This window comes from Gammaproteobacteria bacterium, from assembly GCA_036383255.1.
Lineage (GTDB): Bacteria > Pseudomonadota > Gammaproteobacteria > Natronospirales > REEB76 > DASUBN01.
Window position 1 is genome coordinate 281,868 of the sequence record DASVOS010000004.1, and the last position, 55,708, is coordinate 337,575.

57 protein-coding genes (2 of these 57 only partly in view) are annotated in these 55,708 nt (G+C 67.4%); 31 read left to right on the forward strand and 26 right to left on the reverse strand.

Going from position 1 to position 55,708, the window contains the following annotated elements:
• The 3 genes in view from VF651_02310 to VF651_02320 are tightly spaced (at most 46 nt apart) and all read right to left on the reverse strand, a layout consistent with a single transcriptional unit that may run on beyond the window.
• On the reverse strand, window positions 1–349 hold the 5' portion of the coding sequence (locus tag VF651_02310) for a hypothetical protein (GenBank protein HEX7964527.1). 101 nt of this gene lie to the left of the window's left edge; 349 of the gene's 450 nt are visible here — the first part of the coding sequence; the start codon lies at window positions 347–349; its stop codon lies beyond the left edge, outside the window.
• A gap of 46 nt (window positions 350–395) precedes the next feature.
• A complete protein-coding gene (locus VF651_02315) occupies window positions 396–1,103 on the reverse strand; it encodes a class I SAM-dependent methyltransferase (protein ID HEX7964528.1) in 708 nt (235 codons plus the stop codon).
• Between the two features lie 34 nt (window positions 1,104–1,137).
• Window positions 1,138–1,524 carry a VOC family protein gene (locus VF651_02320; GenBank protein HEX7964529.1) on the reverse strand — a complete coding sequence of 129 codons (387 nt, stop codon included), beginning with the start codon at window positions 1,522–1,524 and terminating at the stop codon, window positions 1,138–1,140.
• A 154-nt stretch (window positions 1,525–1,678) separates the two neighbouring features.
• Between VF651_02320 and VF651_02325 the strand changes: the two genes are divergently transcribed.
• The 7 genes from VF651_02325 to VF651_02355 all read left to right on the forward strand — a co-directional run bounded on the left by VF651_02325 (window position 1,679) and on the right by VF651_02355 (window position 8,473).
• Window positions 1,679–2,086, forward strand: coding sequence for a hypothetical protein (locus VF651_02325; GenBank protein ID HEX7964530.1), 408 nt, complete (start codon window positions 1,679–1,681; stop codon window positions 2,084–2,086).
• Window positions 2,083–2,298 (forward strand): helix-turn-helix transcriptional regulator, encoded by a 216-nt coding sequence (locus tag VF651_02330; protein HEX7964531.1) that lies wholly within the window; start codon window positions 2,083–2,085, stop codon window positions 2,296–2,298. Before VF651_02325 ends, VF651_02330 begins: the two co-directional genes overlap by 4 nt.
• Before the next feature lie 16 nt (window positions 2,299–2,314).
• Window positions 2,315–3,817 carry an alpha/beta fold hydrolase gene (locus VF651_02335; GenBank protein ID HEX7964532.1) on the forward strand — a complete coding sequence of 501 codons (1,503 nt, stop codon included), beginning with the start codon at window positions 2,315–2,317 and terminating at the stop codon, window positions 3,815–3,817.
• Window positions 3,814–4,542 (forward strand): ATP-binding cassette domain-containing protein, encoded by a 729-nt coding sequence (locus VF651_02340; protein HEX7964533.1) that lies wholly within the window; start codon window positions 3,814–3,816, stop codon window positions 4,540–4,542. Before VF651_02335 ends, VF651_02340 begins: the two co-directional genes overlap by 4 nt.
• On the forward strand, window positions 4,539–5,714 hold the full coding sequence (locus VF651_02345) for an ABC transporter permease (GenBank protein HEX7964534.1): 1,176 nt from the start codon (window positions 4,539–4,541) through the stop codon (window positions 5,712–5,714). Before VF651_02340 ends, VF651_02345 begins: the two co-directional genes overlap by 4 nt.
• Before the next feature lie 270 nt (window positions 5,715–5,984).
• Complete coding sequence (locus tag VF651_02350; protein ID HEX7964535.1) at window positions 5,985–7,124, forward strand: GGDEF domain-containing protein; 1,140 nt, start codon at window positions 5,985–5,987, stop codon at window positions 7,122–7,124.
• Window positions 7,125–7,192: 68 nt separating this feature from the next.
• Window positions 7,193–8,473, forward strand: a complete 1,281-nt coding sequence (locus VF651_02355) for a cation:proton antiporter (protein HEX7964536.1) — start codon at window positions 7,193–7,195, stop codon at window positions 8,471–8,473.
• Window positions 8,474–8,476: 3 nt separating this feature from the next.
• On the opposite strand, the gene VF651_02360 is transcribed toward VF651_02355, so the two are convergent.
• From VF651_02360 to mnmE, 3 genes are read right to left on the reverse strand one after another with little or no spacing between them, the layout of a single operon-like run.
• Window positions 8,477–9,880 (reverse strand): amino acid permease, encoded by a 1,404-nt coding sequence (locus VF651_02360; GenBank protein ID HEX7964537.1) that lies wholly within the window; start codon window positions 9,878–9,880, stop codon window positions 8,477–8,479.
• A gap of 33 nt (window positions 9,881–9,913) precedes the next feature.
• Complete coding sequence (locus VF651_02365; GenBank protein ID HEX7964538.1) at window positions 9,914–10,558, reverse strand: hypothetical protein; 645 nt, start codon at window positions 10,556–10,558, stop codon at window positions 9,914–9,916.
• A 40-nt stretch (window positions 10,559–10,598) separates the two neighbouring features.
• The gene (mnmE, locus tag VF651_02370) at window positions 10,599–11,945 is read right to left on the reverse strand and encodes a tRNA uridine-5-carboxymethylaminomethyl(34) synthesis GTPase MnmE (GenBank protein ID HEX7964539.1); all 1,347 of its coding nucleotides are present in this window, start codon (window positions 11,943–11,945) and stop codon (window positions 10,599–10,601) included.
• A 61-nt stretch (window positions 11,946–12,006) separates the two neighbouring features.
• On the opposite strand from mnmE, the gene VF651_02375 reads away from it, so the two are divergent.
• On the forward strand, window positions 12,007–13,233 hold the full coding sequence (locus VF651_02375) for an alpha/beta fold hydrolase (protein HEX7964540.1): 1,227 nt from the start codon (window positions 12,007–12,009) through the stop codon (window positions 13,231–13,233).
• Window positions 13,234–13,374: 141 nt separating this feature from the next.
• Here VF651_02375 and yidC read toward each other — a convergent pair whose 3' ends face one another.
• The 4 genes from yidC to rpmH are packed head-to-tail and all read right to left on the reverse strand — an operon-like array spanning window position 13,375 to window position 15,770.
• On the reverse strand, window positions 13,375–15,045 hold the full coding sequence (gene yidC, locus VF651_02380; protein HEX7964541.1) for a membrane protein insertase YidC: 1,671 nt from the start codon (window positions 15,043–15,045) through the stop codon (window positions 13,375–13,377).
• Complete coding sequence (yidD, locus tag VF651_02385) at window positions 15,038–15,271, reverse strand: membrane protein insertion efficiency factor YidD (GenBank protein ID HEX7964542.1); 234 nt, start codon at window positions 15,269–15,271, stop codon at window positions 15,038–15,040. Before yidD ends, yidC begins: the two co-directional genes overlap by 8 nt.
• Window positions 15,256–15,615 (reverse strand): ribonuclease P protein component, encoded by a 360-nt coding sequence (rnpA, locus tag VF651_02390; GenBank protein ID HEX7964543.1) that lies wholly within the window; start codon window positions 15,613–15,615, stop codon window positions 15,256–15,258. The genes yidD and rnpA overlap by 16 nt, the downstream gene beginning before the upstream one ends.
• A 20-nt stretch (window positions 15,616–15,635) precedes the next feature.
• Window positions 15,636–15,770, reverse strand: coding sequence for a 50S ribosomal protein L34 (gene rpmH, locus VF651_02395; protein ID HEX7964544.1), 135 nt, complete (start codon window positions 15,768–15,770; stop codon window positions 15,636–15,638).
• A gap of 268 nt (window positions 15,771–16,038) precedes the next feature.
• Here rpmH and dnaA point away from each other — a divergent pair, with 268 nt between their 5' ends.
• The 5 genes from dnaA (at window position 16,039) to VF651_02420 (ending at window position 22,817) form a co-directional block, all read left to right on the forward strand.
• Complete coding sequence (gene dnaA / locus VF651_02400) at window positions 16,039–17,364, forward strand: chromosomal replication initiator protein DnaA (GenBank protein ID HEX7964545.1); 1,326 nt, start codon at window positions 16,039–16,041, stop codon at window positions 17,362–17,364.
• A 235-nt stretch (window positions 17,365–17,599) separates the two neighbouring features.
• Complete coding sequence (dnaN, locus tag VF651_02405; protein HEX7964546.1) at window positions 17,600–18,700, forward strand: DNA polymerase III subunit beta; 1,101 nt, start codon at window positions 17,600–17,602, stop codon at window positions 18,698–18,700.
• 123 nt (window positions 18,701–18,823) lie between these two features.
• The gene (gene recF / locus VF651_02410) at window positions 18,824–19,894 is read left to right on the forward strand and encodes a DNA replication/repair protein RecF (GenBank protein ID HEX7964547.1); all 1,071 of its coding nucleotides are present in this window, start codon (window positions 18,824–18,826) and stop codon (window positions 19,892–19,894) included.
• Window positions 19,895–19,923: 29 nt separating this feature from the next.
• Window positions 19,924–22,341 (forward strand): DNA topoisomerase (ATP-hydrolyzing) subunit B, encoded by a 2,418-nt coding sequence (gene gyrB, locus VF651_02415; protein HEX7964548.1) that lies wholly within the window; start codon window positions 19,924–19,926, stop codon window positions 22,339–22,341.
• A gap of 2 nt (window positions 22,342–22,343) precedes the next feature.
• Complete coding sequence (locus VF651_02420; GenBank protein HEX7964549.1) at window positions 22,344–22,817, forward strand: hypothetical protein; 474 nt, start codon at window positions 22,344–22,346, stop codon at window positions 22,815–22,817.
• Here the strand turns inward: VF651_02420 and VF651_02425 are convergent.
• From VF651_02425 to glyQ, 5 genes are all read right to left on the reverse strand, one after another.
• On the reverse strand, window positions 22,789–25,521 hold the full coding sequence (locus tag VF651_02425) for a hypothetical protein (GenBank protein HEX7964550.1): 2,733 nt from the start codon (window positions 25,519–25,521) through the stop codon (window positions 22,789–22,791). The two genes, VF651_02420 and VF651_02425, sit on opposite strands and share 29 nt — an antisense overlap.
• Window positions 25,522–25,690: 169 nt before the next feature.
• The gene (locus tag VF651_02430) at window positions 25,691–26,446 is read right to left on the reverse strand and encodes a lysophospholipid acyltransferase family protein (protein ID HEX7964551.1); all 756 of its coding nucleotides are present in this window, start codon (window positions 26,444–26,446) and stop codon (window positions 25,691–25,693) included.
• Window positions 26,447–26,456: 10 nt separating this feature from the next.
• The gene (gene gmhB, locus VF651_02435) at window positions 26,457–26,993 is read right to left on the reverse strand and encodes a D-glycero-beta-D-manno-heptose 1,7-bisphosphate 7-phosphatase (protein HEX7964552.1); all 537 of its coding nucleotides are present in this window, start codon (window positions 26,991–26,993) and stop codon (window positions 26,457–26,459) included.
• A 3-nt stretch (window positions 26,994–26,996) separates the two neighbouring features.
• Window positions 26,997–29,120, reverse strand: coding sequence for a glycine--tRNA ligase subunit beta (gene glyS / locus VF651_02440; GenBank protein ID HEX7964553.1), 2,124 nt, complete (start codon window positions 29,118–29,120; stop codon window positions 26,997–26,999).
• Complete coding sequence (gene glyQ, locus VF651_02445; protein HEX7964554.1) at window positions 29,117–30,037, reverse strand: glycine--tRNA ligase subunit alpha; 921 nt, start codon at window positions 30,035–30,037, stop codon at window positions 29,117–29,119. The genes glyS and glyQ overlap by 4 nt, the downstream gene beginning before the upstream one ends.
• 223 nt (window positions 30,038–30,260) lie before the next feature.
• Here glyQ and glnA point away from each other — a divergent pair, with 223 nt between their 5' ends.
• From glnA to VF651_02475, 6 genes are all read left to right on the forward strand, one after another.
• Window positions 30,261–31,679: a glutamate--ammonia ligase gene (gene glnA / locus VF651_02450; protein ID HEX7964555.1), complete on the forward strand. Its 1,419-nt coding sequence runs from the start codon at window positions 30,261–30,263 to the stop codon at window positions 31,677–31,679.
• A gap of 145 nt (window positions 31,680–31,824) precedes the next feature.
• Complete coding sequence (locus VF651_02455) at window positions 31,825–32,358, forward strand: arsinothricin resistance N-acetyltransferase ArsN1 family B (protein HEX7964556.1); 534 nt, start codon at window positions 31,825–31,827, stop codon at window positions 32,356–32,358.
• A 350-nt stretch (window positions 32,359–32,708) separates the two neighbouring features.
• Complete coding sequence (locus VF651_02460) at window positions 32,709–33,200, forward strand: DUF4124 domain-containing protein (protein ID HEX7964557.1); 492 nt, start codon at window positions 32,709–32,711, stop codon at window positions 33,198–33,200.
• Between the two features lie 27 nt (window positions 33,201–33,227).
• A complete protein-coding gene (gene glnL, locus VF651_02465) occupies window positions 33,228–34,304 on the forward strand; it encodes a nitrogen regulation protein NR(II) (GenBank protein HEX7964558.1) in 1,077 nt (358 codons plus the stop codon).
• Window positions 34,285–35,673, forward strand: a complete 1,389-nt coding sequence (gene ntrC, locus VF651_02470) for a nitrogen regulation protein NR(I) (GenBank protein HEX7964559.1) — start codon at window positions 34,285–34,287, stop codon at window positions 35,671–35,673. The genes glnL and ntrC overlap by 20 nt, the downstream gene beginning before the upstream one ends.
• A gap of 97 nt (window positions 35,674–35,770) precedes the next feature.
• Window positions 35,771–36,187 (forward strand): OsmC family protein, encoded by a 417-nt coding sequence (locus VF651_02475; protein HEX7964560.1) that lies wholly within the window; start codon window positions 35,771–35,773, stop codon window positions 36,185–36,187.
• Here VF651_02475 and VF651_02480 read toward each other — a convergent pair.
• Window positions 36,171–36,782: a hypothetical protein gene (locus VF651_02480; GenBank protein HEX7964561.1), complete on the reverse strand. Its 612-nt coding sequence runs from the start codon at window positions 36,780–36,782 to the stop codon at window positions 36,171–36,173. The two genes, VF651_02475 and VF651_02480, sit on opposite strands and share 17 nt — an antisense overlap.
• Before the next feature lie 86 nt (window positions 36,783–36,868).
• Entirely contained in the window at window positions 36,869–37,852 is a 984-nt protein-coding gene (locus VF651_02485) for a dihydroorotate dehydrogenase (protein ID HEX7964562.1), read from the reverse strand.
• Between the two features lie 2 nt (window positions 37,853–37,854).
• Here VF651_02485 and VF651_02490 point away from each other — a divergent pair, with 2 nt between their 5' ends.
• From VF651_02490 to VF651_02530, 9 genes are all read left to right on the forward strand, one after another.
• Window positions 37,855–38,319, forward strand: a complete 465-nt coding sequence (locus VF651_02490) for a tRNA (cytidine(34)-2'-O)-methyltransferase (protein HEX7964563.1) — start codon at window positions 37,855–37,857, stop codon at window positions 38,317–38,319.
• A 94-nt stretch (window positions 38,320–38,413) separates the two neighbouring features.
• On the forward strand, window positions 38,414–38,791 hold the full coding sequence (locus VF651_02495; GenBank protein ID HEX7964564.1) for a metalloregulator ArsR/SmtB family transcription factor: 378 nt from the start codon (window positions 38,414–38,416) through the stop codon (window positions 38,789–38,791).
• Window positions 38,775–39,266 (forward strand): SRPBCC domain-containing protein, encoded by a 492-nt coding sequence (locus tag VF651_02500; protein ID HEX7964565.1) that lies wholly within the window; start codon window positions 38,775–38,777, stop codon window positions 39,264–39,266. The genes VF651_02495 and VF651_02500 overlap by 17 nt, the downstream gene beginning before the upstream one ends.
• A complete protein-coding gene (locus tag VF651_02505; GenBank protein HEX7964566.1) occupies window positions 39,263–39,757 on the forward strand; it encodes an SRPBCC family protein in 495 nt (164 codons plus the stop codon). Before VF651_02500 ends, VF651_02505 begins: the two co-directional genes overlap by 4 nt.
• A gap of 8 nt (window positions 39,758–39,765) precedes the next feature.
• Window positions 39,766–40,620, forward strand: a complete 855-nt coding sequence (locus VF651_02510; protein HEX7964567.1) for an alpha/beta hydrolase — start codon at window positions 39,766–39,768, stop codon at window positions 40,618–40,620.
• Between the two features lie 41 nt (window positions 40,621–40,661).
• Window positions 40,662–42,095 (forward strand): DHA2 family efflux MFS transporter permease subunit, encoded by a 1,434-nt coding sequence (locus VF651_02515; protein HEX7964568.1) that lies wholly within the window; start codon window positions 40,662–40,664, stop codon window positions 42,093–42,095.
• A gap of 24 nt (window positions 42,096–42,119) precedes the next feature.
• Complete coding sequence (locus tag VF651_02520; protein ID HEX7964569.1) at window positions 42,120–42,626, forward strand: SRPBCC domain-containing protein; 507 nt, start codon at window positions 42,120–42,122, stop codon at window positions 42,624–42,626.
• Window positions 42,626–43,081 carry an SRPBCC domain-containing protein gene (locus VF651_02525; protein ID HEX7964570.1) on the forward strand — a complete coding sequence of 152 codons (456 nt, stop codon included), beginning with the start codon at window positions 42,626–42,628 and terminating at the stop codon, window positions 43,079–43,081. The genes VF651_02520 and VF651_02525 overlap by 1 nt, the downstream gene beginning before the upstream one ends.
• Window positions 43,078–43,668 carry a YceI family protein gene (locus VF651_02530; GenBank protein ID HEX7964571.1) on the forward strand — a complete coding sequence of 197 codons (591 nt, stop codon included), beginning with the start codon at window positions 43,078–43,080 and terminating at the stop codon, window positions 43,666–43,668. The genes VF651_02525 and VF651_02530 overlap by 4 nt, the downstream gene beginning before the upstream one ends.
• A gap of 9 nt (window positions 43,669–43,677) precedes the next feature.
• On the opposite strand, the gene VF651_02535 is transcribed toward VF651_02530, so the two are convergent.
• From VF651_02535 to VF651_02560, 6 genes are all read right to left on the reverse strand, one after another.
• Entirely contained in the window at window positions 43,678–45,048 is a 1,371-nt protein-coding gene (locus VF651_02535) for a diguanylate cyclase (GenBank protein ID HEX7964572.1), read from the reverse strand.
• 84 nt (window positions 45,049–45,132) lie between these two features.
• The gene (locus VF651_02540) at window positions 45,133–47,418 is read right to left on the reverse strand and encodes a M28 family metallopeptidase (GenBank protein ID HEX7964573.1); all 2,286 of its coding nucleotides are present in this window, start codon (window positions 47,416–47,418) and stop codon (window positions 45,133–45,135) included.
• A 239-nt stretch (window positions 47,419–47,657) separates the two neighbouring features.
• Entirely contained in the window at window positions 47,658–48,662 is a 1,005-nt protein-coding gene (locus VF651_02545) for an NAD(P)H-dependent glycerol-3-phosphate dehydrogenase (GenBank protein ID HEX7964574.1), read from the reverse strand.
• Between the two features lie 9 nt (window positions 48,663–48,671).
• Window positions 48,672–49,121 carry a protein-export chaperone SecB gene (gene secB / locus VF651_02550; GenBank protein ID HEX7964575.1) on the reverse strand — a complete coding sequence of 150 codons (450 nt, stop codon included), beginning with the start codon at window positions 49,119–49,121 and terminating at the stop codon, window positions 48,672–48,674.
• Between the two features lie 44 nt (window positions 49,122–49,165).
• The gene (grxC, locus tag VF651_02555) at window positions 49,166–49,423 is read right to left on the reverse strand and encodes a glutaredoxin 3 (protein ID HEX7964576.1); all 258 of its coding nucleotides are present in this window, start codon (window positions 49,421–49,423) and stop codon (window positions 49,166–49,168) included.
• A 4-nt stretch (window positions 49,424–49,427) separates the two neighbouring features.
• Window positions 49,428–49,850: a rhodanese-like domain-containing protein gene (locus VF651_02560; protein ID HEX7964577.1), complete on the reverse strand. Its 423-nt coding sequence runs from the start codon at window positions 49,848–49,850 to the stop codon at window positions 49,428–49,430.
• Window positions 49,851–50,053: 203 nt separating this feature from the next.
• Here VF651_02560 and VF651_02565 point away from each other — a divergent pair, with 203 nt between their 5' ends.
• The 3 genes from VF651_02565 to VF651_02575 all read left to right on the forward strand — a co-directional run bounded on the left by VF651_02565 (window position 50,054) and on the right by VF651_02575 (window position 53,320).
• The gene (locus VF651_02565) at window positions 50,054–51,181 is read left to right on the forward strand and encodes a peptidoglycan DD-metalloendopeptidase family protein (GenBank protein HEX7964578.1); all 1,128 of its coding nucleotides are present in this window, start codon (window positions 50,054–50,056) and stop codon (window positions 51,179–51,181) included.
• A 61-nt stretch (window positions 51,182–51,242) separates the two neighbouring features.
• Window positions 51,243–52,538 (forward strand): S41 family peptidase, encoded by a 1,296-nt coding sequence (locus VF651_02570; protein ID HEX7964579.1) that lies wholly within the window; start codon window positions 51,243–51,245, stop codon window positions 52,536–52,538.
• Window positions 52,535–53,320, forward strand: a complete 786-nt coding sequence (locus VF651_02575) for a divergent polysaccharide deacetylase family protein (protein ID HEX7964580.1) — start codon at window positions 52,535–52,537, stop codon at window positions 53,318–53,320. The genes VF651_02570 and VF651_02575 overlap by 4 nt, the downstream gene beginning before the upstream one ends.
• Before the next feature lie 3 nt (window positions 53,321–53,323).
• Here the strand turns inward: VF651_02575 and VF651_02580 are convergent, their stop codons facing one another.
• The 3 genes from VF651_02580 to VF651_02590 form a co-directional block, all read right to left on the reverse strand.
• Entirely contained in the window at window positions 53,324–53,956 is a 633-nt protein-coding gene (locus VF651_02580; protein HEX7964581.1) for a hypothetical protein, read from the reverse strand.
• A gap of 192 nt (window positions 53,957–54,148) precedes the next feature.
• Window positions 54,149–54,592, reverse strand: a complete 444-nt coding sequence (locus VF651_02585) for a hypothetical protein (GenBank protein ID HEX7964582.1) — start codon at window positions 54,590–54,592, stop codon at window positions 54,149–54,151.
• 14 nt (window positions 54,593–54,606) lie between these two features.
• Window positions 54,607–55,708: the final stretch of a two-component regulator propeller domain-containing protein gene (locus tag VF651_02590; GenBank protein ID HEX7964583.1), read on the reverse strand. It continues 2,420 nt past the right edge of the window; 1,102 of the gene's 3,522 nt are visible here — the last part of the coding sequence; its start codon lies off the right edge, out of view — the gene reads right to left on this strand; its stop codon occupies window positions 54,607–54,609.

A 55,708-nucleotide genomic window follows, 5' to 3' on the forward strand; every position in this document is an offset into this window, starting at 1 on the left:
CGATCTCGTCGCCTTCGGTGCGGGGCGCCAGCGTGCCGCTGTAGGAGAGCTCGCCCGCATACACGTCGAAGCAGGCCAGGTGGCCGCGCTTGCCGACGAAGGCGATGTGGGCGTACTGGAACCTCTCGAAGCAGTACTCGCCGGCGGGTACCGCGAAGAGGTAGATGCTGCGGCCCACCGGCACCTCCGGGATGCGCAGGCGCGTGCCGCTGCGCCCGTCGATGAGCACCTCGGAGAGCGAGTCGAGGGTATCGAAGGTCACCGCCGCCAGGCCCTGGCCCGCTGCGAGCCGCACCGGCGCGTCTCCCCGCATCGGCGCCACGCCGCACGCTGCGAGCAAGAGAGCCAAGCCCGCTATCGCCGCAGTCCTCACGTGCCGTCGGTCCATGGCCTGCTCAATGCGCCGGGAGCTTCCAGCGGCTGAGATCTGCGCCGTCCTTGTAAGCCACGTAGATCGGGCGGCCGTCGCTGGCATCGGCGATCTCCACCACGTGCTGATAGCCCACCCACTTCAGCATATCCTTCAGGCAGCGTGTAGTGGGGATCCATTTCGGGTTCTGGTTCACGCCCTCGGTCGGCGGGCGGAGCAGCAGGAAGGATTTGTTCTCGTTGGGGTTGGCGATGGTCTCGATGCAGAGCACGTCCGACAGCGGCGCCAGCTTCTCCAGGCCGAGCAGCGGTTCCTTGAGGTGGTAGAGCAGCGCGAACATGAACACCATGTCGAACTTGCCGATGCCGCGGTCCAGCTTGTAGATGTCGCCGTACACCGGCTCGACGCTGCTGAGCTTGAGCTGTTTCTTCAGCCACTTGAGCCGCTCCACCGAGCGCTTGTCCGCATCCATGCTGAGGATGTGCTTGGCGCCGCGCCTGTGCATCTCCACGCTGAAGAAGCCGTCGCTGCTGCCGATGTCGAAGATGTTCATGCCGCGCATGTCCTGCGGCAGCGCGTCCTTGATCTTGAGCCAGCGCGGCATCGGGTGGTCCGGCGGTTGCGGGCCCTGCAGCGCCGCCACGTCGCGGGTCTTCACCCCCTGGCCAACGTCCACCTGGTGGAACCACGGCCCGAGCTGGCGGACCTGCTTGATGAGCGCGTCGCGATCCATGGACTCTCTCCCGCCTATGAAAGATGCGGCCGGCTCACTTGGCGCCGGCGTCGGCCTGCATCATACCGAACAGGTTGCCCTCGGTGTCCTTGCAGTAGGCGAGCCAGCCCACCCCCGCCACCGCCATGCGCTCGCGGGCGGGCTGCCCGCCGCTGGTGTTGACCTTCATGAGGTACACGTCCAGGTCCGGGACCGCGATGGTGCACACGAACGCGGTGGTGCCGACGCCCTCGAAATGGATGTCGCGCTTCAGCAGGCCGCCGTCGATGCCGGGCTGGCTGGCCTCGCCGGTCTTCACCACCCAATAATCGGTGATGGCGTTGGGGAACTTCACGAATTCCCAGCCGAACACCGAATGGTAGAAGCGGATGGCCCGCTGCGGCTCGTCCGCGTGGATCTCGAAGTGGATGACCCGTGGCATCGCGTCCCCCTTTGCCGCCAAGGATAGCGGCCCTCCGCCGCCCCGTAACTCCGCCAGCTCAGGCCCCACGGCAGGTATATATAATGTCTGCTAACTTTGACTAAAAGTCAATAATACTTGACATCCTGTCAGGTATGTTCTACTTTTTGTCCCCATGAACACCAAGCCCCGCCTTTCCCCCGACGCCGCCGCCCGTCGCCACCGCAGCCACGTGATCGTGGCCATGACCCTGTACCTGGTGACGCTGCTCGTCTGCACCAAGCTGCTCAAGGCGACCCCGCCCGGCGCCCTGCAGATCACCCTGGCCCTCTTGCCCACCCTGCCGGTGATCTGGGTGATGGGCTCCCTGTACCGCTTCCTGATGCAGGCGGACGAGCTGCAGCGGCGGGTGCACCTGGAGGCGCTGGCGGTGGCCGCCGGCATCACCGCCTTCTTCAGCCTCACCTACGGCTTCCTCGAGCAGTTCGCCGGCTTCCCCCACATCGCCGCCTGGTGGACCTTCGTCCTCATCGACCTGGTCTGGGGCGCCTACGGTTGCGTGCTGTGGTGCCGCTACAAGTGAAGAACCGCATCCACGTGCTGCGCGCCGAGCGCCGCTGGACCCAGGCGGAGCTGGCGGAGCGCCTCAACGTCTCGCGCCAGACCATCAATGCGCTGGAGACCGAGAAATACGATCCCAGCCTGCAGCTCGCGTTCAGCATCTCGCGGCTGTTCGGCCGCCCCATGGATGAGATCTTCCTGTTCGAGGCGGATGCCGCTCCGCCCAATCCCTGAAACGGAACGCCACGACATGCGCAAACACCGCTCCCTGCCCATGCGCGCCGCCCGCGTGCAGACCCTGATCCTGCTCTATGGACTCGCGGCCTTCGCCGCCACCGCCGCGGGCCGCGCCGCCCATGCCGCGCCGCTGGAGTTCCACGAGTGCCAGATCGGTGCGGCGGATGCCGCCACGCACCTGCAGGCGCGCTGCGCCACCTTCATGGTGCCGGAGGACCGGCAGCATCCGGGCGGCAAGCAGGTCGGGCTCAAGGTCGCGCTGCTCAAGGCGCGCAGCAGCCAGGCCCAGCCCGACGCGTTCTTCTACATCGCCGGCGGCCCGGGCCAGGCCTCCACCGAGTCCTTCGTGCAGGAGGCGGCGGCCTTCGACCGCATCCGCAGCGAACGGGACGTGGTGCTGGTGGACCAGCGCGGCACCGGCGGCTCCAACCGCATGGACTGCCCGAAGCTCGCAGCGGACGTCGAGTCCGGCGACACCGCCATCGCCGAGGCGGCGGCCAACTGCCTCAGGCAGCTTCCCGGCGACCCGCATTTCTACACCACCAGCGTGGCGGTGCAGGACCTGGATGCGGTGCGCGCCGCCATGGGCTATGCCAGCGTGGACCTGTATGGCATCTCCTACGGCACGCGGGTGGCGCTGCAGTACTTGCGCGCCTATCCCGAGCACACCCGCAGCGTGGTGCTGGACGGCGTGGTGCCGGCGGACCTGGCGCTCGGGCCGGACGTGTCGCTGGACGCGCAACGCTCCCTCGGGCTCATCTTCACCCGCTGTGGCCAGGACCCGGCCTGCCACCAGGCCTTCCCCGACCCGGCCGCGGACTTCGCCGCCCTGCAGAGGGAACTCACGGCGCGCCCCGCCGCCGTCACCCTGCGCGACCCGCTGGACGGCTCGCCCCGCAGCGAGACCCTCACCTGGGAGAAAGTGGCTGGGGCGGTGAGACTCATGAGCTACCAGAGCGAGACCGCTTCGCTCCTGCCGTTGCTCATCCACCAGGCCGCCGCCGGGCACGACTACGCACCGCTCATGGCCACCGCGCTCATCTTCACCGGTGAGATCCAGGAGAGCTTCGCCGAGGGCATGTCCTCCTCGGTGCTCTGCACCGAGGACGCACCGTTCCTGGCGCCGGACGCGGCCCACGCCGCCGCGCTCAAGGACACTTATCTGGGCGCCGCCACCCTCGACGTGCTCGTGAAGTCGTGCAAGGTCTGGCCGCGGGGCGTGATGGCGCCGGATTTCAAACAGCCGGTGAGGTCCGAGAAGCCGGTGCTGCTGCTCTCGGGCGAGGACGATCCCATCACGCCGCCGGCGAACGCCGCGCGCGCCGCCAGGACGCTCTCCAACAGCCTCGCGCTGGTGGTGCCGGGCCAGGGCCACGGCAACGTGTTCCGCGGCTGCGTGCCGCGCATCGTGAGCCAGTTCGTGGACGCTGCCGCGGTCAAAGGCCTGGACACGACCTGCGTCAAAGACATGAAACCCTTCCCCTTCTTCGTGAATTTCTCGGGGCCGAAACCATGATCGAAGTGACCGACCTGCAGAAGAGCTTCGGCGCCGTACAGGCCGTCCAGGGCGTGAGTTTCTCCGCGCCGGACGGCCGCATCACCGGCCTGCTCGGCCCCAACGGCGCGGGCAAGTCCACCACCCTGCGCATCGTCTCCACGGTGCTCAAGCCCGGCGCCGGCACGGTGCGGGTGGACGGCGCCGACGTGACGGCGGACGGCAACCGCGCGCGCATGGCGCTGGGGGTGCTGCCGCACCTCAGTGGCCTCTACCCGCGCCTCACGGCACGGGAGAACATCCGCTACTACGGCGAACTCAACGGCATCTCCGGCGAGGCGCTCAAGCGCCGCATCGCCGAGCTGGTGGAGCTCCTGGAGATCGGCGAGTTCGCCGACCGCCCGGCCAAGGGCTTCTCCCAGGGCCAGAAAATCAAGGTCGCGCTGGCCCGCGCCATGGTGCACGGCCCTCGCAACCTGGTGCTGGATGAGCCCACCAACGGCCTGGACGTGATGGCCACCCGCGCACTGCGGGCGCTCATCCGCAAGCTGCGCGACGCCGGGCACTGCGTGCTGTTCTCCAGCCACGTGATGCAGGAGGTGGCGGCGCTCTGCGACGGCATCGTCATCATCGCCCACGGCCGCATCGTGGCCCGTGGCACGCCGGACGAGCTGCGCAAGCTGACCGGAGAGAGCGACCTGGAGGAGGCCTTCGTGAAGCTGTGCGGCGCGGAGGTGGCGGCATGAACTTGCGTAAATACCTTGCGGTCTTCTACAAGGAAGCCGTCGACAACCTGAGGGACCGCCGCACGCTGCTCACGGTGCTGGTGTTCGGCCCGCTGTTCGGGCCCCTGTTCTACACCATCATGATGAGCACGGTCATCAACCGCCAGGTGGCGGACCTGGACCAGAGTTACACGCTCGCGGTGCAGGGCGCCGAGCGCGCGCCGGGGCTCATGGACTACATCCACCAGCACAACATGAAGACCGAGGCGGCGCCCGCGGACCCGCGTACGGCGGTCAAGACCGGCAAGCTGGACGTGGTGCTGGTGGTGCCGGAGGGCTACGCGCAGGCCTTCGCTGCCGGCAAGCCCGCGGCGGTGCAGCTCATCATGGACAAGTCGCGCGATACCTCCGCCAAGAACATCGGCCGGGCCCGCGGCGTGGTGGAGGATTACGCGCGCTCGGTGGCGGTGCTGCGCCTCTTGGCGCGCGGCGTGGATCCGCGCGCCGTGGAACCGGTGGTGGTGGAGAACGCCGACGTGTCCACGCCCCAGTCCCGCGCGGTGCTGCTGCTCGGCATGATGCCGTACTTCCTGCTGTTCGCCGCCATCCTCGGCGCGTTCTACCTCGCCATCGACAGCACCGCCGGCGAGCGCGAGCGCGGTTCGCTGGAACCCCTGCTCACCACCGCGGTGCCGCGCAGCACCCTGGTGCTGGGCAAGCTCTCGGCGGTGACGCTGTTCTCGGCGGTCTCCCTGTTCATCGACATCGCGGCGCTGCTGTGGTGCCAGCGGCTGATCCCGGCGGCCAAGGTCGGCATCTCGGTGGACATCACGCCCGCCAACGCGCTCATCACCTTCCTGGTGTGCCTGCCGTTCTGCCTGTTCATCGCCGGCCTGTTGTCGGTGGTGGCTTCCTTCACCAAGAGTTACAAGGAAGCCCAGACCTGGCTCTCCTTCATCATGCTGGTGCCGCTGGTGCCGGTGATGGGCCTGATCCTGTTCCCCATGGAACCCTCCTGGTGGATGATGCTGTTGCCCTCCATGAGCCAGGACGTGCTCATCACCGCGCTCATCAAGGGCGATGCTCTGAAACCGCTGTTCGTGGTGCTCTCCGTCGTGAGCACCCTGGTGGCGGGCTTCGGCCTGACCGGTCTCGCCATCTGGCTCTATCGGCGCGAGCGGATCCTGGGTTAAACACCGAAACAAGTCCAACAGAACTACCACCCAAAGCGTCGCGAGCGACGGCAGGGCTAGGCGCGCGAGGCGAGCAGGAGGGAGTGCACATTTGAGTGCATGACCGACTGCGAGTCTGAAGCGCAACAACGCCCTGCCGAGCGCAGCAGCTTTGGGGTGGTATTAGGTTAAATATCCGCTGAACGGTAGTAATCCGGCGACAAGCCGCCCGACCCTGCGCCCCGCCTGTGGCACCCTGAGGCTGGGCGTATATCGCTTCTGGAAGGTCCCGTGGGCTGGAAACTGCTGCCGGAGGATGCCAAGCAGGCACTCAGGATCAAGCGCTTCTTCATGGCGGCGCTTTCCTACGTCATTTGGATCTCGCTCACCTATTACTGCTACTCCCTGGGCCTGGTGGACGTGACCCGCACCCAGTTCCTGCTGGCCGCCCTGCTCTGCCTCGTCTGCAACCTGGCCTTCTACGGCCTCATCCGCTCCGGCCTCAACCATTATTGGCCCGACCCCAGCCTCACGCTGCCGCAGATGGTGGTGGCCACTTTCTGGGTGATGCTGCTGATGGCTCTCGCGCCGAAGGTGCGCGGCATCCTGCTGCTGCTCTACGTGGTGGTGTTCCTGTTCGGCGTGTTCCGCCTGCGGCGGCGCGAGTACCTCTCGCTCACCGCGCTGGTGGTCACCGGCTACGGCTTCGTGGTGCTGCGCGACGTGTACCGCCAGGACAACGGCATCCCGCTGCCGCTGGAGGCGCTGCAGTTCGTGGTGCTCTCGGTCACGCTCATCTGGCTCGCGTTCTTCGGCAGCTACGTCGGCAAGCTGCGCGAGACCGTGTCCCGGCGCAACGCGGAACTGAACGCCGCGCTCGCCAAGAACCGGCGGCTCGCCATCCATGACGACCTCACCGGCACCTACAACCGCCGCCACATCATGCAGATCCTGGAGCAGGAGCAGCTGCGCGCGCAGCGCACCGGCCGCGGCTTCAGCCTCTGCCTCATGGACCTGGACCACTTCAAGGAAGTGAACGACCGCCACGGCCATCTGGGCGGCGACGAGGTGCTGCAGCAGTTCGCGGTGCGCGTGCTCGCGGAGGTCCGCGCGCTCGACCGGATGGGCCGCGACGACGCGGACGGCGCCGAGGGCGGCCAGAACTTCGGGCGCTACGGCGGCGAGGAGTTCCTGCTGGTGATGCCCGAGACCAGCCTCGACGGCGCGCACATGTGCGTGGACCGCATCCGCCGCCGCGTGGCGGAGATGCCCTTCCAGGCCGCCGGCGTGCCGGTGCAGCTCACGGTGTCCTGCGGCATCGCTGCGTTCCGCCCCGGCGATGACCTGCGCGCCAGCCTCGCGCGCGCCGACCAGGCGCTGTACCAGGCCAAGCAGGCGGGCCGCGACCGGGTGAAGACCGCTCACGCCTGAGACGTCCCGCGTCTATATGAGGAGTCCCGGTTGTGGGAGACTGATCGCCTCTCACAGGGGGCGTGCGCGTGAACTCCTCAGTCCATCAGGCCGAAGACCTGCTGTTCACGATCATGGTCCAGCTCATCGTCATGATCCTGGCGGCGCGGCTCATGCACACGCTGGCGCGCCGGCTCGGCCAGCCGGGCGTGGTGGGCGAGATCGTCGCGGGCCTCATGCTCGGCCCCTCCCTGCTCGGCCACCTCTTCCCGCAGGCCTCCCTGGCGCTGTTCGGCGCGCACGTGCCGCCGACCATACCGATCATCAGCCAGATCGGCCTCATCTTCCTCATGTTCCAGATCGGCCTCGACGCGGAGTTCCACCTGCTGAGCCAGCCGCGCAACCGCCGCGGCGTGCTGGTGGTGGCGGCCGCCTCCATCGGCGTGCCGCTGATGCTCGGCTTCATGGTGGGTCAGTGGTCGGCGCCCGCGCTGGTGCCGGACGCCGGCCCGCTGCCGTTCAGCCTGTTCTGCGGCGTGGCGCTCGCCATAACCGCCATGCCGGTGCTGGGACGCATCATGCGCGAGTTCGCCCTGGGCGAGACCGCCGTCGGGGTGGTGGCGATCTCCGCCGCCGCCATCAACGACGTGGTGGGCTGGCTGCTGCTGGCGGGCGTGGCCGCCTACGCCGCCGCGCAGTTCTCCGGGCTGCACGTGCTCTGGCAGCTCGGTGCGCTGCTCGCGTTCGTGCTGGCCATGTACTGCGTGGTGCGACCGCTGGCGGCCTGGCTGGTGCGCCGCTACCCGCCGCGCCAGGGCCTGCTGCCTTCCAACCTCATGGCCATGGTGACGGCGCTGATCTTCCTGGCGGGCATCTGCACCTACAAGATCGGCATCTTCGCCATCTTCGGCGGCTTCGCCTTGGGGATGGTGTTCCAGCCCCACGCGGCCTTCGTGGAGGCCTGGCGCAAGCAGGTGGGCACGTTCGTGATGGTGTTCTTCCTGCCGGTGTTCTTCACCTTCACCGGCCTGCGCACCGATATCACCGCCCTCTCCAGCGGCGCCGCGCTCGGCTGGCTGGCCGTGATCCTCGCGGCGGGCATCGGCGGCAAGATACTGCCGGTGTATCTGGCGGGCCGCGCGGCAGGCTTCGACAACACCCAGTCCTGGATCTTGGGCTCGCTCATGAACACCCGGGGCCTGATGGAGCTCATCGCGCTCAACATCGGCTATGACCTGGGCATCATCCCCCGGGACGCCTTCACCATGCTGGTGATCATGGCGGTGGTGACCAACCTCATGACCGGCCCGCTGCTGCGCCTGCTGCTGCCGCGCATGGGCCACGCGGTGCCGCGCGGCATCGAGGCCTGACGTTCAAACCTCTGCCGCCAGGCGGCTGTGCCGGATGCCGTAGGCGAAATACACCGCGACGCCCAACAGCATCCAGGCGGCGAAGCCCGCCCACACGCCGAGCGGCAGGCCCCAGATCAGCCAGAGCGAGAACACCACGCCCACCGCCGGCACCCACGGTACCCAGGGCACGCGGAAGCTGCGGGGCAACTCAGGCCGCGCGCGGCGCAGCATAACCACAGCGGCGCAGATGACGGCGAAGGCCGCCAGCATGCCGAAGTTAACGAGCTGCGCCACCACCGTGAGCGGGAAGAGGCCCGCTGCGATCGCCGTCACCACGCCCAAGACCAGCGTCGCCCGGTGCGGCGTGCGAAAGCGCGGGTGTACCGCCGCGAACCATCCCGGCAGGAGCCCGTCGCGGGACAGCGCGAAGCCGATGCGCGCCCCGGCCAGCATGTTCGCGAACAGCACGCTGGTGATGCCGGTGATGGCGGCCGCGGACACCGCCACCATGACCCAGCGCAGGCCGATGGCGGCGAACGCGTTCGCCACCGGCGCCGCGTTGTTGAGGGTCGAGGAAGGCACGATGCCCGTGAGCACCAGGGACATGCCGAGGTAGAGCACCATCGCTATCCCTAAGGACAACACCACCGCCCAGGGCAGGTCCCGCTGCGGGTCCTTCGCCTCCTCCGCCGCGGTGGTGAGGGTGTCGTAGCCGAACACCGCGAAGAACACCACCGCCGCCCCCGCCAGCACGCCGGAGAAGCCGAAGGGCATGAACGGCGTCCAGTTCGCCGGCTCTATATAGGAGACGCCCGCGACGATCACCAGCAGCACGCCGCCGATCTTCACCGCCACGATGGCGGTGTTGAAGCGCGCGCCCCACTCCGTGCGGACCGTGAGCAGGAGAGCGATGGCGAGCGCCACCCCCGAGGCGATGAGGTCGAAGGCGTGGCCCGGCCCGCTGCCCGCCGCGCCCTGGGCCCAAGCGGGTAACTGGATGCCGGCTGCGCCGAGCAGGGCCTGCACATAGCCGGACCAGCCCGCCGCCACCACGGCGACGATGAGCGCGTAGCAGAGCAGGAGGTCCCAGCCCAGGAGCCAGGCGGCGAACTCCCCCAGCACCGCGTAGCCGTAGGTATAGGCGCTGCCGCTCACGGGCAGCATGCCGGCGAACTCCGCGTAGCAGAGCGCCGCCGCGGCGCTGGCGATGCCGGCGAGCACGAAGGACACGAGCACCGCCGGTCCCGCCTGGGTCGCCGCCACCACACCGGTCAACACGAAGATGCCCACGCCGATGATGCCGCCGAGGCCGATGGCCGTGAGCTGCCAGAGGCCCAGCACGCGGCGGAACTGCCGGCCCTCCCCCGCCTCTCTCTGAAGCTGCTCGATGGACTTACGTCTGGAAAGCCGCGATCCCATCCCCATGCTGGCCTCCACTTCGGCTATGCAGCTATCTCGCTATTCATCCACGCACAGATAAGTGATTGTCCCGTCTGTCCTGACCTCATCCCGCTGCGCCACCTTGCCCAACTTGTGGCAGGTGCGGTTGGCGATGGAAAGATTCTTGGCTGGATCCCCCGTGTCGTTAACCACCACCGTCGCATAGGAGATACCCGACTTGGGTCGCGCCGTTGCGGCAGGTGCCGGGGCCGGGGCAGCTTCTGCCGCTGGCGCCATCTCGGCGGCTACCTTACGAGGAGGATCGTCGTCAGCGTAGACATAGATGATTTGCGCACGCAAGTTCTCGTCGGTATTAAGGACAGCTTCGGCGCCATCGGAGGTCAACGGCGCACTAGTCATCAGTTCGGAGGGCATGCTGACCTGGGAGCGATCCAGCACCACACCATTCGCGCCTACTTCGGCGGCGCCGCTACGCAGCTCTTGAATCAGATTGCCGACGCGCCCGCTATGTGTGAACTGATGCGCCTCGGCGGTGACGTAACCCACGTTCTCGGACTTTATAGGCGCGACGACGTAGAACCTCACCTCGTCCTCATCGATTTGTGGGCGAGTCTTCCCCGTCACTGCCCGTTCATGTGCCTGGTGGCAGCCCAGGACGAAGAACAGTGTCCCGACAAATAGCATCGCATTGCGGATATTCATGATTTCCCCCTCATGACTGATACCCCCAACAAGTGTAGTCCTATTTACCGATGCAGAAACTCGAGAAGATGCGTCCCAATAGGTCATCACTGGTGAACTCGCCGGTGATCTCGCTGAGGCAAAGCTGAGCCAACCTCAACTCTTCGGCGATCAACTCACCGGCGCGTGACTCCACGTGCTGGCGCGCTTCCTCCAAGTGTTCACGCGCCCGCTTGAGCGCATCCAGGTGACGGCGGCGGGCGGTGAAGGCATCCTCGCCGAGCTGCTCGAAACCGGCGGCGCGCTTGAGATGCGCGCGCAAGAGGTCCATGCCCTGCCCCGTCTTGGCAGACACCCAGACGCTCGCCGTCCCGTCCAGCTCGTCCTCCGCCTCCCGCTGGCCCGTGAGGTCGATCTTGTTGTAGATGACCGTGGCCTTGAGGCTCCTGGGCAGCCGCTCCAGGATGTCCCGGTCGTCTTCCGTCAACCCCTGTGTGCTGTCCACCACCAGCAGCACCCGGTCCGCCTTCTCCATCTCCGTCCAGGCGCGGCGCACGCCCTCCTGCTCCACCGCGTCGCCGCTCTCCCGGAGGCCCGCGGTGTCGATGAGCTGCAGCGGCAGTCCCTCGATGTCCATGCGCTCGCGCAGCACGTCGCGGGTGGTGCCGGGGATGTCCGTGACGATGGCGGCCTCGTGGCCCGCGAGCCGGTTGAGCAGGCTCGACTTGCCGGCGTTGGGCCGGCCCGCGATCACCGCCGTGAGCCCCTCGCGCATGAGGCTGCCCTGCTTCGCGGCGGCCGCGAGCTCCTCGAAGTCGTTGCGGATGGCGGCGAGACGCCCGGCCACGTCGCCCTCGGTGAGGAAGTCTACCTCCTCGTCCGGGAAGTCGATGGCCGCCTCCACGTAGGCCCGCAGCACCGTGAGCGCTTCCACCAATATCTCCACCCGCTGGGAGAACTCGCCCCGCAGCGACCGCAGCGCGGCGCGCGCGGCTTGCTGTGAACCGCTGTCGATCAGGTCTGCGATGGCCTCCGCCTGGGCCAGGTCCAGCTTGTCGTTGAGGAAAGCCCGCTCGGAGAACTCGCCGGGCCGGGCGAGGCGCGCCCCCAGCTCCAGCACCCGGCCGAGCAGCATGTCCAGGACCACGGTGCCGCCGTGGCCGTGCAGCTCCAGCACGTCCTCGCCGGTGAAGGAATCGGGTCCCGGGAAGAACAGCACCAGGCCCGTGTCCAGCACCTCCCCCGCCTCGTCCCTGAAGTCCCGCAGCTGCGCGCGGCGGCGCTTGGGCGCGGCGCCGGTCAGCTCATAGGCGATCACGGCGGCCTGCGGCCCCGAGACCCGCACGATGCCGATGCCGCCCCGGCCGGGGGGCGTCGCGATGGCGGCTATCGTTTCGGTGGGGCTCATTTGTGAAATATGTCCGCCGGGGCGAGACTCTTCCCATCATACCGTTACCGAGTACATGGCCATGCCTGGAACTCCCGTGCGCTTCCCCAATGCCGACGGCAAGCTGCTGGCGGGCCGCCTGGACCTGCCGGCCCACGGCCGGCCGCGCGCCTACGCCCTCTACGCCCACTGCTTCACCTGCGGCAAGGACGTGCGCGCCGCCGTGAACATCAGCCGCGCCCTGGCGCGGGAGGGCATCGCCTGCCTGCGCTTCGACTTCACGGGGCTGGGCGAGAGCGAAGGCGACTTCAGCGACACCACCTTCAGCGGCAACGTGGCGGACCTCAAGGCTGCCGCGCGCTTCCTGGCCGAGAAGTACGAGGCCCCCAAGATCCTGGTGGGCCACTCCCTGGGCGGCGCCGCGGTGCTGGCGGCGGCCGCGGACATCCCGAGTTCGGTGGCGGTGGCCACCATCGGCGCGCCGGCGAACCCGGAGCACGTGGCCGGGCTCCTGGGCGACGCGCGCCAGGCCATCGAGGAACAAGGCGAGGCGGACGTGACCCTGGTGGGGCGCAAGTTCCACTTCAAGAAGGCCTTCCTGGACGACCTCAAGCAGCACCCGTGGCGCGCGAACCTCAGGAACCTGCGCAAGGCGCTGCTGGTCTTCCACTCCCCCGCCGACGGCACCGTGGACATCTCCAACGCTGCCGAGATCTTCGGCGCGGCGCTGCATCCCAAGAGCTTCATCAGCCTGAACGAGGCGGACCACCTGCTCACCCGCGAGACGGACTCGGAGTACGTGGGGCTCATCCTCGGCGCCTGGGCCAGCAAGTACCTGGGCGAGCTCGGCATGCAGCCGCTCTCGAGCCCGGCGAACGGCGGCGAGACGCTCGTGCGCATGAACGAGGAGCACTACCGCTGTGAGGTGTACGTGGGTCCGCACCATCTCACGGCGGATGAGCCTCGCGAGTCCGGCGGCACCGACGCGGGACCGGATCCCTATGGCCTGCTCACCGCGGCGCTCGGCGCCTGCACCGCCATCACGCTGCGCCTCTACGCGGACCGCAAGCAGCTGCCGCTCAAGGGCGTGAGCGTGCGGCTCACTCACGACAAGACTTATGCCAAGGACGTGAGCGACTGCGCGGAGACCGGCAAGGAGACGAAGATGGACGTCTTCACGCGGGAGATCGCGTTGGAAGGAGACTTGGACGAGGCGCAGCGGGCGCGGCTGCTGGAGATCGCGAACAAGTGCCCGGTGCACAACACCCTCGAGCACAAGTCGCGCATCGACACCCGTTTAAAAAGCTGAGTATCGAAATGAAATCGGCTAAAAGCGTCGCGAGCGAAGGCAGGGCTAGGCACGCGAGGCGAGCAGGAGGGAGTGCACTCTGATGTGCATGACCGACTGCGAGTCCGAAGCGCAACAACGCCCTGCCGAGCGCAGCAGCTTTTAGTCGTTCTTCTTGGATTCTTTCTCAATCACGCGATTGATGTAGCGCTGCTGCGCGATGGTGATGATCGAGTTCGCCAGGTAGTACAGCACCAGGCCCGACGGCAGCACGATGTAGAGCGCCACCAGCGCGATCGGCATGATCTTCATCATCATGGCCTGGGTCTTGTCCGGCGGCTGCGGCTGCAGGTGGGTCTGGATGAACATGGCGACGCCGTACACCACCGGCAGCACGTAGAACGGGTCCGGCGCAGAGAGGTCGTGGATCCATAGCATCCAGGGCGCGTGGCGCAGCTCCACGCTGTCCACCAGCACGTAGTAGAGCGCGAAGAAGATCGGGATCTGGATGACGGTAGGCAGACAGCCGCTGGCCGGGTTGATCTTCTCCTTCTTGTACAGCTCCATCATCGCCTGGCTGAGTTTCTGGCGGTCGTCCTTGTAGCGCTCCTGCAGCGCCTTGATGCGCGGCCCCACCTGCCGCATCTTCGCCATGGAGCGGCCGCTGATCTCGTTGAGCTTGTAGGTGGCGGCCTTGATGAGCAGCGTCAGCAGCAGGATCGACCAGCCCCAGTTGCCGACCCACTTCTCGATGTGCTCCAGCAGCCAGAACAGGGGCTCCGCCAGGATGGTGAGCTTGCCGTAGTCCACCGTGAGCTCGAGGTTCGGCGCCACCGACGCGAGCTTGGTCTGCAGCTTCGGGCCCACGTACAGCGTGGCCGGGAAGTCCGCCGCCGCGCCCGGCGCCACGGTCTTCTGCGCGCTCACGCTGCCGGTGACGAAGCGTCCCTCCCCCGCCGGCTTGCTGTAGTAGAGGTTCTTCTGCTGCCCGGCCGGGATGATCGCCGCCAGGAAGTAGTGCTCCACCACCGCGGTCCAGCCGCCGTCCACGCTCTCGGAGACGGGCTGCTCGGCGACCTTGGGGAAATCTTCCTGCTTGTAGCCTTCCGCGCCGCGCATGGCGAAGCGCTGGTAGTCGTAGTGGCCGGCGCCGCTGAACAGTCCGGTCTTGGGCGCCGTGTAGCGGTTCTGCCACTGCAGCCAGGCGCTGCCGGTCCAGGGCGCCTTGCCCTGGTTCTGCACGGAGTAGTCCACGCCGATCTGGTAGCTGCCGCGTCCCAGGGTGTAGGTCTTCACCACCGTGAGGCCGTGTCCGTCGCTCCACGTGAGCGCCACCTTGAGGGTGTCGGCGCCGTCCGCCAGGAGGTACTCGGCTTGGGGCGCGCTGTAGACCGCGTCCGCCGCGGGCGCCTCGCCCTGCGCGGCCTGCAGGCCCCCCTGCAGCACCAGCAGCGTCGCGTCGGCGTCGTCCAGCACCTGCACCCGCTGGTCCGGATCCTTGAGCGTCGCCGGGTACTGGATCAGCGCGGCACGGCGGATGTCGCCGCCGGCGGTGTCGAGGGTCAGGTCCAGCACGTCGGTGCGCACGTGGATGGCCTGGCCCTTGGGCAGCGCCGCCGCGGCGGCCGGTGCCGTGCCGGGCGCTGCCGGCACCCCTGCCCCACTGACGGCGGCGGGCGCGTGTGCGGTGTTGGCCGGGGGCGCTGCCGCGGTGCCGGCGGCCGGTACCGACTCGGGCGCCGGGCGCGGGCCGTAGTCCAGCATCCAGGTCTGGTACAGCGCGAAGCCGATGATGGCCAGCGCGGCCAGCAGGAAGATGCGACGGTTATCCATGGCGGTGCTCCGCGAGGTGCGGCACCGGGTCGTGACCGCCGGGGTGGAAAGGATGGCAGCGCGCCAGGCGCCGCGCAGCGAGCCAGCCGCCCCTGAGGGCGCCGTGCACGCGGATGGCTTCGATCGCGTACACCGAGCAGCTGGGCTCGAAGCGGCAGCGCGTGCCGAGCAGCGGGCTCAGGGTGTAGCGGTAGAGCTGGATGAAGAGGATCAGGGCTTTGCGCATCGCTTGATCAGTTCCTGCCAGTGCCAGTCGAGGCTCGCGCGAAGGTCGGCCGCCTCGCGCTGGCGCGCCGCGACCCGCGCCTGCACCACCACGTCCACCGCGGGCAGCAGCGCCCGGTTGAGTCGGAAGCTCTCGCGCACCGCGCGCTTGATGCGGCTGCGCTTGGCGGCGCCGGCCACGGTCTTCTTCGCCACCGCCACGCCGAGTCGCGCGCCCTCCCCGCCGTTCATGCTGGCGAGCACGACGAAACATGCATCGCTGCTCCGGGTGCCGTCGCGGAAGACGTGGTTGAACTCCGAGGGCAGGCGCAGGCGCGCCGCGCGCGGGAACGATGCGGGACGCATGGTCGTCCCGTCCCGTGGGCTTACGGGGTGAGGCGCTTGCGGCCCTTGGCGCGCCGCGCGTTCACCACCTGGCGGCCGCGCTTGGTGGCCATGCGGGCCCGGAAACCGTGGGTCTTCTTACGGCGACCCTTCTTGGGCTGGTACGTTCTTTTCATGGCACTCGAATCCGGTAGACGTATGGCGAAAATCCGGCCGCCCAGGCGCGCCGGTAAAAGGGGCGTTATTAGACGTGTGCGGGGCGCTGCTGTCAACTATTTCCCAAGCGGTTCAGGGCTCTGGCGCATTTCATGCTTGTAAACGGCGCGTCGCATGAGGGTGTGGATAACTTGGTTTCGCCGGTATAGACTGCCTCCCGACTTCCGCGCAGCGCACACGCAGCGCCGCGTCTCCACAAAAAGATTCAGGTGAGGGGTCTCGAGAGCCATGCCATCGCTTTGGACGCGGTGCGTCAGCCATTTGGAGCATGAACTCTCCGAGCAAGAGCTGAACACCTGGATACGCCCCCTCCACGCCGAAGAAGACGGCGGCACCCTGCGCCTGCTGGCGCCCAACCGCTTCGTCATGGACTGGGTCCGGGACCGCTTCCTGCCCCGCATCTCCAACCTCGCCCGTGAGCTGGCTGAAGACAAGCAGCGGCGGGTGCTGCTGGAGGTGGGCACCACCGCCGACTCCCAGGTCTCCGCCACGGTCCTGCCCGGCGCTCCGCCGGCCCCGGCCATCCCCACCCCCGGCTCGGGCCTGAACCCCCTCTACACCTTCGAGGGCTTCGTGGAGGGCAAGTCCAACCAGTTCGCGGTGGCGGCGGCGCACCAGATCGCCGAGAACCCCGGCAAGGCCTACAACCCGCTGTTCATCTACGGCGGCGTCGGCCTGGGCAAGACCCACCTCATGCACAGCGTGGGGCACCTGATCCTGAAGCGGAACCCCAAGGCCCGCATCGCCTACGTGCACTCGGAACGGTTCGTGAACGACATGGTCCGGGCGCTGCAGCACAACACCATCAACGAGTTCAAGCGCCAGTACCGTTCGGTGGACGCGCTGCTCATCGACGACATCCAGTTCTTCGTGGGCAAGGAGCGCTCACAGGAAGAGTTCTTCCATACATTCAACGCCTTGCTGGAAGGCCAGCAGCAGGTGATCCTGACCTGCGACCGGTACCCGAAGGAGGTCGAGGGCCTGGAGGAACGGCTGAAGTCCCGCTTCGGCTGGGGCCTCACGGTGCCGGTGGAGCCGCCCGAACTCGAGACCCGGGTGGCGATCCTCATGAAGAAGGCGGTGGCGGAGGGGGTAGAGCTGCCCAGCGAGGTGGCCTTCTTCATCGGCCAGCGCGTCAGCTCCAACATCCGCGAGCTCGAGGGCGCCCTGCGCCGGGTCATCGCGAACGCCCGCTTCACGGGCCGCGCCATCACCATGGATTACGCCAAGGAGTGCCTGCGGGACATCCTGGCGGTCCAGGACCGGCAGGTGACCCTGGAGAACATCCAGAAGACCGTGGCCGACTTCTACCGGGTGCGGGTCAACGAGATGCTGTCCAAGAAGCGCAGCCGCTCCATCGCGCGGCCGCGCCAGGTGGCCATGGCGCTCGCCAAGGAGCTCACCAACCACAGCCTGCCGGAGATCGGCGACGCCTTCGGCGGCCGCGACCACACCACGGTCCTGCATGCCTGCCGCAAGGTCCAGGAACTGCGGGCCGAGGACGGTAAGCTGAATGAGGATTACGCCGCCCTGGTGAGGACGCTCACCAGCTGAACAACAGGGCAGAGCGCCTGTGGATTATTTGTGGGTAAAATCGGACTCCGAGTTATTCACATTCGGCCCACAGGCTAAAGGCCTGTGACCGGCGGTCAGTTAACAGACTGCCATGTATTGCAGGTCACTGAAAAATAAGGGTTTAGAGCGATTATCCACAGCGGTATCAGGCATCTACTGCTACTGCTACGGATTTAAATCTCTCTCAGATCAAATCAAGAAGACAGGTGGATAAATGAAGTTCGAAGCGCTGCGGGATACCTTGCTGAAGCCGGTGCAGGCGGTGGTGGGAGTGGTGGAGCGCCGCCAGACCATGCCGATCCTGGCGAACGTGCTGCTCACGGTCACCGACAAGACCCTGTCGGTCACGGCGACGGACCTCGAGGTGGAACTCGTGGCCCAGGCCGAGGTGGACGTGAAGGAGAAGGGCGAGGTGACGGTTCCGGCACGCAAGCTGCTGGACATCTGCCGCGCGCTGCCGGAAGGCGCGAAGGTCTCCGTGAGCCTGGAGCGGGACAAGGTCACGGTGAAGTCCGGCCGCAGCCGCTTCCTGCTGGCGACGCTGCCGGCGGCGGAGTTCCCCGCGGTGGAGGACATCAAGTCCCAGCGCAGCGTGAACCTGGCCCAGAAGAAGCTGCGGGAGCTCATCGAGCAGACCCATTTCTCCATGGCCCAGCAGGACGTGCGCTATTACCTCAACGGCCTCCTGTTCGAGCTCTCGCCCAAGCGCATCCGCACCGTGGCCACCGACGGCCACCGCCTCGCCATGTACGACCTGGACGCGGACGTCGCGGACCTTCCGACCCAGCAGGTGATCGTGCCGCGCAAGGGCGTGCTGGAACTGCAGCGCCTGCTTACGGACAGCGAAGATCCGGCCAAGGTCTCCTTCGGCACCAACCACGTGCGCGTGGAGCTGCCGGACCTGCGTTTCACTTCGAAGCTCATCGACGGCCGCTTCCCGGACTACGAGCGGGTGGTGCCCAAGGCAGGGGACAAGGACATCATGGCGGACCGCCAGGTGCTGCGCGATGCCCTGGGCCGCACCGCCATCCTGTCCAACGAGAAGTACCGCGGCGTGCGCCTGCAGCTCGCGCCGAACCGCCTCAAGGTCATGGCCCACAATCCCGAGCAGGAAGAGGCCGAGGACGAGGTGGAAGTGAAGTATCAGGGAGCCGAGCTCGAGATCGGCTTCAACGTGTCCTACCTGATGGACGCCCTGAGCGCGCTGCACACCGAGCAGGTCCGCATCACCCTCACGGACTCCAACAGCAGCTGCCTCATCCGCCATCCCGACAACGACAACTGCCGCTACGTCGTGATGCCCATGCGGTTATAGGACGATGCGGGGATGCATCGCAGCGCTCGCGCGTAGCGCTAAGGCGAGTCCGGGCCTGTACCGGACTCGCCGCCTAGAAAAAGCCCAGGATGGGCTTTTTCGTTCAAAGGGGTAGCAGCGCAGATGCCCTTATCCCGCCTCACGCTGCGGGACTTCCGCTGCTTCGCCGCCCTCGACCTGGATCCGGCACCCCGCGCCAACCTCATCCTCGGTGACAACGCCTCCGGCAAGACCAGCTTGCTGGAGGCGATCTTCTTCCTGAGCCGGGGCCGCTCGTTCCGTACCCCCAAGGCCGACAGCCTGACCCGCCATGAGGCGGAGGGCTTCCTGTTGAGCGGACAGGTCCAGGACGCGGGCGGCACGGCCGCCCTGGGGCTGGCCCGGCAGAGTGGGGCCCTGGAGGCCCGCATCGGAGGCGCCCCAGCCAAGAGCCTCTCGGAACTCACGGAGCGCCTGCCGGTGCAGCTCCTGGATTCCAGCGCTCACCAGCTCATCGAGGGAGGGCCCCGGCACCGCCGGCAGTTCCTGGACTGGGGGGTGTTCCACGTGGAACAAAGCTTCCTCCCGGCCTGGCGCCGTTACCAGCGGGCCCTCAAACAGCGGAATACCCTGCTGCGGCAGAAGGCCGCCGAGAACCTGCTCAAACCCTTCGAACCGGAACTGGCTGCAGCGGGCGCCTTCCTGGACCAACACCGGCGGGACTATCTGGCCCAGCTGGAGCCTGTGGCCCTGGCCTGGGCCCGGCGGCTCCTGGGGCCTGTGGAACTGAGCTTGCGCTACCAGCGGGGCTGGGGAGAGGGAAAGACCCTGGAAGAGGCGCTGGCCGCTGGCCGCGCGCGGGACCGGGAAGTGGGCACCACCCAGACCGGACCCCATCGCGCGGAGATGGCTATCTCCCTGGGGGGTGTGCCGGCCCAACAGCAAGTCTCCCGGGGCCAACAGAAGGTCTTGGCGGGCGCCTTGCTCCTGGCCCAGGCGGCTTACCTGCGCCAGGCCACCGGCCGCCAGTGCCTGCTGCTCTTGGACGATCTCGCGGCAGAACTGGACGCCGGGCACCTCAGCCGGTTCCTGGAACTGGTACGGGAGACGGAGGCCCAAGTGTTCCTCACCAGCGTGGAGGAACACCGCCTGCCGGCCTGGCCGGACGCGGTTTTGTTCCACGTGGAACACGGGGAAATCGTCAAACGGGTATAATGATAAATTGTCAGGAAAGACCTCTTCCCATGGCCGATACCAAGCGCTACGACTCCACCAACATCAAAGTCCTGAAGGGCCTCGACGCGGTGCGCAAGCGCCCGGGCATGTACATCGGCGACACCGATGACGGCACCGGCCTGCACCACATGGTCTTCGAGGTGGTGGACAACTCCATAGACGAGGCACTTGCCGGCTATTGCAGCGAAATTGAAGTCATCATTCACGAAGATGAGTCTATCTCCGTGAAAGATAACGGCCGCGGCATCCCGGTGGACATGCATAAGGAGGAGGGGCGTTCCGCCGCCGAGGTCATCATGACCATCCTGCATGCGGGCGGTAAGTTCGACGACAACTCCTACAAGGTCTCCGGCGGCCTGCACGGCGTGGGCGTGTCCGTGGTGAACGCGCTCTCGGAGCATCTGCACCTCTTCATCCGCCGCGACGGCAAGCTGCACGAGCAGGAGTACAAGGACGGCGCTCCCCAGTATCCCTTGCGCGTCGTCGGCGACGCCGAGGGCACCGGCACCGAGATCCGCTTCAAGCCCGCGGCGACGGTGTTCACCCACATCGAGTTCAACGCCGAGATCCTGGAGCGGCGCCTGCGCGAGCTCTCGTTCCTGAACTCGGGCGTGCGCATCCTGCTGCACGACCAGCGCAGCGACCGGCGCGAGACCTTCCAGTACGAGGGCGGCATCAAGGCCTTCGTCGAGCACCTCAACCGCAACAAGGAGGCGCTGCACCCCAACGTGTTCCGCTTCGTCGCCGAGAAGCAGAAGATCACGGTGGAGGTGGCGCTGCAGTGGAACGACTCCTACCAGGAGACCGTCTACTGCTTCACCAACAACATCCCGCAGCGTGACGGTGGCACCCACCTGGCGGGCTTCCGCGCCGCGCTCACCCGCACGCTCAACACCTTCATCGAGCAGTCGCCCCAGTTCAAGAAAGAGAAGATCCCCATGACCGGCGACGACGCCCGCGAGGGCCTCACCGCCATCGTCTCGGTCAAGCTGCCGGACCCCAAGTTCTCCTCCCAGACCAAGGACAAGCTGGTCTCGTCCGAGGTGAAGGGCATCGTCGAATCCCTGATGGCGGAGAAGTTCCAGGAGTTCCTCCTGGAGAGGCCGGCCGAGTCCAAGATCATCGTGGCCAAGATCATCGAGGCGGCCCGTGCCCGCGAGGCCGCGCGCAAGGCGCGCGAGATGACCCGCCGCAAGGGCGTGCTGGACATCGCCGGCCTCCCGGGCAAGCTCGCCGACTGCCAGGAGAAGGACGCGACCCTGTGCGAGATCTTCATCGTCGAGGGCGACTCCGCAGGCGGCTCCGCCAAGCAGGGCCGCGACCGCAAGTACCAGGCGATCCTGCCGCTCAAGGGCAAGATCCTCAACGTGGAGAAGGCCCGCTTCGACAAGATGCTGTCGTCCCAGGAGGTGGGCACGCTCATCACCGCGCTGGGCTGCGGCATCGGCAAGGAAGAGTTCAACCCGGACAAGCTGCGCTACCACCGCATCATCATCATGACCGACGCGGACGTGGACGGGTCTCATATACGGACGCTGTTATTGACGTTCTTCTACCGGCAGATGCCGGAGCTCCTGGCCCGCGGCCACATCTACATTGCCCAGCCGCCGCTCTACAAGGTGAAGCGCGGCAAGAGCGAGCAGTACGTGAAGGACGACGTCGAGCTGAACAGCATGCTGCTCAAGTCCGCCCTCGAGGACGCCGCGCTCGTGGTTAAGTCCGGCGCCAAGCCCCTCAAGGGCGCGGCCCTGGAGGCGCTCGCCGGCAAATACGTGGAAGTGATGGCCATGATCCAGCGCTGGGCGCGCCGCTACGACGCGCACGTGTTGGAGAAGCTCATCTACATGCCGGTGCTCGCGCCGGAGAGCTTCTCCGACGAGGACGCGCTCGCCAAGTGGGCCAAGGACCTGGATGGCCGCCTCAACACCAGCGACGCCAGCGGCACGCTCTACACCGTGGCTCTGCACAAGGACGCGGCACGCGACGTGCCGAGCCTCAAGGTCACCCGCACCCACCACGGCCTCACCACCGACAAGCTCATGCACCGGGAGTTCTTCGGCTCCGGCGAGTACAAGAGCATCGCCGCCCTGGCCGAGCAGCTGGACGGGCTGATGGGCGAGGGCGCCGAGGTGCTGCGCGGCGAGCGCCGCCAGGACGTGGCCGGATTCAAGCAGGCCATGCAGTGGCTGCTGGACGAGGCCAAGCGCGGCCAGTCGATCCAGCGCTACAAGGGGCTGGGCGAGATGAACCCGGAACAGCTCTGGGAGACCACCATGGACATGCAGTCGCGCCGCCTGCTCAAGGTGAAGGTCGACGACGCCCGCAGCGCCGACGACGTGTTCACCACCCTGATGGGCGACCAGGTGGAACCGCGCCGGGAGTTCATCGAGAAGAACGCGCTGGAAGTCGCGAACCTGGACGTCTAAAGGTGGACAGCCGGGCCGCCGCACCGAGACTCGTGCCGGACGGCTCCTACCTGCGCGAACTGGCGCGCCCGTGGAAGCTCCTCAGCTTCACCGCCGGCGAAGCCTGGCTGATCTACGGTGCGCTCAACTACGGCATCGGCGATTGGGATGTGGGCGACAGCCTGCTCATGGGCGGGCTCACGTACCTCACCGCCCCCTGGTGCGTGACCTTGCTGTGGACCGGCCTGCGGCGGCGCCCGCCGCGGGGCTGGCCGCTGGGCTTGCTGGCCGCGGCGGCCTTGGCTTGGGCGGTGGTGGATGGCAGCTATGTTGCCTACAACGCCGCCGTGCACCACCCGATGGACCGGCCGGCGAATTTCCTCGCCTCGCTGCCGCTCTACCTGCTCGCCGGCATCGGCTGGTCCTGGCGCGGTTCGCTCCGTCAGCTCGGGCAGAGCCTCCTGGCGGCTAGGGCTGGCAGGCGGAGTTGGGGCTGAGGGTGAAGCCGGAGGCGTAGGCGAGGCTGTTGGGCATCTGGTCCAGCGTGGTCGCGACGCCGCCGGCCGGCGTGCTGGCCGGCAGCACCACCGCCGAGTTGAAGCCGTTGATGGAGGCCCCCGCGGCGAGCCCGAGGTCTGCGGCCTTCGCGATCAGCACGATCGTCCCAGTGCCGAAGTCGTAGAAGCTGCCGCTCTCCGCCGGCTTGCTGCTGCCCGCCTGCACGAAGCGCCCGTCCGTCACCCCGCTGGAGTTGGGCGCCGCCACGTAGGACTCGAAGCTCGGGCTGAGCGAGCCCACCGGGAACACCATGCGCACCCCATGCACCTTTCCGTCCGCCTCCTTGAATGAGGCGTACCAGTAGCTGCCCGGCGGGGGCACGGCGCTGCCGGGATCGGTGTCCAGCTGGAAGCGCAAGCGGATCACGCCGTCCGCCGCGTAGGGCTCCGCGATCTCCAGGGATTTCAGGTCCGTGCCCGCGGTCCCGGTGTTGTCGCCGGCGGCGTCGGTGAGCACGTTGATGCCCGGCACGGTGCAGTGGTCCGCGACGCCATTCTGCACCTGCAGCACGATCTCGTTGCTGGCGGCGCCAGCGCCCTGCGGGTTCACCGCCACCACCTTGTAGTAGTACTGCGCCACCGACGATCTCGCCCGGGCGTCGATGTAGGACGTCTTGTCGCCACCCACCTTCGCCACTTCCTTCTCGCCGCCGGCGGCTGTGCCGCGCAGGATGCGATAGGCGCGGATGCCGGCACCGCCGTTGTCCGGGGGCGTCCATGTCAGGGTCGCCTGGTTGGCGCTGCGCGTGCCCTCAAGGTACGGCGCCTTGGGCGGCGCCGGCTCCGCTGGATCGAACTGGGCCAGGAGCGGCTTGCCGCCGATCTGGCGCGCCACCCGCTGGTAGGCGGTGAAGTCGTTGTGGCTGGGATCGGTGATGCAGGCGTCGCTGACGCAGCCATCGTCGTAGCCGAACAGCACGCGGCCGCGATCGTCCATCGTCACCTCGTTGAAGTCCAGGAGGTTGCGGTTCTGCCGGCTGCCGCCGCCGTTCCAGATGCCGCCCGCGCCCTGCACCGGGTCGCCGGGCGTGGCGTTCACCGTGGTCCAGGTGGCGCCGCCGTCATAGGTGGTGGCGATGAACAGGTACCAGGAGCCCGGGAAGTCCAGCGACTCGTGGTCGCCGGCGGTGTCGGTGCCGAGGAAGCCGCAGGCGGCGCGCCCGGCCGAGCCCGCCACCGCCTCGGGGAACACCGCGTTGACCACGCCCACGGCGGTGCCGAGGTCGGTGTCATGGGCGAAGGTCTTGCCGTGGTCATGGCTCACGGCGGCGTGCACGTGGTGCTCCGGTCCCTGGCCGTCCACGTAGCAGTAGTACAGCGTGTTGTCCTGGTCCACCGCCAGCGAGGGGTCGGTGGAACCGCCGGTGAAGGACTGGCTCGCCGGTACCAGGAACTGCGTCCAGGTCACGCCCGCGTCCTGGCTCACGGAGCCGCCCTGCTGTCCGCCGCAGTCCGCCGCCGGCACGTAGACCGCGCCATCCGGCCCCACCTTCACGTGGCCGTGCAGGCCGCTGCAGGCGGTGATGCCGTTGCCGAAGTAGATGGGCACGCCGGGTCCGAAGGTCGAGCCGCCGGTGTCGCTGCGCTGGCACAAGGCGGGCCCGATCACCGCCTGCGAGCAGTAGTACACCGCGTGCGGGTAGAGCGGGTTGGGCACCGGCAGCGTGGCCGGATAAGGGCCGGCACCGATGGTCTCGTGGTCGGCGGCACCGTTGGGCGGCGCGGCGGAGGCCTGCACCCAGGTGGCGCCGTCGTCGTCGCTGTAGGCGAACAGCGCCTCGGCACCGGTGGTCTGCATGGACTCGAAGCTGCGCCCCGTGGCGGGATCGGTATAGAGGATGGGGTCCAGCGTCGTGAGGCTCACGATGGAAGGCGAGACCTTGGTCCACAGCGCCGGGCCGGATTCCGGCAGCGGCGGCTGGCGCGACTCCGGCGGCGTCACCCGGAAGGTGTCCAGGTCCGAGAGCGTGAGCACGTTGCGGCTCTTGGGATTGAAGCCGATGCTGAACTCGCCGGAGTCGCCCTGGGCGGTGGAGCCGTCCGGCGCATAGAAGTTCTGGTAGCGCGGCACGCCGGGCGCGGTGGGCGTGGCCTGGCCGAAGGCGCTGCCGCCGCCGCCCGCCGGTCCCTGCACCAGCTCGACGTGCACCTGCACTGTCTCGCCGCTGGGAGTGTAGGGCACCACTTTTATGGTGAACGTCTTGCTGCCGTTGAAGGTGCGCAACGTCGCCACCTCGGGATCCGAGGAGCTCGCCGACTGGGCCTGGGCCGCGACGGAGCCGTCGGTGTTGGTGACGCTGCCGGCGTAGACGTAGAGGTCGTAATCCGAGGCGCCCGCGCCCGCGTCGCTCCAGGTGGCGCTCACGCGCAGCAGCACCCCCGGATGCGTCGTGGTGTAGTCGGAGGGCAGCGTCACCGTGAGCGCGAAATCGTCGCAGGGCTGCTGCGGGTTGCTGCACTCGGGTCCCGCGTCCACCAGCGGCACCGGCGTGGGGTTCGCGAGTACGAAAGGCCCAGCGACATAGTCGAGCGGGCCGGAAGTGTCGGTGAGGGTGCCGCTGGCAGGCGTGGCGGCCCAAGCCGGGGCGAGCACGGCGAGGAGCAGCAGGGCGAGCAGCGGCCGGCTGGCGATGAATCCATTCATGGCACGCACCTTGCGGTTCGGCTGGCGTGCGTCCCGCACGCCGGGGGAAACGGCGGTCTGATGACTTATAGGCAGCGTGAAGTATCGGAGTGTGTCACCGTGAATACACTCGGGGATTCACCGGGAATGCAGCGGGGTAAATCCCGCGGCGTTATGGAAGACGGAAGGGTCAGCGGGGGGCGTGGGAGACCTTCTGCAGCACCGTGCCGGCGTAGCCGGGGCTGATCTCCTTCATCTGGGCCTCGATCCAGTCCTGCAGCTCGCGGTTCACGTCCTCCGGCTTGCGGCCCTGGGGGTAGACCGGCTTGCCGATGCGCACCTGGATGAGGCCCGGGTGCTTCAGGAAGGCGTTGCGGCGCCAGAAGTCGCCGGCGTTGTGGGCCACCGGGAGGATCGGCCGGCCGGTCTTCTCGGCCAGCAGCGCGCCGGAGACGCCATAGCGGCGGGTGGTGCCGGGCGGCATGCGGGTGCCCTCCGGGAAGATCATCACCCACAGCCCTTCCTCCAGGATGCGCTTGCTGCCCTCGCTGATCACCTGGTTCACGGCGGTATGGCCGGCCTTGCGGTTGATGGCGATGGGCTCGATCGCCATGAGCGCCTGGCCGATGAGGGGGATCCACATGAGCTCGCGCTTCAGCACCCAGGACTGGGTGGGGAACACCACGAGTTGCGCCAGGGTCTCCCAGGCGGACTGGTGCTTCCAGTAGGCGATGGCGGGTTCGCTGCCGATGTGCTCGCGGCCCTGCACCGTCCAGTCGATGCGGCAGATGTGCTTCAGGGTCCAGAAGTTCAGGCGCACCCAGGGGATGACCAGCATGTAACCCCAGTGGCGGTTGAACGGCGCCGCCAGCGCCACCAGCGTGGCGAACACCGCCGCAGTGGCCACGTACAGCACGTTGAACGCGAGGGAACGCAGGAACAGCATGCGGGAGATATTAGTGGATTTCTTTCAGCAATTGAGACACGGCGGCGGCCAGGTCAGCATAGTCTTCGACCTCGTCGTGTTCCTCTTCCAGCGCCTTGAGGCCGTTGCCGGTCCGCACCAGTATCGCGCGGCCCCCCACGGCCCGGGCAGCGGCCAAGTCCCGCGCCGAGTCGCCGATCATGGGCACGCCCTTGAGGCTCAGCTGGTAGCGCTCGGCGATCTGGTGCAGCAGGCCCGGCTTGGGCTTGCGGCAGTCGCAGCCGTCCCCCGGCGTGTGGGGGCAGAAGAAGATGGAATCGATCTTGCCGCCCGCCGCCTCCACCTCACGCTTCATGCGGCCGTGGATGGCGGCGAGGGTGTCCAGGCTGAACAAGTGCCGGCCCACGCCCGACTGATTGCTCGCGACTACCACCGTGTAGCCGCTCTTGTATAGACGGGCGATGGCTTCCAGGCTGCCGGGAAGAGGTTCCCACTCCTCAGGCGTCTTGATGAAGGCATCCGATTCGCGGTTGATGACCCCGTCTCTATCCAGTATGACGAGCCGCATCGTTCAGTCGACCTGTAGCAACGACAGATCGGCCGTCTGCAGGAACAGTGCGCTCAGGGAGGCGAGCAGCGCCAGGCGATTCGCCTTCACCGCCGCATCCTGATCCATCACCATCACTTGGTCGAAGAACGCATCCACCGGCGCGCGCAGCGCCGCCAGGCGCTTGAGCGCGCCGGTGTAGTCGCCGGCCTGGGACAGGGATGCCACCGCGCCGCGCAACGTGGCGATCTCGCCGTGCAGCTTGGTCTCCGCCGGCAGTCTCAAGAGCTCGGGCTTCACCTCGCCATGCTCGCCGCCTCCCGCTTGGCGCAGGATGTTGGCGATGCGCTTGTTGGCGGCGGCCAGCGCCGTGGCCTCCGGCAGCTTCAGGAACTCGTTCACCGCCTGCAGGCGGCGCTGGAAATCCAGCGGCTTGCCGGGCTTGCGCGCCCGTACTGCCTCGAACACGTCCGGGCGGATGCCGGCTTCCAGGTAGTACGCCTTGAGGCGCTCCAGCAGGAACTCGTACACTTCGTCGGCGGAGGCCTTGCCCTGCACCGGCTGGGCCGCGAGCGCCTCGCGCGCGAGATTTGCCAACACCAGGTCGAGCTCTCCCTCCACCACGATGCGCATGAGCCCGAGGCCCGCGCGCTTGAGCGCGAAGGGATCCTTGTCGCCGGTGGGTTTCTGGCCGATGGCGAAGATGCCGCAGAGGGTGTCGAGCTTGTCGGCGATGGCCAGCGCCTGGCCGGTGCGGGTTGCAGGCAGCCGGTCGCCGGCGAAGCGCGGCAGGTAATGTTCCTCGATGGCACGGGCCACCTCCGGCGGTTCGCCGCTCTCCCGCGCTACGTGCATGCCGATGCTGCCCTGCAGCTCCGGGAACTCTCCCACGAGGTTTGAGAGCAGGTCGCACTTGGCGAGGCCGGCGGCGCGGCGCGTCAGCGCGGCATCGCCGCCGATGTCGCGGGCGATGCCCTCGGCCAGAGCCGCCACGCGCTTCTGTTTGTTCGCATAGGAGCCGAGCTCCTTCTGGAACACCATGGTCTCCAGGTCCTCGGCGCGGGTGTCGAGGCGCACGCCCTTGTCCAGGTCCCAGAAGAACATCGCGTCCGTGAGGCGCGGCACGATCACCCGCTCGTTGCCGCGCTTGACCTCCTTCGGGTCCTTGCTCTGCACGTTGGAGACGGTGACGAAGTGCGGCAGCAGCTTGCCGGCGGCGCCGCGCAGTGGGAAGTAGCGCTGCTGGCCCTGCAGCACCACCGTGATCACCTCTTCCGGCAGCGCCAGGAACCTGCGGTCGAAGTCGCCGACCAGCGGCACCGGCCATTCGACGAGCGCCGCCACTTCCTCCAGCAGCGCCGCGTCGAGGCGTGCCTTGCCCTTCACCTTGGCGGCGGCTTGGGTCACGAGCTTGCCGATGGCCCCGGCCAGCGAGCCGTCCCGGTCCTCGACCCGCACCTTGCCGGTCTTCTCCAGGAGCTTGCGGTAGTCGGCGGGCTTCTTGATGACGATCGCAGCGGGATGGTGGAAGCGGTGGCCGTGGGTCTTGTTGGAGGCGGCCACCCCCAGGATGTCGCTCTTCAATACCTTGTCGCCCAGCAGCATCAGCACCCAGTGCACCGGGCGCACGAACTCCGCATCCCCGGCGCCCCAGCGCATGCGCTTGCCGATGGGCAGCTTCGCGAGGGCTTCCTGCACCATGCCGGGCAGCAGCGCCGCGGCGCTCTCGCCCTTCACCTCCAGCATGAACGCCAGGCGCTCGCCCTTGTCGGTCTGCTTGAGGGCGAGCTTGTCCACCGTGGTGTTGCAGGACTTGGCGAAACCTTCAGCCGCCTTGGTGGGCTTGCCTTCGGCGTCGTAGGCCGCCGCCACGGCAGGGCCAAGCTTCTCCTCGCTGCGGTCCGGCTGGCGGGGATAGAGCGCCGGTATGTAGAGGGCGAGACGGCGGGGCGAGAAGAACACCTCGTCGTGGGTCTTGGCCGGCAGCAGGTTCTTGGCCACCGCCTGGGCCTCGAAGTGCTCCAGGAACGCGAGCGCGAGCTTGCGCAGGCTCTTGGGCGGCAGCTCCTCGGTGCCGATCTCGACGAGGAACGGCAGCGTGGCCGGCTGCTTCGGCGCGGCGGTGGTTTTCTTCTTTGCCGCGCTCATTTCTTCGCCCCATTACGTGTGGGGTGCAGCATCGGGAACCCCAGGGCTTCCCGCGCGTTGTAGTAGGCCTGGGCCACGCCGCGGGCGAGCGTTCGCACTCTCAATATGTAGCGCTGGCGCTCGGTGACGGAGATGGCGCGGCGCGCATCCAGGAGGTTGAAAGTGTGGGAGGCCTTCAGCACCTGCTCGTAGGCCGGCAGTGCCAGGCCGAGCTCCAGTAGCCGCGTGCATTCCTGCTCGCAGGTATCGAACCAGCGGAACAGCACCTCGGTGTTGGCCTGCTCGAAGTTGTACTTGGACTGCTCCACCTCGTTCTGGTGGTAGACGTCGCCGTAAGTGACGCGGCCCAGCGGGCCGTCGGTCCAGGTGAGCTGGTACATGTTCTCCACGCCCTGCAGGTACATGGCGAGGCGCTCGAGGCCGTAGGTGATCTCGCCGGAGACCGGCTTGCACTCCAGGCCCCCGACCTGCTGGAAGTAGGTGAACTGGCTGATCTCCATGCCGTTCAGCCACACCTCCCAACCCAGGCCCCAGGCGCCCAAGGTCGGGGATTCCCAGTTGTCCTCCACGAAGCGGATGTCGTGCACCAGGGGATCGATGCCGAGCGCCTTGAGTGAGCCGATGTACAGCTCCTGGAAGTCCGCCGGCGAGGGTTTGATGATCACCTGGAACTGGTAATAGTGCTGGGCCCGGTTAGGGTTCTCGCCATAGCGCCCGTCGGTCGGGCGGCGGGAGGGCTGCACATAGGCGGCTGACCAGGGCTCGGGACCGATGGCCCGGAGGAAGGTGGAGGGGTGGAAGGTGCCGGCCCCCATCTCCATGTCATAGGGCTGCATGAGCACGCAGCCCTGAGCCGACCAATAGGCCTGCAGGGCTAAGATAAGTTCTTGAAAAGAAGCGGGTTTCTTTGAGGCCATGTTGGTTTTCTTGGGGCCTTGGCAGCCCGCCCGCGCGGAGGACGCAGTATAGCGGCTTCCCCCGGGGCATTCACGGAAACCACGTTGCACCATTTTGGTGCAAGCGGATGATGGGTTAGTATCCCTGCCTTCTCCTCGCCCCGCGCCGATGCTGAGTCCAGCAAGTTGGCACGCGGCGTGCATATACATAGGCATCGCCACCCACCTCTTTCGGAGCACCGACATGGCCACCAAGAACGGCAAAGACGTCCTCGACCTCATCGCCAAGGAAGGCGTGCGCTACGTGGACTTCCGCTTCACCGACACCCGCGGCAAGGAGCAGCACGTGACCGTGCCCGCCCACACCGTGGACGACAAGCTGTTCGAGGACGGCAAGATGTTCGACGGCTCGTCCATCGCCGGCTGGAAGGGCATCAACGAGTCCGACATGATCCTGATGCCGGACGCCACCACCGCGGTGCTGGACCCGTTCTTCGAGGACAAGACCCTCAACCTGCGCTGTGACGTGATCGAGCCCTCCACCATGCAGGGCTACGAGCGTGATCCGCGTTCGCTGGCCAAACGCGCCGAGGCCTACCTCAAGTCCACCGGCATCGCCGACACCGCCTACTTCGGCCCCGAGAACGAGTTCTTCATCTTCGACGACATCCGCTGGGGCTCCGACATCAGCGGCTCCTTCTACAAGATCGACTCCCAGGAAGCCGGCTGGAACTCCGAGCGCGCCTACGAGGACGGCAACTTCGGCCACCGCCCCGGCGTGAAGGGCGGCTACTTCCCGGTGCCGCCGGTGGACGCGCTGCAGGACATCCGCTCCGCCATGTGCTCCACGCTGGAGGAGATGGGCATGATGACCGAGGTCCACCACCACGAGGTGGCGACCGCGGGCCAGTGCGAGATCGGCGTGGCCTTCGGCCACCTGGTGCAGAAAGCGGACGAGGTGCAGATGCTGAAGTACGTGGTCATGAACGTGGCGCACGCCTACAGCAAGACCGCGACCTTCATGCCCAAGCCGCTGGTGGGCGACAACGGCAACGGCATGCACGTGCACCAGTCCCTGGCGAAGGACGGCAAGAACCTGTTCAGCGGCAACCTCTACGGCGGCCTCTCCGAGACCGCGCTCTACTACATCGGCGGCATCATCAAGCACGCCCGCGCGCTGAACGCCATCACCAACGCCGGCACCAACAGCTACAAGCGCCTGGTGCCTGGCTTCGAGGCGCCGGTGATGCTGGCCTACTCGGCCCGCAACCGCTCCGCCTCCATCCGCATCCCCTACGTGTCGAACCCCAAGGCGCGCCGCATCGAGGTGCGCTTCCCGGACTCCAGCGCGAATCCGTACTTCGCGTTCGCGGCCATGATGATGGCGGGCCTGGACGGCATCCAGAACAAGATCCATCCGGGCGAGGCCATGGACAAGGATCTCTACGACCTGCCGCCGGAGGAGGAGAAGAACATCCCGCAGGTGTGCTACTCGCTCGACATGGCGCTCGACCACCTGGACAAGGACCGCGAGTTCCTCAAGAAGGGCGGCGTGTTCACGGACGACGTGATCGACGCCTACATCCACCTCAAGATGCAGGACGTGACGCGCCTGCGGATGACGACGCATCCCGTCGAGTTCGACATGTACTACTCGCTGTGAGCGAGAAGCGTCGAGAGTGAAGAGAAGCACGGCCGCAGCGATGCGGCCGTGCCATTTAAGAGGCGCAGCATAGAACCATCCCTGGCGGGCCGTGCGCCGCATGCGGCACACCCCTCGGGCGGCCGAGTGCTTTGGAGAAACGCTTATGGACATCAGATTCGCGACCGCAGCGGACGCCGCCGCGGTCAACGCGATCTACCGGCCGAACATCGAGGACAGCAGCGTCTCCTTCGAGCTCACGCCGCCCACGGACACCGCGATGGCCGAGCGCATACGCAAGGCGATCGCCTGGCTCGTGTGGGAGGACGAGGACGGTGTCGGCGGCTACGCCTATGCCTCGCGGCATCGCGATCGCCCCGCGTACCGGTGGTCGGTGGAGACCTCGGTATACGTGCACGTATCCCGCCGGCGCCACGGCGTGGGCCGGGCGCTCTACGCCGAACTCTTCGGGCTCCTGGTGCAGCAGGGTTATTACACCGCGTTCGCCGGTATCACGCTGCCGAACGCGGCGAGCGTCGGGTTGCACGAAGCCATGGGTTTCGAACCGGTGGGCGTGTACCGCAAGGCCGGCTTCAAGCTGGGCGCTTGGCGCGACGTGGGCTGGTGGCAGAAAGCTCTGCGCAGCTACGTGGTGCCGGCAGACGCGCCGGAGGGCTGCTTGGAGAAGTCTCGCGCATGAAAAAACCGCCGGCCTTTCGGCCGGCGGTCTCGAATAGAAAAGCTGGCGGGCCGCGGGGATGGGGTAAAGAACGACCCGCCAGCAATAGACCGGGAGTGGGGTAGCTCCCGGGCAGCTCCGCAGGGAGGGCGGAGCTGCGTTTCACGCGCGGGGAGCGCGTGATTCTTGAAAACGTTCTCCAGTTGACAAAGTGGACTAGACCGTCTAGTCCATTAATACTATAGTCCTCGACTTAGGTATCCGCAAGCCCTGTGACGATAAGTTACCTAAACTTGTGAGTAATCAGGGATTTGGACTACTCTCTACCCCATATGAACCGTATCGCGCTGGTCTTTATTGCGTTGACTGCCATGACTTTCATGGTGGCCGCGGATCCGCTTTACAAGTGGGTGGATGAGCAGGGGAACGTGCACTACTCGGATAAGCCCCAGCCGGGGGCCAAGAAGATCAAGCTGCCGCCAGCCACCACCTTCAAGATGCCCGAGCCCGTCACCGTCCCCACTAACGACAGCGACCGTCCGCAGCAGACTGACGAGGACAGGGCCCCGGAACGGGCGCCCTATACCTCGTTCGAGATCGCTGTACCCAAGCCGGATGAGGTGTACTGGAACGTCACCAGCGTCACCGTGAGCCTGAACGTCGTCCCCGGGCTCCGTCCTGGCGATAGAGTGACCATCACCCTGGACGGACACGTCCAAGGCCCCATGAGCCAGGCTTCCTTCACCTTCGAAGACCTGGACCGGGGAGCCCATACCGTAAGCGCGAACCTGCAGGGGCAGGACGGCACGGTGATGATCGCCAAGTCCGTCACCTTCTATATTCAGCGGGGCACAAAGCACTGATTTAGTGCGCGTGCACTATAATGGTGCATGGCCTCAGGACTGTCCCTACCCGCTATCCTTGAGAACCAGACCACCGCTGTCCTGTGTCTGGATGGCGCGCTCCATCTCACCTACCTGAACCCCGCCGCCGAGACCCTGTTGCGGCTCGATGCGCGCCAGGTCCTGGGCCGTCCCATCCGTGAGTGTCTGCCGGAAGCGGAGGAGTTCGCCGCCGCCCTGGAACGCAGTGCCGGCCGGCGCGAGACCTTCACCCAGCGCGAACTCCGGTTGCCGCTCGCCGAACGGGACACGGTCACGGTGGATTGCACCGCCACGCCGGTGGCGGAACGGGAGGGCGAGACGCCGCTCTTGGTGGAGCTCGCGCCGCTGGACCGGCACCTGCGCATCAGCCGTGACGACGCGCTCATCGCACAGCATGCGGCGAACCGGGTGCTGGCCCGCAACCTCGCCCACGAGATCCGCAACCCCTTAGGGGGTCTTCGCGGCGCGGCGCAACTGCTCGAGCGGCGCCTGCCGGACGAGTCCCTGCGCGAATACACCGGCGTGATCCTCAAGGAAGCCGACCGGCTCACGGCGCTGGTGGACGCCATGCTCGGCCCCACCAGGCCCGTGCAGCGCAGCGCCGTGAACATCCACGAACTGCTGGAGCACGTGCTCAAGCTCATCCAGGCCGATGCGCCGGCTGGCGTGAAGCTCCTGCGCGACTATGACCCCAGCCTGCCGGAACTCTCCCTCGACCGCGACCAGCTGGTGCAGGCGCTGCTCAACATCGCGCGCAACGCACGCGAGGCGCTGGGCGCGCGCGGCAGTATCACCTTCCGCACCCGGGCGCTGCGCCAGTTCACCATCGGCCAGCGCCGCCATCGCCTCGCCGCCTGCGTCGAGATCGCCGACGACGGCCCCGGCATCCCGCCGGAGCTGCAACCGCGCATCTTCGCGCCGCTCGTGAGCGGCAAGCCAGGCGGCACCGGCCTCGGGCTCTCCATCGCCCAGGAACTCGTGAACCGCCACGCCGGCCTCATCGAGTGCGTGAGCGCGCCGGGCGCCACCGTATTCTCCGTGATACTCCCCCTGGAAGAGCAGCATGAACGCGAGCACGCCTGAGGTCTGGGTGGTGGACGACGACCCGGCGCTGCGCTGGGTCATGGACAAGGCGCTGCAGGAGGCGGGCCACGCGGTGCGCCTGTTCGCCAGCGCGGAAGAAGTGCGGCAGGCCCTCAGCGGCGCGGTGCCCGCGGCGCTGGTGTCGGACGTGCGCCTGCCCGGCGAAGGCGGTTTCGAACTCCTGAAATCGCTGCGCCGCGACCACCCGCGCCTGCCGGTGATCGTGGTCACCGCCCACGCCGACCTGGAGAGCGCGGTCAGCGCCTACCAGGGCGGCGCCTTCGAATACCTGCCCAAGCCTTTCGACGTGGACGAGCTCGCGGCGCTGGTGCAGCGCGCGCTGCAGGCTCAGCCCGCGGGGCAGGCGAGCGCCGCCGCGGTGGACGAAGACCAGCTCGTCGGCGAGTCGCCGGCCATGCAGGAGGTGTTCCGCGCCATCGGCCGGCTCACCCGCAGCCACCTCACCGCGCTCATCACCGGCGAATCCGGCACCGGCAAGGAACTGGTGGCCCGCGCGCTGCACCGCCACAGCCCGCGCGCGCGCCAGCCCTTCATCGCGCTCAACACCGCCGCCATCCCGGCGGAACTCCTCGAATCCGAGCTCTTCGGCCACGAGCGGGGCGCCTTCACCGGCGCCACCGGCCGCCGCCTCGGCCGCTTCGAGCAGGCCCACGGCGGCACCCTGTTCCTGGACGAGATCGGGGACATGTCACCGGCGCTGCAGACCCGGCTCCTGCGCGTGCTGGCGGAGGGCGAGTTCTTCAGGGTCGGCGGGCACGAGCCCGTGAAGGTGGACGTGCGCATCCTCGCGGCCACCCACCAGGACCTGCAGGCCCGCGTGGCGCAGGGCGCGTTCCGTGAGGACCTGTTCCACCGGCTCAACGTGGTGCACGTGCACATGCCGGCGCTCAGGGACCGGCGCGGAGACATCCCGCTCCTGCTGGAGCACTTCATGAGTGCGGCGGCGCGGGAGCTCAACGTGGCGGGCAAGCGCCTCACCGCCGACGCCCTTGCCGCGTTGAGCGAGCGTGCCTGGCCCGGCAACGTGCGCGAGCTCAAGAACTTCTGCCGCCGCCTCATGCTGATGGCGCCCGGGCGCATCGTGCACAAGAGCGACCTCGGCGAGGCGCTGGAGCAGGGCCGCGCACCGAAGGGAGATGCCGACTGGCGCCAGGCGCTGCGCGCCTGGGCTGACGCGGAACTGGACGCAGGCCGCCACGCCGCGCTCGCGGATGCCGAAGCGGAGTTCGAGCGCATCCTCATGGATGCGGCTCTCGCCCGCACCGGCGGCAGGCGCCAGGACGCGGCCAAGCTCCTGGGCTGGGGCCGCAACACGCTCACGCGCAAGCTCAAGCCGAAACGCGCCTGACATGTCGCGCGCCGCGGCAATACGTTAATCCGGAAAGGGAAGTCGGGACGCCGGGACTAGAATCGGGCATCACCCCCGCCAGAGGCAGGATGCCATGTTGATCGAAGCTTCCGTGGAGAACTGGGACCAGCACCACGCCGCCGTGGTGGCCACCAACAACATCGCCCGCGAGGTGGCGGTGCCGCCCAGCGGCAGCGGCACCGGTTCTAGCGTCAATGGCTCGGAACTCCTATGCCTCGCGGTGGCGACCAGCTATTGCAACGACATCTACCGCGAGGGACGCGAGCGCGGCATCGAGGTGCTGCGGGTGAACGTGGACGTGCAGGCCGACTTCCAAGGCACCGGCGAGCCGCTCCAGGCGATAAGCTACCGCGCGCGGGTGGCGGCGAAGGGCGATGAGCAGGCGATCCGCGAGCTGATGCTGCACACCGACCAGGTGGCGGAGATCCAGACCACTCTGCGCAAAGGGATGGACGTGAAGTTCGAGCCGGCGGAGATCATCGTGGAGGGCTAGCCGCCGGGCCCTGGCACCGCACCACCGCCGGTGCGGGGCGGGTCGCACCCGCCGGCGCCGCGCTCTGGGCTGCGATGCAGTTCTGGGTCGGGGCCGCCCTCACCGCCTTCAGTACCGGGGCCGGCGCCATCATCGCTGGCATCTTCCCTTCCTTGAGTTCACGGATCTGCTCCTCCATCTGCCGCCGTGCTTCCTCTTCCTGCCGGTCGGCTTCGGTCATGGTGCGCATGTAGATCACCGGATGCCTCTGCCAGCCCTCCGGATCCTGATCCCGCCGGCCGGCGGTCTTGAAAGCATCCGCGACGTAGCCCGCCTTGACCAGGTTCATCCTGCTGGCGGGGTTGTGCATGTTCTGCATCACCCAGTCCGGCGTCTCGAACCTCCCGTCCCGGCCCGTGACGGCTTCGAAGGTCTGGGGAGGCGAGCCCAGGCCTCCGCCCTGCACCAGCGGGTACGCCTCGATCCTGACCTGCACATCCTCCAAGGGCTGGCCGGTGGCGGCGTCCAGGATCTCCCAGGGTGTGCAGCCGGCCAGCAGGACCAAGGGGAACAACAGGTAGGCGAGCTTGAAGCGCGAGTCCATGGAATCATCCATGCAGGTGGATGCATCCATTCTAGGGGTGCAGTCCGGCCGCGTCTCCATTACGCGACGAAAGCACTGAAAGACAAGACGACCTAAGTTCAACCCGCCGCGCAGGTCTCAGCGGCGACCTTCTTGCCGGGCACGTTGAGCGTGCCGGTGAGCTCGGAGACGCTCTTCAGGTTGTGGCGCTGCAGGTAATCGGCGATACCGGCGTTCAGCTTCTTGCACACCAGCGGGTCATAGAAGAGCGCGGTGCCCACGCCGATGGCCGTGGCCCCGGCCAGGAGGAATTCGATGGCGTCGTTCACCGTGGTGACGCCGCCCTGGCCGATGATCGGGATGTTGTGGGCCTTCGCCACCTGGTACACCTGCTGGGTCTTCAGCAGCGCGATGGGCTTGATGGCCGGGCCCGAGAGGCCGCCCTGGAAGTTGCCGATGACGGCGGAGCGCTTCTCCACGTCCACCGCCATGCCCATGAGGGTATTGATGACCGCGAAGCCGTCGGTGCCCGCCTCGATGCAGCGGCGCGCGTTCAGCGCGATGTCGGTCTGGTTCGGCGAGAGCTTGGTGATGATGGGCTTCTTGGTCACCGCGCGGCAGGCCGCCACCACCCGCGCTGACATGTCCGGGTCGTTGCCGAACTGCACTCCGCCTTCCTTCACGTTCGGGCAGGAGATGTTGATCTCCATGGCGTCGATGGGCGAGTCGTCGAAGCGGCGCGTGACCTCAGCGTACTCCTCCACCGTGGAACCCGAGACGTTGGCGATGAAGCGGGTCTCGGAGAAGTCCAGGGTGGGCAGGATGTTCTTCACCACGTGGTCCACGCCCGGGTTCTGCAGGCCGATCGCGTTCAGCATGCCCGAGGGCGTCTCATATACCCGGTGCGCCGGGTTGCCGAGGCGCGGCTTCAGGGTGGTGCCCTTCAGGCACACGGCGCCGGCATCCCGGTTGGAGAAGCCCGCCACCCGCGTGTATTCTTCGCCGAACCCCACGCAGCCCGAGAGCAAGACCAGCGGCGAGTCGAACCGCATGCCGCAGAAGTCGAGCTTGAGGGACGAGGGCAGGGGAGTGAAGTCCTTCATATATGTTCCACGTAATCCTCTATCAGCCTGAGATCCCGCCCAACGCGGGCAACATCATACGCCTGTGCGCCAACAGCGGCGCCGCGCTGCACCTGGTGCGCCCCCTGGGGTTCGAGCTCAGCGAATCGCGGGTGAAGCGTGCGGGGCTGGACTACCACGAGATGGCGAACGTCACGGAGCACGCCGATCTCGAGGCCTGCCTCGCGGCCGTGCGGCCCACACGCGTCTTCGCCCTCTCCACCCGCGGCAGTCGCCGTTACACGGAAGCGGCGTTCCAGCCCGGAGACGCCTTCCTGTTCGGTCCCGAGACCCGCGGCCTGCCCCAGCCGGTGCTGGATGGCCTGCCCGCGGAGCAGATCTTGCGACTGCCCATGCGCCCCGGCAACCGCAGCCTGAACCTCTCCAACGCCGTGGCCGTGCTGGTCTTCGAGGCCTGGCGGCAGCAGGATTTCGCGGGAGGGGTGTAAGAACCGTGTGATTCCCGGGGTTTATACCCTGTTGACTCCCGGCCGCATCGGGAGTACTTTACCCAAAGGTTAATTAACCTATCGGTGTAATACTATGCAGCAAGCGGATCACCTGAGCGCTACCTTCGCTGCCCTGGCGGACCCCACCCGCCGCGCCATCCTGGCCCGGCTCTCACTGGGGGAGATCTCGGTGACCGAGCTCGCCGAGCCCTTCGACATGAGCCTGCCGGCCGTGACCAAGCACCTCAAGGTGCTGGAGAAGGCGGGGCTCATCACCCGCGGCCGTCACGCCCAGTGGCGTCCCTGCCGCCTCAAGGCCGCGCCGCTCCAGGACGTGTCCAACTGGGTGGAGCAATACCGCCGCTTCTGGGAAGAGAAGCTGGATCGCCTCGGCGAATACCTGAAGGAACTGCAGGCCGAAGAAGCCGCTGCTGCCAGCCCTAAGGAGAAGAAACATGGCCCCAAGAAATAGTGATGCTGCGCCTGTGATGGTGCCGGAACTGGTCCTCACCCGCGTGTTCAACGCCCCCTGTTCGCTGGTGTTCGCCTGCTGGACCGAGGGCCGGCACCTCAAGGAATGGTCGGCGCCCCATGGCTTCACCATCCCGTACTCGGAGGGCAAGGCCGAACCCGGTGGCCACTGGCGCGCCTGCATGAAGAAACCGGACGGGAGCGAACTGTGGCTCGGCGGCATCTATAAGGAAGTGGAGCTGAACAGGAAGCTGGTGATGACCCATGCCTGGCAGCAGGAAGACGGCAAGCTGGGCGGCGAGACCCTCATCACCGTGCTGTTCGAGGACCTGGGCGGCAAGACCCGCGTCGTCTTCACCCAGACCGGCTTCACCTCCGCCGCGGACCGCGACGGGCACGCCGGCGGCTGGAGCGAATGCTTCGAGCGCCTGGAGGCGCTGCTGTCGAAGCTCTCCAACATGGGCATCAGGTCATGAGCCAGCACAAGGTCGAGCACGCCAGCTTCACCATAGACCGCCGCTATGACGCGCCGGTGGCCCTGCTGTTCAAGGCGTTCGCCGACCAGCAAGCCAAGAGCCGCTGGTTCGGCGGCGGCAGCGAGTGGGACATGCAGTCCCGGGTTTTCGACTTCCGCGTGGGCGGCCGTGAGCATCTCTCCGGAAAGTGGAAGAGCGGCATGGTCTCCACCTTCGACGCCGTGTACCACGACATCGTGCCGGAGCAGCGCATCGTCTATGCCTACGACATGCACCTGGACGGCCGGCACATCTCCGTATCGCTAGCGACCATCCTGTTCGCGAAGGACGGCGATGGCTCCAAGCTCACCATCACGGAACAGGGTGCGTTCCTGGACGGCTATGACGACGCCGGTTCCCGCGAGAAAGGCACCCGCGGCCTGATGGAACGTATCGCCGATTCCCTGGAAGGTGGCGCGGTGCAGGACCTGCCCCGGCCGGCGGCCAAGTGAGGCACGCCATGCTGAAGCCCCTGCTGCTCTCGGTCGCGCTGTTGCCCGTTGCGGCTTTCGCAGTCTCGCCTTGCACTCCCGCGCAGTCCGAGTGTTCGGGTTACGCGGAGGTGAACGGCCTGCATATGTACTATGAGATCCACGGCCGCGGCCGGCCGCTGGTGCTGATCCACGGCGGCGGCTCCACCATCGGCACCAGCTTCGGCCGCGTGCTGCCCGCGCTGGCGAAGTCGCAGCAGGTGATCGCGCTGGAGATGCAGGCCCACGGCCACAGCGGCGACCGGGCCGCTCCCGAGAGCTTCCGGCAGGACGCGGACGACGCGGCGGAGCTGCTCAGGCAGCTCGGGATAGAGAAGGCGGACGTGCTCGGCTTCAGCAACGGCGGCCAGACCGCCCTCGAACTCGGCATCCGGCACCCCGAGCGGGTGCGCCGGCTGGTGGCGGCCTCGGCGTTCTACGCGCGGGACGGCGCGCCCGCCGCGTTCTGGGAGGGCATGTCCCACGCGCAATTTTCGGACATGCCGCAGGTCTATAAGGATGCTTACCTTAAGATAAACCCGGACCCGAAGGCGCTGCACAACATGTTTCAGAAGGACGCGCAGCGCATGCAGGCCTTCCAGGGCTGGAAGGACGCGGAGATCCGCTCCATCCAGGCACCCACGCTGGTGGTGATCGGCGACCACGACCTGGTCCAGCCGGAGCACGCGGTGCAGATGTATCGTCTCCTGCCCCGCGGACGCCTCGCGATCCTGCCCGGCAGCCACGGCAGCTACCTGGGCGAGGCCATGTCGCCGGACCCTGACAGCAAGGTTCCGGAGCTGTTCGTGGCCATGGTGGACGAGTTCCTGGCCGCAGCCGACTGATCCCAAGAACCAGAACCAAGAAACACGAAACCGGAGCACACATGAGCATCGCGAAGCACTACGACAACCGCTGGCTGGCCATGGCTATCCTGTGCGCGGGCGCGCTCATGATCGTGCTGGACGTGACCATCGTGAACGTGGCCCTGCCGTCCATCCGGGCGGACCTCAGCTTCGACGACGTGTCGCTGGCCTGGGTGGTGAACGCCTACATCCTCATCTTCGGCGGCTTCCTGCTGCTGGGCGGGCGCCTCGGCGACCTCTACGGCCATCGCCGCATCTTCCTCGTGGGCCTCGTGCTCTTCACGGGTGCATCGCTGGCCTGCGGCATCGCCGGCTCCCAGTCGTTCCTGATCGTGGCGCGCAGCATCCAGGGCTTGGGGGGAGCCATCGTGGACGCGGTGTCCCTGTCCCTCATCCTGAACCTCTTCACCGAGACCCATGACCGCACCAAGGCCATGGGCGTGTACGGCTTCGTCTGCTCCGGCGGCGGCTGCATCGGCGCGTTGCTGGGCGGCGTGCTCACCGGGGGCTTCAACTGGCATTGGATCTTCCTGGTGAACGTGCCGGTGGGCATCGCCGTGTTCATCCTGTGCTGGAAGCTCCTGCCCAGGCACGCCGGCGAGGCGGAAGGGCGGCAGAGCCTGGACGTGGCGGGCGCCGTCACCGTCACCCTCGCGCTGCTGCTCGCGAACTACGCCACCATCAACGGCAACCAGAACGGCTGGACCTCGCCGCTGACCCTCGGCATCCTCGCCGCTGCGCTCGTGGTGTTCGGCGTGTTCCTGGGCGTGGAGGCGAAGGTGAAGAAGCCCCTGGTGCCGCTCGCCATGCTGCGCCTGCGCAACCTCTCGGTGGCGAGCATCTGCGGCATCCTCTGGGCCGCCGCCATGTTCTCCTGGTTCTTCCTGTCGGCGCTCTACATGCAGCTCGTGCTCGGCTTCACGCCCATGCAGATCGGCATGGCCTTCCTGCCCTCCAACCTCATCATGGCCATCATGTCCCTGGGGTTCTCGGCCAGGCTGGTGATGCGCTACGGCATCAAGCGGCCGATGTTCGTGGGCCTGCTCCTGGCCGCCGCCGGCCTCCTGCTCTTCGCCCGAGCGCCGGTGGACGGCACCCTGGTGCGGGACGTGCTGCCGGGCATGCTGCTGCTGGGCCTGGGCGCCGGCGTGGCCTTCAACCCGGTGCTGATGGCGGCCATGGACGGCGTGCCGGAGCAGGACTCCGGTCTCGCCTCCGGCATCGTCAACACCGCGTTCATGCTGGGCGGAGCGCTCGGCCTCGCGGTGCTGGCGAGCGTGGCGGAAGCCCGCACCGGCAGCCTCCTGGACGCCGGCACGGCCCACGCCGAGGCCCTGACCGGAGGCTACCAGGCAGCCTTCCTCTGCGGCGCGGCCTTCGCGCTGCTCTCCGGCCTCCTGGGCGTGATGTTCCTGCGCACCTCGCGGCCGGCCGCCCTCGCCGCCGCCCACTGAACACGACATCGAAGGAGTGAACCCATGAACGCATCCGAAGACTTCGTCACCACCCGCGTGTTCAACGCGCCCCGCGAGCTCGTGTTCGACGTGTGGACCCAGGAGCAGCATCTCAGCAAGTGGTTCGCGCCCAAGGGCTTCGACATCCTGGGCGGCAAGATGGACCTCAAGGTGGGCGGCACCTACCACTACGGCCTGCGCACGCCGGACGGCATGGAGATGTGGGGCAAGTGGACGTTCAAGGAGATCAAGCGCCCCGAGAAGCTGGTGGTCATCACATCGTTCTCGGACCGGCAGGGCGGCATCACCGTGCACCCGGGCAACCCCAACTGGCCGCGCGAGACGCTCGCCACCACCACCTTCGAGCCGCAAGGGCCGCGCACGCTGCTCACGCTGCGCTGGGCGCCCTACAACGCCACCGACCTGGAACGCCGGACCTTCGCCGAGAACAAGGCGAGCATGGAGCAGGGCTGGGGCGGCACCATGGAGCTGCTCGAGCGCTACCTCGACAGCCTGGAAGGGGACGCCTGATGCAAGCCCAGCGCCGCGAGCTCTACATCAGCCGCCTCTACGACGCGCCGCGCAACCAGGTGTTCCGCGCCTGGACCGAGGTGGAGCACATGTGCCGCTGGTGGGGCCCCAAGGGCTTCACCAACCACAGTTGCGAGATCCAGGCCGGCGTGGGCGGGCGCCTCAGCATCACCATGCGCGGGCCCGACGGGCAGGACTATCCCATGCGCGGCGTGTTCACCGAATTCAAGGTGCCGGAGCGCCTGGCTTTCGATTTCGAGGCGCTGGACCTGGACGGCAAGGCGGTGCTCACGGGACGCCTCACGCTGGTGCTGACGGACGAGGGCGGCAAGACGCGCCTCAGCCTCAGCACCTGGGCAGAGGGTGACAGCGAGGACGCCGCCACCAAGCTCGGCGGCATGGAACAGGGCTGGAACCAGAGCCTGGAACGGCTCGCCGCCTCCCTGAAGGTATGAACAAGGAGCCGCACATGCGTACGTTGATCCTGTCCCTCGCCCTCTTCGCCTCCACCACCGCCCTCGCCGCACCGGCGGTCTACGACGTGGACCCCGAGCACACCCACCCGCTGTTCGAGGCGGACCACTTCAACGGCGTGTCCGTCTGGCGCGGCCTGTTCAAGAAGAGCCACGGTACCGTCACGCTCGACAAGGCCGCAGGCGCCGGCACCGTGGATATCTACGTGGACACCGGCAGCGTGGTCACGGGCCTGGACAAGCTGGACCAGGTGCTGGTGGGCAAGGACTACTTCGACTCGGCGAAGTACCCGGAGGCCCGCTTCACCGGCAAGCTCGGCGGGTTCAAGGACGGCGCGCCCACGGTCGTGGACGGCCAGTTCACGCTGCGCGGCGTGACCCGGCCCATGCAGTTCAAGATCCTCACCTTCAAGTGCGTGCCGCATCCGCTCTACAAGCGTGACTGGTGCGGCGCCGACGTGCTTGGCAGCTTCGACCGCGATGCCTTCGGCATGGACGCGGGCAAGGACTGGGGCTTCAGGATGGGCGTGACGCTGCGCATCCAGGTGGAAGCGATCGTCGAGAAATGAGGGCGAGCCTCAGCCGCCGGAGCTGACGCGGTTGCGGCCGGCGGTCTTGGCGGCATAGAGCGCCCGGTCCGCGGCTTCCAGCAGCCGTTCGATGGGGCCCTCCGGCTGGCGGTCCTGCACCACGCCGATGCTCACCGTGATCCTGAGCGAATGGTCCGCGTCGGGCAACCGCAACTCCTGCACCTGGACCCGCACCCGCTCCGCCAGGGCCAGCGCCTGGTCGAGGTCGGTCTCGGGGCAGATCACCGCGAACTCCTCGCCCCCCACGCGGCCGAACAGGTCGCTCTCGCGCAGCGTGTCCGCCACGCAGGCGGCGAAGGCCGCCAGCGCGTGGTCGCCGATCGCGTGCCCGTGCCGGTCGTTCACTTCCTTGAAGTGGTCGACGTCCAGCATCAGCATGCAGAGCCGGCGTCCGTAGCGGTGCGAGCGTGCGCGCTCGGCGGAGGCGCGCTCCAGGAAGGCGCCGCGCCGCAGCGCTCCGGTGAGCAGGTCGGTGACCGCGATGTGCCGGATGCGCCTGCCGCGCATGCTCAGCACGTAGGCGAGCACGCTCAGGCTCAGCACCGCCAGCACCGCCAGCACCAGCAATCCGGCCCTGAACGGAGAGGAGGTTTGCCAGCCGCCGCGGGGATGGGCCGCCACCTGCCAGGATCCGAACGGCAGCCGCACGGATTCGGTCACGGGCTTGTCGTCGAACACGGTCGCCGGCCCGAAGAACGCCTCGCCGTGCTCGCCGAGCCCGTCCCTCCCGCGCACCGCGAACTCCATCTCCCGGTTGTCCACGAGCGGCTGCAGGTTCTGCGTGAACCTGTCGTAGTCCACGATCAGCGTGGCGAAACCCCAGAAGCGGCGGCCGCCCATGCCGTCGCGGAAGATGGGATCGCGTGCCACCAGTCCCACGCCGCCCTGCTTCAAGGCCAGCGGCCCCGCCACGCGGATGCGGCCATCCTGGATGGTCTGCCGCACCACGTCCTTCTGCCCCGCGAGCTCCAGCAGGTTCATGCCGCGCACCTGGGCCTCGCCGGAGGAGGGATAGACGTAGCGCACCACGCCCCCGGGAGAGAGCTGTATCTCCCGCAAGTCAGGCAGGTTGCGGGCGAGGATCGGGCCGATGCGCTGCAAGGCGGCCTCGTCTATCTCACGGTCCATGGCGGTGAGCGCCTCGATCGCGAAGAGCGCGCTGAGGTCGAGGTTGATCTGCTGCTCCAGCCGGCCGCGGGCGAGGGCGGCGAACTGCACCACGCGGGCGCGCTGGCGCGCCTGGAACGCCACGTCCTCCAGGTGCACGATGTAGGCGGCGAAGCCGCCGGTGATGAGCAGGGTGAGCAGCGCCGCCGAGAGCGGCGCAGAAAAGAGCCTGAACTGCCATGTCTTCGCCATGGCTTCCGGTCCATCTGCGGGGGAGGCCTCTAAAATACCACGGGGCGGGCATGCTGCCCGCCCCGTGGTGGAGGGCCTGATCCCTTAAGGCTTCAGCAGGGCCGTGGCCTTGTCCAGCTCAGCGCTGTACTTCAGGAGCACGTCGGCGTCGATTCCGATGTACTTGTTGGCGGTGTCCCAGTCCTCCTGGTCCACCGCCTCGCGCACACCGGGCAGGGTCTTGGCGCCGTAGCCCGTGTACAGGCCCGGCGCATAGATCATGTGCCTGAACCAGGGCCGGCCCGGCAGGCCGTCCTTGTACTGCAGCATCTGTTCCAGGCCGCGCAGTTGCTTATCCAGTGCTGCGCGCCGGTCCGCCGTGAGCTTGAAGCCGCCGTCCGCCACTGCCGCGAACGCGGTGTCGTAGGCCGCGGCGCTGGCCTTTAGCTTCACCAGCGCGTTGTCCAGCGGCGCGAAGTTCAGGAACGGCGCCGGCTTGGCCGCCGGCGGCGGCACGTAGGTCAGGGTCGGGTCCGACGCCAGCGTGAACGCCTTGTCGCCGAGCAGCTTGTTCTGCTGCTCGTTGCGCGCGCGGATCCCCCCTGCCAGCTTCTGCACCTCGTCCACGTACCGGGCCACGGTGTCGGCGAAGTCGCCGAAGCTGTAGGGCAGCACGTCCGCCTGGGCGAAGCGCAGCACCGTGTGGCCGGCGGTCTGGGACAAGGCCACGCCGTACTTGAAGCCCGGGTCGCCGAAGCGGTCGTAGTGGTCGAAGGAGTCGTAGATGGAGTGGTAGTCGCCGCCCACGCCCTCGCCGTCGTAGCCCATGTCGAGGGAGGCGATGCCGAGGTGGTCGAGGAACGCGGTGTAGTCGGAACCGGAGCCCAGGGGGCCGAGCGGCAGCTCCTGGTCGGAGGCGGCGATGGCGGCGAGGTCCGCGTCCTCGGAGGAGGCGCTGGGCGAGAAACCCTGCACCCTGAGCGCCGCGCGCTCGCGCGCCATCACGCTCACGCCGGTCTGCGGGTCGGTGATGCCGTCCTCCACCTGGTTCACGGTGGCCTGCAGCGAATGCGAGCCGAGCGCGAACAGGAAGCCGCGCACGTTGCCGTCGGTGTTGAGGTAGAGCACCGCCTTCTTCTGCAGCTCGTCCGCGTGGGCCTCGGCCCATTCGGTGGAACCGAGCAGGCCCGGCTCCTCGCCATCCCAGCTCGCGTATACCAGCGTGCGCTTGGGCCGCCAGCCCTGCTTCACCAGCGCGCCGATGGCCTTGGCCTCGCCGAGCAGCGCCACGTTGCCGGACAGCGGGTCGGAGGCGCCGAACACCCAGCCGTCATGGTGGTTGCCGCGCACGATCCACTCGTCCGGCAGCTCGCTGCCCTTCATCACCGCGATCACGTCGTAGACGGGCTTCTGGTCCCAGTTGTTGAGCACCTTGAGGTGCACGCGCGTGGCGCCGGGGCCGATGTGGTAGGTGATGGGCAGCGCGCCGCGCCAGGACTCGGGCGCCACCTGCCCGCCGAGCGCGGCGAGCAGCGGCTTCGCATCCGCGTAGGAGATCGGCAGCACCGGTATCTTGAGCACGGTCTTCGCGTCAGCCAGGTCGAAATGGCCGGGCTTCGAGGGCGAGCCCTTGCCCGGGGTCAGCGGGTCGCCGGGATACACCGGCATGTCCGCCACCGAGCCGCGCTGCACGCCGTCCTCGGGGCGCCAGGCGCCCTTCGGATACACGTCGCCTTGGCGGTAGCCGTCATCGAAGGGATCGGAGTAGACCAGGCAGCCCACCGCGCCGTGCTGGTATGCCAGCTTGGGCTTGAGCCCCCGCCAGCCCTGGCCGTAGCGGGCGATCACGATCTTGCCCTTCACGTCCACGCCGTGGCGCGCCAGTTCCTTGTAGTCGTCCGGCATGCCGTAGTTCACGTACACGAGCTCGGCAGTCACGTCGCCGTCGCCGCCGTAGGCATGGAAGGGCGGCAGCACGTTGTCCGTCAGCCCCGAGGTGCGGTCGCCTTCCACCGCCGGCTCGTGCAGCTTGGCCTTGTAGTTGGTCGGCCCCACCATCTCCACGAGCTCTTCCTTTGGCGTCGGATAGAGGGTGTAGAAGGTCTCGATGCGCGCGTCCCAGCCCCAGGACTGGAACATCTTGAGCATGGCTTCGGCGTTGGCCTTGTCGTGGGGCGTGCCCACGTTGTTCGCCGCCGAGGACATGTCGCGGTCCCACTCCCGCAGCTCGTCGGCGTTCAGCTGCGCGTCGAACTTCTTCTCGAGCGCAGCCTGGGCTGTGGCGTTAGCGCCGGAGAAGCCCAGCATCGCGGGCTGGCTGTCATCGGCGGCGAGGGCACTCAAGCTGAGGCCGGCCGCCAGCGCGGAGACCAGCAGGGCAAGGGGTTTCACGGACCATGGACGGCGCATGGGCATACCTCGTGATACGGCAAGGGGGTAAAGAGGTTTAGATGATACGGCCAGAGTAAGGTTCCAGCCCAACCAACAGATTCTTATAGAGAAAGAAAGCTTAAAGCGTCACGAGCGAAGGCAGGGCTAGGCGCGCGAGGCGAGCAGGAGGGAGTGCACTCTGGGTGTGCATGACCGACTGCGAGCCGGAGCGCAACAACGCACTGCCGAGCGCAGTAGCTTTAAGCGTTTTCCTGTTTGAGCGCGCGGCCCATCAGGGCTTCGACTGCAGTGCGCGGGTCCTGGCCTTCATAGAGGATGCGGTAGATCTGCTCGCAGATGGGCATCTCCACGCCCAGGCGCTTGGCCAGCACGTGCACCGCCTCGGCGGCGTAGAAGCCCTCCACCACCTGGCCGATGTCCTTCTGCACCTGTTCGCGGCTCTTGCCGGAGGCCAACCCTAAGCCCATGCGCCGGTTGCGGGACTGGTCGTCGGTGCAGGTGAGGACGAGGTCGCCCAGGCCCGCGAGGCCCTGGAAGGTCTCGGGCCGCGCGCCGAGTTTGAGCCCCAGGCGCGTGATCTCGGCGAGGCCGCGGGTGATGAGCGCGGCACGGGCGTTGGCGCCGAACCCAAGGCCGTCGCTGATGCCGGTGCCGATGGCCACGATGTTCTTGACGGTGCCGCCCACCTCGACGCCCGTGAGGTCCTCAGAGGTGTAGGCGCGGAACGTGGGGCTCGCCACCGCCTGGGCCAGGTCCCCGGCGAAGCGCTTGTCGTTGGAGGCGATGGTCACGGCGGTGGGCATGCCGCGCGCGACTTCTTTCGCGAAGGTGGGGCCCGAGAGCACCGCGAAGGGGATGCCGTCGAACACCTCGCTCGCCACCTCGTGCAGGAGCTTGCCGCTCTCGATCTCGAAACCCTTGGTGGCCCAGGCGAGCCGCAGCGTCTTGGGCTTGCAGGCGGCGATCTGCTTCAGCGTGCTGCGGAAGCCATGGCTCGGCACCACCACCAGGAGGTCATCGCAGTCCGTCACCAGCTTGGGCAACTCGAACTCGATGGCGAGGGACTCGGGAAACGGGCAGCCGGGCAGGAAGCGCTTGTTCTCGCGGTCCTTCGGCAGCGGTTCGAGCTCGCTCTTGTCCACGGACCACAGGCGCACCGCGCGGCCGTTGCGCGCGAGGCAGATGGCGAGCGCGGTGCCCCAGGAGCCGGCGCCGACGATGCCGATGGGCCGCGTGCCGGACACGGGCTGCGCTTACTTCGCCGCCCCGGCTTCCGCCAGGCTCTGGGCGTAGACCGCGTCGAAGTTGACGGGCTGCAAGAGCAGCGCGGGCATGCCGCCCTTCATCACCAGGTCCGAGACCACCTCGCGGGCGTAGGGGAACAGGATGCCCGGGCAGTAGCTGCCGAGGATGGCCTTCTCCTCCGCTTCGGCGAAGCCGGACACGGTGAACAGGCCCGCCTGGTGCACCTCGATGAGGAACAGGCTGCGGCCGTCGCTGGTGGCTTCCACGGTGACGGTGAGCACCACCTCGACCTCGCTGCCCGAGATCTTCTTGCTGGCGGTGCGCATGTTCACGTCAAGCTGGGGGCTCATGGGGGAGGCGAACACCTCCGGCGAGCGCGGCGACTCGAAGGAGCAGTCCTTCACGTAGATGCGGTTCAGCAGCACGGTCTTCTGCTGGAGGTTGTCGTTCTCGGCCATGGGCTCCCTCGGATTGGTCTTATATATAAGGTTATCGGAAAACTTCAGCTGCCGGACAGGAGCGGGTCCAGCCCGCCGCTGCGCTCCAGCATGTACAGCTCGTCGAAGCCGCCCACGTGGTGCCCGCCGACGAAGATCTGCGGCACCGTGCGCCGGCCGCTCTTCTGCATCATCTCCGCCATCTTGTCCGGGTCCAGGTCCACGCGCACCTCGGTGTAAGGCACGTGCTTGGCGTCCAGGAGCGCCTTGGCACGCACGCAATAGCCGCAATATTGGGTGGAGTAGACCGTCACCGGCGCCATGGCTTCAGCCGCGCTCCAGCGGGAACTGTTCCTGCTGCCAGGCGGCGACGCCGCCCTTGAGCACGCTCACCGGTCCCAAGCCCAGCTTCGAGAGGCGCGCGGCGGCGCTGCCGGCCTCGCGGCCATCCTTGCAGCAGAGCAGCAGTGGCTGGCCTTTCAGTTTGTCGAGTTCGCCCGCCCGCGCGTCCAGTTCCGGCAGGGGCAGGTTGCGGGCGTGGATGATGTGGCCGGCGGAGAACTCGGCGGGGGAGCGCAGATCAAGCACCGCGGCGCCCTTGTTGATGAGCAGCACGCCCTGGGCGGCGCTCACTTCCTGGTACTTGCGCATGCGCCGCAACGCCTCGTCCACGGCGAGCGCGGCGAGCGCCAGCGCGGCAAGGCCGGCGAGGTAGTAGTGGTGCTGGATGAACTCGAGGAGGCGTGGCATGTTCGGTATATGTGGCCGGGTGCGGCGTAAAAAAGGCTGCGTAGTATAACAGCTCGCTTCCCAAGCCCTTGAAACACGGGGTAAAACGCCCTCATCCGGGCGGAATTGTTTAGAATCGGCCTCATCCCTGCCGCCGGGCCCCTGATTTGCCAGCCGTTCCGCACCGTATGCGTTCTCCGCTCCGCCTGAGGCGGCTATGGCTTGTGCTGCCGCTCCTGGCCCTGGCCGCCGCGGCCCACGGGGCCACGGACAGCGCCGCCAAGCAGAAGCAGCTCGATGCCCTGCGCGCGCGCTTGAGCAGGGTGCAGCAGGACCAGGAGGCGGCGCTGCAGAAGCGCGACGCGCTGCAAGTGCAGCTGCGCCAGAGCGAGCGCGCCATCGCCGCCGCCCAGCGCGAGTACCAGGACCTGGACCGGCAGGTGGACGCGGCCGAGCGCCAGCTCGCCGACCTCGAGCGCCAGAAGGCGGCACGCCAGGCGGCGCTGGACGCGCAGAAGCGCGCGCTGGCCGAGCAGCTGCAGGCCGCCTACCGTGAGGGCCAGGATTCGCAGCTCAGGCTGCTGCTGGACGCGCAGGACCCGGAGACGGTCGGGCGCCTGCTCGCCTACTACGACTACGTGAACCGCGCGCGCGCCGCGCGCATCGGTGCGGTGCGCAAGGAGATCGCGGCGCTGGATGAGGTGGACGCGCGCATCCAGGACCAGCTCGGCTCCCTCAAGAGCCTGCGCGACGGGCGCGCCAGGATGCTCGCGGAGCTGCAGTCGCGCGGCAAGGCGCGGCGCGAGCTCCTGGCGAGCCTCGACGCCGGCATCAAGAGCCGCGGCGCCGAGATCGCGCGCCTGAAGCGCGACCAGCAGGCGATGCAGTCCCTGGTGGACAGCCTGCGCAAGGCGCTGGGCGACGTGCCGCCGGAGCTCATGCAGGGCAAGCGCTTCGCCTCCCTCAAGGGCCGCCTGCTGTGGCCGGTGGCGGGCAAGGTGCTGGACCGCTACGGCGAACCGCGCGCCGGCGGCCACCTGCGCTGGGACGGTGATCTCATCGCCGCGCCCCTCGGCACGCCGGTGCGGGCCGTGTCCCAGGGACGCGTGGTGTATGCGGACTGGATGCCGCACTTCGGCCTGCTGGTGATCCTCGACCACGGCGACGGCTACCTCAGCATCTACGCCCACAACCAGAACGCCGCCCGCCAGGTGGGCGACTTCGTGAAGGCCGGCGAGACCATCGCCGCCCTCGGCGACACCGGCGGCGAGGACCAGCCCGCCCTCTACTTCGAGCTGCGCCACGGCAACGACACCCTCGACCCGCGCCGCTGGTGCCGCGGCAGCCCCTGAGGCACCGGGTGTACCATCAACCGCTTCCCACGCCGCGCCAGCGCGGCATGCAAGGACCGACATGAACACGCGCCTGCTCCCGCTGATCCTACTCACCGCCTCGACTGCCGCTGCCGCCGCGCCCGCGGTGCCGGCGCCCTCCGCCGCCACCCGCGCCGCGCTGCCCTGGGATGAGGTGCGCCAGCTCGCGGACGTGATGCAGCTCGTCAAGGAGCAATACGTGATCCCGGTGGACGATGCCACGCTGCTGCACGGGGCGCTGAAGGGCATGCTCGGCAACCTGGACCCGCACTCGGACTTCCTGGAGAAGACCGAGTACAGCGACATGCAGGACTTCACCAGCGGCGCCTACAACGGCATCGGCATCGACGTCGGCGTGGACGAGGATGGCGGCATCATCGTGGTCACGCCCATCGACGGCTCGCCGGCGGCCAAGGCCGGCGTGCAGGCGGGTGACGCGATACTGTCGGTGGACGGCACCTCCACCGACGGCCTGGACATCGACCAGGCCGGTGACCTCCTGCGCGGCAAGCCCGGCAGCAAGGTCACGCTGGAGCTGCAGGGCGCGGACCAGGACCGGCCCTACACCGTGACGCTCACCCGCGAGCAGGTGCGCGTGGCCTCGGCCCGCGGCGAACTCCTGCAGAAGGATTACGGCTACCTGCGCATCGCGGACTTCGGCGACGACACCGTCGCCGCCGTGCACGCGACCCTCAAGGACCTCGCCAAGAAGAACGGCGGACCGCTCCGGGGCCTCGTCATGGACCTGCGCCAGAACCCGGGTGGGTTGCTCGATGCCGCGGTGGCCGTGTCCGACGACTTCCTGGACAGCGGCGTGATCGTGACGGCCAAGGGCCGCGCCCCGGACGCGAACTTGAGCCGCAGCGCCGCCCCAGGCGATCTCCTGGCCGGCGCGCCCATGGTGGTGCTGGTGGACTACGGCACCGCCTCCGCCGCGGAGATCGTGGCGGGCGCGCTCAAGGACGATCGGCGCGCGCTGGTGGTGGGCACCCAGACCTTCGGCAAGGGCTCGGTGCAGACCGTGATCCCGCTGCCCCAGGGCGACGCCATCAAGCTCACCACCGCGCTCTACTACACGCCCTCGGGCCGCTCCATCCAGGCCCAGGGCATCGTGCCGGACGTGGAAGTGGACCAGCTCAAGCTCGCGGACGACGACGGACAGGGCGGTGCGCCCGAGAAGGAGTCGAGCCTGCGCAGCCACCTGCCGAACCCGGCGCCCGCACCGGCCACCGGCGCCGCTGCGGCGAAGGCGCTGCAGGCCCTGGCGGGCCGGGACTTCCAGCTCTACCAGGCGCTCAACCTATTGAAGGGATTGAGCGCGACCCGCGCCAGATGAGATCCGCCGCGCTCGTCCTGCTCGGGAGCCTGTGCACCGCCGCCGTCGCGGCGGACATCCCGCCGTCCGCGCCGCCGCCGTCACTACCGCCCGTGTACATCGCGGTGGTCATCGACGATCTCGGCAACAGCTGGGAGGAGGGCCGGCGCACGGTGGCGCTGCCGGGACCGGTGGCCTGCTCCATCCTGCCCCACACCGAGCGCGCCGAGGACATCGCAAACCTGGCCTACGCCGCCCGCAAGGAAGTGCTGCTGCACCTGCCCATGCAGTCCGTGGGCGAGCACCGCCTGGGTTCCGGCGCCGTGACGCTCGACATGAAGGAGCGGGACATCCGCGCCACCGTGGCGGACGACCTCGTCTCCATCCCGCACGTGGTGGGCATGAACAACCACGAGGGCAGCCTCATGACCCAGCATCCGGGCGACATGGCCTGGGTGATGCAGGCCCTGCGCGAGGCCGGGCCGTACTTCTATATAGACAGCTTCACTTCGGCAGACAGCGTCGCCTACCAGATCGCGCGGGAGCAGCATGTGCCGGCGGCGCGCCGCAACGTGTTCCTGGATGACGACAACGACGAGGCCTCGGTCAGATTACAGTGGAACCGCCTGCTTAAGCTCGCCCGCCGCCACGGCTTCGCGCTGGCCATCGGCCATCCGCGGCCAGCGACGCTGGCGGTGCTGGAGCAGGAGTTGCCGAAGCTCGCGGCGCAGGGCGTGGTGCTGGTGGCGCCGTCGAAGATCGTGGAGCTGCAGGAAAAGAATCCTCTATCAACTTCGAATTGATAATCAACTGAGATGCATCACCCAACCGCCGTAATCCTCAGGATTAAAATCTCTAAAATCGATGTCCTCTCTTGGATATAGCGTAGAAAGAACATCTTCAAAAGGCGGATGTGCAGGAGTTAACGAGAAAATCCGAGCAAATTTAGGTCGACTTTTATAGCAGTAATAACTCACTAGATGTTTAGTGTTATCGTCCAGTCTGAACTTGTAATTTGTGTTGTACAAAAGTAGAACAATGGGTAAGTGTCCTCGATATTTTTCTGATTTCTTGATTATTTCTTCATGGATAAATGCACTTCTCTGCAAAGGATCGTAGCCTTTAGGCGCCTCTTCATGTGTTGTTTTATAGAAAGCTAGAGGGGCGACCTCCATCAGTTCCAAAAAGGCATCCCCATAAGGCGTCGAAACCAAGAAATCTAAATCATCTTGTTTGTTTATCCGCAAATTAGAAAAGAAAGGGTTTAGGTTTTCTTTTATGAACGCTTTCGCGTCAGCCTCCATAAATCTAGTAGCGATAAACTTTTCTATCTCTTCTTTGGTCCCAGGAAAAGAAACCCTTTCGAAATTTCCATGCGCGACACCGTGCTCGTCTATATAGACATGATCATTTCCAATGATTCCAGTGGGCTTTTTCATATTGATATCACCACACGATTTCGGCCTCTGCTTTGCCTCATGGAGGAGAAATACGGGACAGACCACGTCTAATTGCAATCCCCCTCCTCTTGTCACAAAAGATTCATACAAGGTGACCCCCGATGATTCGATCGGGGGAGGGGCTATCCAGTTTGGTCTTGCCTGTTTAGCATCCGGCTAAAAAAGACAGGGTCAGGGATGGTCCGTCAGACGCAGGTCGGCCATGTCGGACTGGGCATCTACAGCCTCCACTCGTTCGAACGCCACTTCCATCAGGACCAACTTGGGGTCGAACTTCTTGAACACCAGTTTCAAGTAGTAGCTGTGGCCCGCTTCGAAGTCGCCGGTATATTCGGTGCCGCCTATGTCCCAGGCGTATGAAGCCAGCGTGTGCTTCCCAGGTGCGAGGTAGGCATAGGAGACGCTGCCGTTGGGGATGAGCCATAGGCTCTTGCCCCCTTCCTGTATCAGGACCTTCTTGCTGTCAAACGCAAGGAGATCCTCGCGGTAGACGAACACCAGGGCTTGGTCCGGCCTGACCGTCGGGGCAGCATGGTTCTTGAACTTCTCGGCGTCAGGCACGCTGGCGCAAGCGCCGATAAGGACGAATAAGAGCAGGCTCGTCAGGCGGCGCATAGACAGTTCCTTGTTTAGCTGGATACCACGACCCGGTTACGGCCCTTCTGCTTCGCTTCGTACAGAGCCCGGTCCGCGGCGTTGATGAGCGCGCTGATGCTGGTGGTGGCGCGGTTGTAGGTGGCGATGCCGATGCTGACCGTCACCTTCACCGGGCCCTGGGGCGAGTCCACCGTGAGCGTCTCCACCGCGTGACGCAACCGCTCCGCGGCGTCCAGCGCCAGGTCCGCCGCCGTCTCCGGCAGGAACGCCACGAACTCCTCGCCGCCGTAGCGGCCGATCACGTCCTGCTGGCGCAGGCAGGCGCGGCAGCTGTCCGCCAGCACCCGCAGCACCCGGTCGCCGGTCTCGTGGCCATAGCTGTCGTTGACGCGCTTGAAGTGGTCCACGTCCAGCATCAGCACCGAGAGCTCCCGCTGGTAGCGGCGGCTGCGGTCGAACTCCGCCTCGGCCCGCTGCAGGAAGCTGCGGCGGATGGCCAGGCGTGTCAGGCCGTCGGTGGTGGCGAGCCGCTCCAGGTCCTTGATCAGCAGCGCGCGGTCCAGGGCCACGCTCACCTGCTTGGCCATGGCAGCGGCGATGTCCAGGCCCTGGGCCTGGATGGTCTTGGCCGCGCGTCCCACCAGCAGCAACCTGTAGGGCCTGTTGCCGGAGACCAGCGGTACCGCGAGGTAATGGCGCGGTGCCTGGCCGGCGGGCTCCAGCGTCGCCGCCTCCGCGTCCGTGAGCAGGCGCGGCAGCGGATCCTTGCGCAGCGCTGCCGCTACCTGCGCATGCGCGCTCGGCCAGCGCTCGTGGTAGAGCTGCTCCACCGCGTCGCCGCCGCGGCAGCCGATGAGCGTGAGACCGGCTTCCCGCTCCACGTAGAACAGCGCCCGGTCGTACTCGATGAACTTCATCAGGCTGTCCAGGAGGCAGGCGGCGATGGCGTTCTCGTCCTCCAGCGCGGTGACGGACTGGATGAGCTGGTGCAGCGCCTCGGCCCAGCGGCGGCGGTTGCGCTCCTCGGCATAGGCCTGGCGCCGCTTCAGGGAGCGGGCGAACAGGTAGAACCCGCCGCCGCCCACCAGCAGCGCCGCGAGCGCGTATCCCAGGTAAGCCCACCAGCTGCGCCAG

Coding starts and splice junctions, on each gene's coding strand:
- glnA (HEX7964555.1), top strand. CDS start 30,261: ATGGCCACCAAGAACGGCAAAGACGTCCTCGACCTCATCGCCAAGGAA.
- glyS (HEX7964553.1), bottom strand. CDS start 29,120: ATGAGCGCGGCAAAGAAGAAAACCACCGCCGCGCCGAAGCAGCCGGCC.
- VF651_02335 (HEX7964532.1), top strand. CDS start 2,315: ATGCGCAAACACCGCTCCCTGCCCATGCGCGCCGCCCGCGTGCAGACC.
- VF651_02430 (HEX7964551.1), bottom strand. CDS start 26,446: ATGCTGTTCCTGCGTTCCCTCGCGTTCAACGTGCTGTACGTGGCCACT.
- VF651_02480 (HEX7964561.1), bottom strand. CDS start 36,782: ATGGATGATTCCATGGACTCGCGCTTCAAGCTCGCCTACCTGTTGTTC.
- glnL (HEX7964558.1), top strand. CDS start 33,228: ATGGCCTCAGGACTGTCCCTACCCGCTATCCTTGAGAACCAGACCACC.
- VF651_02515 (HEX7964568.1), top strand. CDS start 40,662: ATGAGCATCGCGAAGCACTACGACAACCGCTGGCTGGCCATGGCTATC.
- VF651_02510 (HEX7964567.1), top strand. CDS start 39,766: ATGCTGAAGCCCCTGCTGCTCTCGGTCGCGCTGTTGCCCGTTGCGGCT.
- VF651_02375 (HEX7964540.1), top strand. CDS start 12,007: ATGCCTGGAACTCCCGTGCGCTTCCCCAATGCCGACGGCAAGCTGCTG.
- gyrB (HEX7964548.1), top strand. CDS start 19,924: ATGGCCGATACCAAGCGCTACGACTCCACCAACATCAAAGTCCTGAAG.
- VF651_02325 (HEX7964530.1), top strand. CDS start 1,679: ATGAACACCAAGCCCCGCCTTTCCCCCGACGCCGCCGCCCGTCGCCAC.
- VF651_02570 (HEX7964579.1), top strand. CDS start 51,243: ATGAACACGCGCCTGCTCCCGCTGATCCTACTCACCGCCTCGACTGCC.
- VF651_02505 (HEX7964566.1), top strand. CDS start 39,263: ATGAGCCAGCACAAGGTCGAGCACGCCAGCTTCACCATAGACCGCCGC.
- secB (HEX7964575.1), bottom strand. CDS start 49,121: ATGGCCGAGAACGACAACCTCCAGCAGAAGACCGTGCTGCTGAACCGC.
- VF651_02535 (HEX7964572.1), bottom strand. CDS start 45,048: ATGGCGAAGACATGGCAGTTCAGGCTCTTTTCTGCGCCGCTCTCGGCG.
- VF651_02315 (HEX7964528.1), bottom strand. CDS start 1,103: ATGGATCGCGACGCGCTCATCAAGCAGGTCCGCCAGCTCGGGCCGTGG.
- recF (HEX7964547.1), top strand. CDS start 18,824: ATGCCCTTATCCCGCCTCACGCTGCGGGACTTCCGCTGCTTCGCCGCC.
- dnaN (HEX7964546.1), top strand. CDS start 17,600: ATGAAGTTCGAAGCGCTGCGGGATACCTTGCTGAAGCCGGTGCAGGCG.
- VF651_02490 (HEX7964563.1), top strand. CDS start 37,855: ATGTTCCACGTAATCCTCTATCAGCCTGAGATCCCGCCCAACGCGGGC.
- VF651_02485 (HEX7964562.1), bottom strand. CDS start 37,852: ATGAAGGACTTCACTCCCCTGCCCTCGTCCCTCAAGCTCGACTTCTGC.
- VF651_02500 (HEX7964565.1), top strand. CDS start 38,775: ATGGCCCCAAGAAATAGTGATGCTGCGCCTGTGATGGTGCCGGAACTG.
- glyQ (HEX7964554.1), bottom strand. CDS start 30,037: ATGGCCTCAAAGAAACCCGCTTCTTTTCAAGAACTTATCTTAGCCCTG.
- VF651_02560 (HEX7964577.1), bottom strand. CDS start 49,850: ATGCCACGCCTCCTCGAGTTCATCCAGCACCACTACTACCTCGCCGGC.
- VF651_02320 (HEX7964529.1), bottom strand. CDS start 1,524: ATGCCACGGGTCATCCACTTCGAGATCCACGCGGACGAGCCGCAGCGG.
- grxC (HEX7964576.1), bottom strand. CDS start 49,423: ATGGCGCCGGTGACGGTCTACTCCACCCAATATTGCGGCTATTGCGTG.
- VF651_02455 (HEX7964556.1), top strand. CDS start 31,825: ATGGACATCAGATTCGCGACCGCAGCGGACGCCGCCGCGGTCAACGCG.
- VF651_02585 (HEX7964582.1), bottom strand. CDS start 54,592: ATGCGCCGCCTGACGAGCCTGCTCTTATTCGTCCTTATCGGCGCTTGC.
- mnmE (HEX7964539.1), bottom strand. CDS start 11,945: ATGAGCCCCACCGAAACGATAGCCGCCATCGCGACGCCCCCCGGCCGG.
- VF651_02360 (HEX7964537.1), bottom strand. CDS start 9,880: ATGGGGATGGGATCGCGGCTTTCCAGACGTAAGTCCATCGAGCAGCTT.
- VF651_02345 (HEX7964534.1), top strand. CDS start 4,539: ATGAACTTGCGTAAATACCTTGCGGTCTTCTACAAGGAAGCCGTCGAC.
- VF651_02495 (HEX7964564.1), top strand. CDS start 38,414: ATGCAGCAAGCGGATCACCTGAGCGCTACCTTCGCTGCCCTGGCGGAC.
- dnaA (HEX7964545.1), top strand. CDS start 16,039: ATGCCATCGCTTTGGACGCGGTGCGTCAGCCATTTGGAGCATGAACTC.
- VF651_02340 (HEX7964533.1), top strand. CDS start 3,814: ATGATCGAAGTGACCGACCTGCAGAAGAGCTTCGGCGCCGTACAGGCC.
- VF651_02525 (HEX7964570.1), top strand. CDS start 42,626: ATGCAAGCCCAGCGCCGCGAGCTCTACATCAGCCGCCTCTACGACGCG.
- yidC (HEX7964541.1), bottom strand. CDS start 15,045: ATGGATAACCGTCGCATCTTCCTGCTGGCCGCGCTGGCCATCATCGGC.
- ntrC (HEX7964559.1), top strand. CDS start 34,285: ATGAACGCGAGCACGCCTGAGGTCTGGGTGGTGGACGACGACCCGGCG.
- VF651_02425 (HEX7964550.1), bottom strand. CDS start 25,521: ATGAATGGATTCATCGCCAGCCGGCCGCTGCTCGCCCTGCTGCTCCTC.
- VF651_02520 (HEX7964569.1), top strand. CDS start 42,120: ATGAACGCATCCGAAGACTTCGTCACCACCCGCGTGTTCAACGCGCCC.
- VF651_02580 (HEX7964581.1), bottom strand. CDS start 53,956: ATGAAAAAGCCCACTGGAATCATTGGAAATGATCATGTCTATATAGAC.
- VF651_02365 (HEX7964538.1), bottom strand. CDS start 10,558: ATGAATATCCGCAATGCGATGCTATTTGTCGGGACACTGTTCTTCGTC.
- VF651_02575 (HEX7964580.1), top strand. CDS start 52,535: ATGAGATCCGCCGCGCTCGTCCTGCTCGGGAGCCTGTGCACCGCCGCC.
- gmhB (HEX7964552.1), bottom strand. CDS start 26,993: ATGCGGCTCGTCATACTGGATAGAGACGGGGTCATCAACCGCGAATCG.
- rnpA (HEX7964543.1), bottom strand. CDS start 15,615: ATGCGTCCCGCATCGTTCCCGCGCGCGGCGCGCCTGCGCCTGCCCTCG.
- VF651_02530 (HEX7964571.1), top strand. CDS start 43,078: ATGAACAAGGAGCCGCACATGCGTACGTTGATCCTGTCCCTCGCCCTC.
- rpmH (HEX7964544.1), bottom strand. CDS start 15,770: ATGAAAAGAACGTACCAGCCCAAGAAGGGTCGCCGTAAGAAGACCCAC.
- yidD (HEX7964542.1), bottom strand. CDS start 15,271: ATGCGCAAAGCCCTGATCCTCTTCATCCAGCTCTACCGCTACACCCTG.
- VF651_02460 (HEX7964557.1), top strand. CDS start 32,709: ATGACTTTCATGGTGGCCGCGGATCCGCTTTACAAGTGGGTGGATGAG.